This is a genomic window from Chryseobacterium luquanense, assembly GCF_026460945.1.
Lineage (GTDB): Bacteria > Bacteroidota > Bacteroidia > Flavobacteriales > Weeksellaceae > Chryseobacterium > Chryseobacterium luquanense.
Genome location: NZ_JAOVZV010000002.1, coordinates 1 through 57671, shown reverse-complemented (window position 1 = coordinate 57671; position 57671 = coordinate 1). Strand labels below are relative to the sequence as shown.

Here is a 57671-nt window from a genome sequence, read left to right as displayed (position 1 = left end):
GTAACTTTTTGCGTATTGTCGCTTAGAATATATCTTATTAAATATTTGCCGGGCTTCAATCTTTGGATATTTATTTCTGAACTGTTACTGTTTACATTATAAGTAGCAACTTGAGTTCCTAATATAGAATAAAATGTAACATTCTTTATTTTTAACGAAGTATCTTTAGCTTTCACCATCAAAAAGTCTTTCGCAGGATTAGGATATGCAGTAAGCACTCCATCATCTGACTTTTGAGAAGTTGAATTTGGTTCCTTTATTTGCGCTTTTAAATTATCGGAAAACCCGATAGAAGCTGTAATAAAGATAAATAAAAGTAAAAGTTTTTTCATCAACGTAAATTTTGCATAAATATTACTAACAAAAATAATAAATTATATAATTCTCTGCAATAGTTTTTTATATAACTTATATTAAATTTGCAATAAATATTCAAAAAGTATTCCAAAGATGATATATTCTAGAAACAGAAGACTAAGAGTGAATGAATCAATGAGAGGTTTAGTGAGAGAATGCAGTCTTTCAGTCAATGATTTTGTAATGCCGATTTTCGTGATGGAAGGTGAAAATAAGGAAGAAGCCATCGCTTCAATGCCTGGAATTTTCAGACGAAGCATCGATTTAACGGTAAAAGAATGTAAAGAGTTATTTTCATTAGGTGTAAAAGCGGTTAATCTTTATATGAAAGTTTCAGATCATTTGAAAGACAATACCGGAAAAGAAGCCTGGAATAAAGATGGATTAATGCAAAACACGATTAAAGCAATCAAAGATGCTATTCCTGAAATGATAATTATGCCCGATGTTGCTTTAGATCCTTATTCAATTTACGGTCACGACGGAATTATAGAAAACGGAAAAATTATTAACGATGCAACCAACGACGCTTTAGCAAAAATGGCTGTTTCACATGCAGAAGCCGGAGCCGATATTGTGGCACCAAGCGATATGATGGATGGCAGAGTTTCGACTATTCGTGAAGCGTTGGAAGAAAGCGGATTTCATGATGTGGGAATTTTAAGCTATGCCGCAAAATATGCAAGTTCTTTTTACGGACCTTTCAGAAGTGCTTTAGACAGCGCTCCAAAAGACGATATGGAAATTCCAAAAGATAAAAAAACGTATCAGATGGATTTTCACAATTCCCGTGAAGCTTTAAACGAAGTTTTTAAAGACGTGGAAGAAGGTGCAGATATTATTATGATTAAACCCGGACTTCCGTATTTGGATATTGTGGCAAAAGTTCGTGAAGTTATTGATTTACCGATTGCCGTTTACAATGTAAGCGGAGAATATGCAATGTTGAAAGCTGCAGCTCAAAACGGTTGGTTAGACAATGATAAAGCAATTATTGAAAGTTTAACCTGTTTTAAAAGAGCAGGAGCCGATATGATCTTCACTTATGCCGCAAAAGAAGCTGCGATCCTTCTAAACAGATAAAAGTTTGAAATGAGGTTATGAATTATGAGTTATTGCCGAAGAATCTTTAGTTTCCAATTAACTCATAATTCATAATTTTTAACTTATAATTCAAAAAAATCATTCCACATTAAAATCTTTTCCTTTTGTGAATTTTGCCGCAAAAGGCGCCTGATTTCCTGAGTATTTTAAGACAAAATGTTTTTTAGTATCGGTATCAATTTTTGCTTCTACGTTTACATTTGTTGTCTGAAAACTGACATCCAAACCTACTCCTGATTCTTTTTCAAGGAAAATTTCTACACTTTCTGCATAAAATAAAGAAATACTGAGATAATTAAACTTAATATTTTTGCGGTAAGTTTTAGATTTCGACTGTGTAAACGCTGAAAAACTCTTCAAAATTTCAATTCCCGGCGAATCGATATTGGTAATTCTCGATTTTGTTACTCCATTTACACGAACTGAGAAATTTTTTGCATTGTTGATATTTCCATTCACTCCAATATTAAATAAAGAAGGTAGAGATAATCCGTATTCGATCATACTGTCTTTTGTAAATTCAAAATCAGGAATGAGCGCAGTATGTTTTGGAATATTCAATAATTGATTTTTTACAGTATTCAATTGTTCACCTGAAAACAAATACCCTATGAGATTGTTGTTGGTAGTTCGCCAATTTCTTCCGTTCCATTCGTAGATTTCGCATAGTAAAGTATCTGTGGAAGAATGGGGAAGCAGTTCAATATCCTGCCATTTAAAAACCTCTTTTGCATAAGGCCTTCTGTTAATTAAGTTGATTCCCAAATCGAGCGCCATTAAGTCGCTTAGTTGTTGATTGGTTTGCATGGAAATAATTTTTATGATTGGTGTTTTAAAATTAAATAAAAAATACCAAAATCAATCTTAATTTGTCTGCATAATTATAAAAAAGTAATTTAGTCTTTCGAAATCACCATTATTACACATGGTGTTTAAATCAATGAAAATATACCTATGAAAATTTACACCAAAACAGGAGACAAAGGTCAAACCGCTTTATACGGCGGAACTCGGGTTTCAAAAGCCAGTGCAAGAGTAGAAAGCTACGGAAATATCGATGAGCTGAATTCTTTTATAGGAATTTCTAAAAGTCATATCAATGATGAAGAGGTTTTAAAGCAATTAAAAAAAATTCAGTTTGATTTGTTTACGGTGGGTTCTGAAGCGGCAACTCCGGTTGATAAATTAATGTTGGCAAACGGAAAATCTCGTCTTCCTCTGATTATTTCTGAAACGGAAATTGAAGATTTAGAAAAATGGATGGATGCTTTTGAAGAAAAACTAGAACCTCTTCAATACTTCATTCTTCCTGGTGGTGGAAAATCGGCAACTTTTTTACATGCTGCGAGAACGATTTGCAGAAGAGCAGAGCGTTCTTTAGTTTTTTTGAATGAATCTGAAGAAGTGCGCCCTGAATTAATTAAATATTTAAATAGACTTTCAGATTACCTTTTTGTTTTGGCAAGATACATTTCAAAAATCAATAACGAACCGGAAGAATACTGGAATCCGAATGAGAGATAAAATGAAAAAAATCTTTTTCCTTCTTATATTATTTTCAAATTTCGCATTTTCCCAAAACAGTGCAGCGCTTCTTGATGAAGGAAATGAACTGATTTCAATGAATAAATTTTCTGAAGCTGAAAAGATTTTTAGAAAAGGTTTACAGGAAACTCCAAATGATTTGATTCTAAAATCTCAATTAGTTTTAACATTAATCAGTCAGGAGAAAAATGAGGAAGCAGAAACTCTTATCACGGAAATTTTAAATATTCATCCTGATTTTACTGCCGCACTTTGGTATGGTGGAATTAATAATTTCAATAATCATCAACCGGATTACAGAAAGGCAATCGAATATTTTGAAAAAGCTTATCATTTAATTGATGCAAATTCCGGACAGTTTTTCGGAGTAAATTATTACATCGGAAGATCTTATAGAAAGCTTTTGTACAGAGAAGGGCTTACTTATAATGAGGTTGAAAGAATGCTTGAAACGTATAAAAAATATATTGAATTACAACCCAATGCCGAAGATATTATTGACGCAAAAAGTTTTGTGAAAAAAGTGGAAGAAAAAAGACCCGGAAAAAATGTTGGAAAATGGATTATTACTTCAGATCAAAATGTTGGAGATTTGCTAAAGAAGAAAGAATAATGACAGACAAAGTTTTACTATTTATCAACGGTGACGCTCCAAAATCTTTTCCAAACTTAGATAATTATAGGCTAATTGCTTGCACAGACGGTGCTTTTCATTATTTAAAAGAGCTCAATTTTCCCTTGGATAAGCTTGATTTTATTTCCGGTGATTTTGATTCTCATTCAGGTTCAGACGAAAATGTTTACCATGAAAAATTTATTCATACCCCGGATCAGAATCGAACAGATTTTTATAAAGCTTTAGAAATTATTTTTGAAAAAGGTTTAAAAAATGTTGATGTTTTCGGCGGAAGCGGAGGCGAACAGGATCATTTTTTGGGAAATCTTACCGTTGCATTTGGCTATAAAAATCAAATGAATATTCAGTTTTTTGATGAATTTTCAGAATATTATTTTATTCCTAAAAGTTTTTCAATCACAGGAGTAAAAGACAAAATTATTTCACTTTATCCATTTCCTGTAGCTGAAAGTATTACTACAAGAGGTTTGAAATGGAATTTGGAAAATATTGATGCGAATATGACGACCGATATGTTAACGAGAAATTTAGCAATAGAAGATAAAGTTTCGATTGAATATTTGAAAGGCGATTTGTTGTTTTTTGCAGGAAAAAAGAAGTAAAATAGCGATTGTTTTGTGCTATTGTTAATTTAATTAAGTAAGATTCAATTAAAATTCTTAAAACTGCGATTATATCAAACTTTAAGAAAAATTTAAATTAAAAAATCAAACTTTTTTAGCAATTTTGCATTCTTAATTCACTTGTTATAAAATGAAAATAAAATACTCGGAACTTATTGATCAGACATTGTATTTTCCAACGGAAGAATTCAATGTTTCTGAGAACAATTTGTCTTTTCACGATATTCCTTTAATGGATGTTGTTGAGAAGTTTGGAACGCCTCTTAAGGTAAGTTACCTCCCGAAGATTTCTCAAAATATTCAGAAAGCAAAAGGCTGGTTTAAAGAAGCTTTTGAGAAAATCGATTACAAAAAAAACTACAGATACTGTTACTGTACAAAATCCAGCCATTTCAAATTTGTAATTGAAGAAGCGTTGAAGAACGATATTTCGATTGAAACTTCTTCAGCTTACGACATGGATATTGTAAAATCTCTTTACAATGAAGGGAAAGTTGATAAAAATATTGAAGTAATCTGCAACGGTTTTAAAACCGATGATTATCTGGCGAAAATTTCAGATATGATCAATAGTGGTTTTGAAAACATTACACCGATTCTGGATAATTACCGCGAGTTAGATAAGCTTACTGAAAGTATCGATACGACTTTTGATATCGGAATCAGAATTGCATCTGAGGAAGAGCCTAAATTCGAATTTTATACTTCAAGATTAGGAATCGGATATAAAGACATTATTCCTTATTACAGTCAGAAAATTGCAGAACATCCGAATGCAAGACTGAAAATGCTTCACTTTTTCATTAATACCGGAATCAAAGACACAGCGTATTATTGGAATGAATTATATAAATGTCTTCGTGTTTATGCACGTTTAAAGAAAATTGCTCCCGAAGTAAATTCATTGAATATTGGAGGGGGGTTCCCAATCAAAACATCTTTGCAGTTTGATTACGATTATCAATATATGGTTGAGGAAATTGTTTCTCAAATAAAAAAATTCTGTGAAGAAGAAGGAGTTGAAGAACCGAATATATATACAGAATTTGGAAGTTTTACCGTTGGAGAAAGTGGAGCGAATATTTATAAAATTATTTCTCAGAAACGTCAGAACGACAGAGAAAAATGGAATATGATTGATTCATCTTTCATGACAACGCTTCCCGATACTTGGGCGATTTCAAGGCACTTTATCATGCTTCCGCTGAATCGTTGGGATGATACTTATGAAAGAGTTTTCTTGGGTGGTTTGACTTGTGATTCAGATGATTATTACAATTCAGAACAGCATACCAACGCAATTTATCTACCTGTTTTCAGTGATACAAAACCCTTATACATAGGTTTCTTCCATACAGGAGCGTATCAGGAAACAATTGGCGGTTACGGCGGAGTTCATCACTGTTTGATGCCTCAACCGAGACATATTTTGATTCAAAAAGATGAAAATGGTGAGTTTCAGTATGAGATTTTTAGAGAAAGACAGGAACCTGAAGATATTTTGAAAATATTGGGTTATTAAGTCATTCAATAGGAAAGGTATGTAATCCTGACCTTGGCGAAGGAAGTTTATTTTATAAATAAAAATTCAATTGGTTTTAGCCAAAACTTAGAAAAAAAGCAGCTCTCATGTCATTTAAGAGCTGCTTTTTTTCTTTAAAAGAATTTCGAAATCTTATCCACTTCCAATTCAGAATAATCTGAAACCACAATATTTGCCAAATCGTAATCCTGATTATGGGTATGAAAACTTTTATAAGCCGCACAAAAAATATTTGCTCGGTGTGCCGCTAAAATTCCATTGGTAGAATCTTCAATCACCATACAGTTTTCAAGAGGCTGAACCGCCATTTCTGCTGCTTTAATGAAAATTTCAGGATGAGGTTTTGATTCTTTCAAATCGGCACCACTGATTTTTCCGCTAAAATATTTTTCAAGTCCAAATTTTTCAAACACCATATTGATGGTTACCATCGTTGCAGATGAAGCAAGAATTAAAGTAATTCCATTTTCGTAATAATGTTGGATTAATTCTCTGACTCCCGAAATTAAATCGAATTCTGCGTCGTTATAAAAGTAATCTTTAAAGTGCGCTCTCTTGATTGCTGCAATTTCTTCATAGGTTTCAGAAAGAACAAATCTCTCAATTAAAGTGTCGCAAACTCTTTTCGTAGAAGCACCGGTGAAAGAAGTGTAAAGTTCTTCGGAAACGTCAATTCCCAGTTGATTAAATGTTTTGAAATACGCTTTTCTGTGCAAAGGTTCTGTATCTACAATAACGCCATCCATATCGAACAGCACAGCTTTTAAGGACATGTTTTGAATTTTTTACAAAGGTAGGGAAATTTGGATGGAAGCCCTAAGCGGGATGATAGGAGCTTAAAATAGGTAATTTAAATTTATCTACTTCAAAACTCCCAGCTTCCATCCTCCAACTTCCATCTATCTCCTAACTTCTTCTTATCTTTGCCGCAAATATTTCAATTTTTAAATCATTAATTTTTTTTAATTATAAATTATGAAAACATACGCAGGAATTCCTGAAGAAAATGCTTCATTAGAAAATTCAAAAGTAGTTTTGGTAACGGTTCCTTATGATGGAACTTCAACTTGGGGAAAAGGTGCCGACAAAGGACCCGAATTGTTCTTAGATGCTTCGGAAAACATGGAGCTGTACGACATCGAAACGGGAACTGAACCTTATCTTGAAGGAGTTTATCTTGCCGGAGAAGTTTCTGAAAATTCAACTCCTGAAGCGATGACAGAAGCAGTTTATCAAAAAACAAAAGAGCTTTTGGCAACAGATAAGTTGTTTACACTTTTCGGTGGAGAGCATTCTGTTTCTATTGGTTCTATTCGTGCGGTTGGAGAAAAATTTGAAAATCTTACGGTTCTTCAATTAGACGCTCACACAGATCTTCGTCCGGAATTTCATGGTTCTACTTCTAATCATGCTTGTGCGGTTTTTGAAGCAAATCAGAAGCATAATTTGGTACAAGTTGGAATCCGTTCAATGGATGTTGAAGAAGTTGAATATTTACCGGAAGGAAGAGTGTTTTTCGCTCACGAAATCGCCAATAATGACAATTGGGTAAATGATGTTTTAGAAAAAGTTTCAGGAAATGTGTACATCACGATCGATTTAGATGCTTTTGATCCATCAATCGCTCCATCTACAGGAACTCCTGAACCAGGCGGTTTACAGTGGTATCCAACGTTAGAATTATTGAGGAAAGTTTTCGAAAAATGTAATGTTGTTGCGTTTGATATTGTAGAATTGATGGATTCTGCGTATTCTAAGCCAAGTGCATTTTTAGCAGCAAAACTGTATTATAAAATGTTGGCATATTATCACATCAACAAAGACTAAATTCCGCACGAAACGGATTTTTTCTTTCAGTTTTTCTTTGGAAATTTGTGATACAAAACAAAATAAAATGTCCACACAAGACGAAATAGATTATCAGAGAATTGCCAAAGCGATTGAGTTTATTCAAAGCAATTTTAAGCTTCAGCCAAATTTGGATGAGGTTGCTGAAAAAGTAAATTTGAGTCCGGCACATTTTCAGAAGATATTTACCGATTGGGCAGGAACGAGTCCGAAGAAATTTTTGCAGTTTATCAGTCTTGAACACGCAAAAAGTTTATTGAAAGAAGAAAAAGCAAGTTTGTTTGATACAGCTTTAGAGACAGGACTTTCAAGTACGAGCAGATTGCACGATTTGTTTGTGAATATTGAAGGAATGTCGCCTGCAGAATACAAAAACGGCGGAAGAAATCTGAGAATAAATTACAGTTTCTCCCAAAGCCCGTTTGGAAAAATTATTACAGCATCTACCGAAAAAGGAATTTGCTACATGGCTTTTGAGGGAAATAAAGATCATGCATTGAGAGATTTACAGAGTAGATTTCCCAATGCATTTTTTATTGAAAAAGAAGATGATCTTCAACAAAATGCTTTGTCTATTTTTAATAAAGACTGGTCGGAACTTAATACGATTAAACTTCACTTAAAAGGAACAGATTTTCAGTTGAAAGTCTGGGAAAGTTTACTGAAAATTCCATTAGGAAAACTGTCCACTTATGGAAATTTAGCCGATAAAATTGGTAATCCAAAAGCTTCAAGAGCAGTTGGCACTGCAATCGGAAGTAATCCTGTGGCATTTTTAATTCCCTGTCATCGTGTAATACAGTCATCAGGAAAAATCGGCGGTTATATGTGGGGAAGTGATAGGAAACAGTTGATGATTGGCTGGGAAAGTGCAAAAGTATATTGATTGTAATTTTAATGAATAGTTTAAATTAAAGTGAATAATTTGTTCGACGAAATACAAGATTTTCCCATCAATATTCTTCCCAAAGATGGAGTTACAGAATATTACGGTAAGGTTTTTTCCGATGCCGAATGTGAAAAATATTATCAGTATTTATTCAACCAAATTCCCTGGGAAAATGATGAAGCGGTTATTTTCGGAAAACTGATTTATACCAAAAGAAAAGTCGCATGGTTTGGCGAAAAAGAATTTGAATACACTTATTCCAACCGTACAAAATATGCAAAACTCTGGACTCCCGAATTATTAGCTTTAAAACAAAAATGTGAAGAAGTTTCCTGCGAAACCTACAATTCATGTCTTCTGAATTTATACCATGACGGAAGCGAAGGAATGGCCTATCACAGCGATGGAGAAAAGGATTTGAAGAAACACGGAGCAATCGCATCCCTGACTTTCGGAGCAGAAAGAAAATTCTCTTTCAAACATAAAGTTTCTAAAGAAAGAATTGATATTTCACTGGAAAACGGAAGTTTACTCGTGATGAAAGGAACAACCCAGGAAAACTGGCTTCATAGACTTCCGCCAACCACAAAAGTAAAATCGCCACGAGTAAACTTGACTTTCAGAACGATTGAGGAATAAAAAAAGCAGTGCAAATCACACTGCTATTCTTTACAAGCTTAATTTCGTTCTAACTTCTAACTTCTAACTTCTAACTTATTTCAAAACTTCAACTTCAATCGAAGAGTCTTCAAAAACTTTGATGAACGCTTTGGTATAATCTTCCTTAGTCGCAAAATTAGGATTCTCCATAAACTTCTGAGGATTCACAGCAAACAAAGGAAACCATGTAGAAGAAATCTGAATTTGAATTTTATGCCCTTTTTTAAACGTATGCACCACATCCTGCAACCTGAAATTCACTGCAGTTTTCTGATTCGCAACCAAAGCTTCTCCTTTTTCTCTCGAATTTCTGAATCTTGCAGGCATAATCTCACTTCTTACCATTTGATGATAATTTCCGTAAATCACCCCGTCTTTCTTTTCAGCTGGTTTAAAATCTTCAGGATAAACATCAATTAATTTTACGGCAAAATCTGCATCGGTAGAAGTTGAGGCAATATTTAATTTAGATAAAATTTCCCCGGCGAAAGTCATGTCTTCTGTTAAAATATCTGTTGTGAAAGTCAACACATCAGGTCTTCCGACTGCAAATCTTTGGTCTTCGGACATATAATTTCTTGGCGTAAATCCGTTAAAGTCTTTCAGGTTATCAGAACTTAAAACAGGATGATTCGGATCACTGTAATATTCTGATGAACCTTGTCCTGCAGAATTTTTTAAAGTTCCGTTGGCTAAATAGAAATTGACTTTTTGAGCTTCTTTTGGCGGATAGGTTGCAAATTCACGCCACTGTTTTGCTCCGGTGTCATACATCAAAGCTTCGGGTAAACCTGCGTCTTGTTTGGTATTTCCTTTTAAATAATGATTGAAAAATTTCGTTTCAATATTTTTCTGATAATAGGTTGCAATGCTGTCTCCGAAATAAATCTGATTATGAAAATGCTTTCCTTCTTCACGTCCCCAACCTCCATGAGAAAATGGTCCCATCACAATAGTGTTTTTAGCTTTCGGACTGGTTTTTTCAATGGTTTTGTAAATATTTAAAGGTCCTGAAAGATCTTCCGCATCAAACCATCCACCAACGGTCATTACTGCATGATTGATGTTTTTCAGATGTGGTAAAATGCCTCTTTTCTGCCAAAATTCATCATAATTGGGATGATTCATTATTTCTGTCATGAAGAAGTTATCTTTATAATACTTCTTATAACCATCTTTCAACGTTCCCATATCCCGGTAGAATTTTAAACCATCCTCAGAAGTCGATTTAATCATAGAATTGCTGTACCACGATTTGTTTTCAGGCTTTGTTTTCTGAACGCCAAATACAGGAAATGTTTTAAAATAACCTAACATAAATCTTCCGTTATGCAGAAAATCATCATTCCAGAAATCTGAAATCGGAGCTTGTGGAGACGAAGCCACCAAAGCCGGATGCTGCGCCAATGTACCTACAGCCGTATAAAATCCTGGATAAGAAGTTCCGTATTGGCCAATTTTTCCGTTGTTGTGTTTGATGTTTTTAATTAAATATTCTATCGTGTCGTAGGTATCGGTACTTTCGTCGACATCTTTTTTTGTTTTTCGTTCAACTTGAGGGGTCATATTGGTGAAAGTTCCTTCACTCATATATCTTCCGCGAACATCCTGATAAACAAAAATATATTTGTCATTCATCAGATATTTGTTCGGGCCGAGACTTCTGCGGTATTCATTTTCTCCGTACGGCGCAATGCTGTAGCAGGTTCTCTGCATCAGAAAAGGATATTTATTTTTATTAGAAATATCTTTCGGAATATATACTGCTGTAAACAATTTTGTCCCATCACGCATTGGAATGTAAAATTCCTGCTTGGTGAAATTGTCTTTTACAAAATTTTCTTGTGGTTGAGTTTGTGCATTTCCAAAGATGAAAAGCAAAAGCAGTAAAAATGAATATCGGATGTTCATGCTTGAAATTTGTCGCTAATTTAATGATTAATTAGTTTTTAATTTAATGCTTTTTAAAATGAAAAGTCTGGAAATGAAAAAGACAGGAATTACTTCTGGTCTTTTGTTGTTTTTCGACAAATAGGGCGTAATACTTTTATCTTATTGATTTTATTTAAAAATTAAATGCTGAATGAATTCAGAAAGTTCATCTTTAGACTTTTCAGTGAATAATAATATTAAATCTTCATTTCTCAGAATTTTATCTAAGCACTTCCTCAATATATCATCAGCGTTTTTTGAAACTTCATACAGTAATTTAAAGTCATTTTTAATAAATTTTTCTGAAATTCCGTCACCATGAACGATTGATGACCTTATATCATAAGCTGTTTGAACTTTTTTATATATTTCAATTCGAGTTTCTTTATTGTTTCCAAGAAAAAAGCATACAGTTTCTGATAACCTATGTCTTAGCTCGGAATTTGAAAGAGAAAATAAACTTTCTAAAACTGAGCAATAGTGCGCAATTTTCGTACCAATATCTTCACTTTGTCTTGCTGATTGTAAAAAATAAAATGCTCTATTTAATCTAGTTTGTTTACTTGTTAATTTAACATTTTTATTTATATTATTACTATTATATAGGTTTTCAGCAAGTGTCGAAAATGCAGAATTGCTTAGAATTATTTCTTCTAAATTGAGCTCAACAAGTTCCATGTTGTTTCCGGAATAATTTGTAAGAGTTGAGCTCCAAAGATTTGTATGCAAGTGTGTAGTTTTATTTTCATCTGAGTAATAAATTAAATGCCCAAGTTCGCTTCTGATAGCATTATCTTTAACAAGCCAAAAACATTGACACAGAATTTGAATATTACTTAGTGTTTTAGAAAGTACTTCTCTTTCATTAAAATCATTGAGGTTTTTGTTAATTGATTGTTTAATTAACAAGAATGTTTCATTTTGAATTATGAAATTTATCTCGTTTAAGCCAAGTAATATTTTTACATTTTCATTTTGAATTATGTTATTTAATAAAATTGATATCATTACTTAAAGTAACAATGTCGTTGAGTGGAAAAATTGTCTTTCTAGATAATTCTAGATTGTGGATGCTTACTATTATTGTTGCTTCAATCATTGTTAAGTATTAAATTTTGCTATCTCAGAAAAATCTATTAGTAATATTATTTCTTTATCAAATATACAATTCAATAGTAAAAGATTTTTATGGTCTTACAATTCAAAGAAAAAAAAATAGAAAGTACTCTGAATAAAACAAGGTAAATCATCCTTAAACTCATTCTACATAAAGCTCAAACACGCTTGTCTCTCCTTTCCGTCACTTTACATTAAGTCCAAACACCCGTGTTTATATTTAAAATCATTTTACATTTAATTAAAACAGGGGTGTTTGTCCTTTCTGTACGTTTACATTTAGATCAAACAATGGTGTTTGTATTTAAATACAACTTATTTTATATTTGATCAAGTTATTTTTTAAATTATTAATAATAAAAACACATTTGACGTATGAAAATTTCAGTACAGAGATTGAGCACCAAAGATTTGGCGACGCTCACAAAAAGAACCATCAATGTTTCAGCTTCCGGAAAATATCCGGCACTTACAAACCATCCTTTGGTTAACGAATTGTCGACCTACTATACAAATTATGATGCCGTCTACACCAAGAAAACGTTTAGCGGAAAAGTGAAAGATGTGGCGGAAGCGGATCGCGACAGAGATTTTGCTTTCAGCGGTATAAAAGCGTTTGTGAATGGTTACCGACAGGTGGCTTCGGTACCGAATGTGCAGGATGCGGAAGATCTGTATCAGGTGTTTGTGGAGTTTGGTTTAAACCTCGACCGCATGAGCTATTCTTCGCAGAATGCTCAGATGAAAAAACTGATTGAAGCAATGGAAAGTCCTGACAATACTCAGAAACTGGGAAATCTGTCTCTATCTGTTGCTTTTACAGAGATGAAGACCAAACATGAGTATTTTGAAGAAATTTTCGAAGAACAGACAGAAGCTAATGCGGGTCTTCGGCAAATGCAAAGCGCATCATCAGTGCGCCGAAGTTTAGAAAAAACATTGAAATCTTATTTTAATATGCTCACCGCTCTGAAAGATATTCCCGATTGGAAAGATGCATACGCTGAGGTCAATGAGTTGGTAAAAGCAGCGAGAAATTCTGCTGTTGCGAGAAAGAAAAATAATGAAGAACCTGAATAAGTTTAGCTCGCTGTATATTTTAATTTATTTTCGTCGCTTTGAGTAGATTTCTGAAAAAATCATATCGAGAAGTTTATAACTACAAGATAATCTCTATTCTCGATACATTTTTTCTCCACTTTGTTACGAAAAAACACTCGAATTGACGAATGTAGTTTCAAAATACACAATGTATTAACTGTAACTTTATTTCATCAAAAAATAATTTAAAAATAAAAAATATACGGAGAATTTTCTCCGTATATTTTAGTAGTAATGATAATGTTTTATTTTACTTCTGCTTTCTTTCCTGCAAACTTATTAAGCTTCATGGTTAAAGAAAACATCACGTAACGTTTCAGAATCAAATCTTCACGGTCTTCAAAGTAAGTGTTTGTAATGGTACGTCTTACGCTTTGGTTTTGATTTAAGACATCATATACTTTTACTTTTGCGGTCAGCTGTTTGTTAAAGAATGAATATCCCAGACTGGTGTTCCAGAAATAAAAATCTCTCTTGAAACCGGGTGCAATGTTTGACGTTGTGTTGTATTCAAAATCATTTCCGAAAACAAGTTTACTTTTAAAAATATAATTGGTCAATTCCATCTTTAAAATCTGATTGCTGGTTTTAACATTTCCAATACTGTAATTTTTGTATTCTGAGAAATTGTAACCCAAGGAATAGGATGGTTTGATGGTGATTTTATCTTTTAATTCATACGTAAAATTAAATCCAGGGTTAATGCTGTATGTTTCGCTGATAAACTGATCTGCATTGATGAAACCTCTGTTGTAACCATAATTCATATTAAATCTCGGATTTAAAGTCAGTTTATTTTGTTTCCATTTGAACGTCTTTGAAAATCCACCACCCAGGTTTACATATTTGTTTCCGCTAACGTTGGTGTACGTCACAAACTGCTTCCCGGAATCGTCGTAGTAAGAATAGTTAGTCACATCATTATTATAGTAATTGAAACTTAGGTTCATATAATAATTCATGTTTTTCAACATATTATAATTGCTGTAGTAAATGTAAGTAGAGTTTTGCCATTTGTTTTTCAATTCCGGATTTCCACGATAGCTCACCAAAGGATTGATGTTATCTGTAAACGGACTCAGCTGTTCTGCAGTTGGAATTGAAAAGTCGGAGTTGTTATAAATACTCAGTCTTTTGTTGTCTGAAAACTGATATTGAAAATTCATGTTAAAGCTCGGCAATGTAAAACTGTTTTGCAAATTGTATCGCTGACTGTTAAAAAATGAGTTTACATTCATATCTGTAATATCCAAGCTTGCCGCTGCCCAAACATTGATTTTCTTTTTATTAAGTTCATAAGATATTTCAGGGCTAAGTTGGTTGATTTTTTGGCTCATCGTATTCGATAAAACATCGTTGTAATCGGAATACTGTCCGTTAGTCAGATCAAAATCATTGACGTCTCGTAAGTTTCTGGATAATTTATTTTCGTACGTTAAATTTACGGTCACATTCGATGAATCAGATAGAGGTTCAGAATATGCAGTTGTAAATCGATATCTGTTGGTTTGATTTTTTGTTTTAGAAAGCTGGTTTCTTATATCATTTGGATCTGTGGTTTGATAGAAAATAGTTGAAGAGGTATTTGTATTTTCTTTTTTTGATTCTGAAATAGTGGTATTCATATTGGCAGAAACTATACGACCTTTTTTCTTAAATTTTCTTGAGAAATATAGATTTGGCGAGAAATTATTGCTCTCAGATTTATTGCTTGTGTAAGAATCACTTTCGTTAAGGAGTATATTGTCTCTTAAAGTGGATGATTTTGAATTATTAAAACTAAAACCTTCTGTTCTTGAGAAGTTGGGCGAGAAATAAATATTGGTAAGCGTATCAATTTTAATTCTTATAGCGGTGTCAAAACTATATTGTTGCGTTTCGTTTTCACCATTGTTTTCCGAGTTTGTTTTTAAAGTAAAATCAGGAAGTAATGTCGTTCTGGAAACTTTAGATCTTGTCTCCAAATTATTGTTGACGTGCATTAAACTTAAAGTCTCCAAATCTGCATTTTTGTCAAATTTGTCACTATAATTAAAGCCAACCGTTGTACTTCTTTGGATTCCTTTGGTATTGTTTCCGCCTTGTGTGTAATAGGTGTTTCCGCCGTCTGTAATCACAGATCCGCCCTGCATGATCCACGAATTTCTACCGTGTCCCATACTGTCGAAAACCTCATCATTAGAAAATCCTTGCGAATTGATGTTGTTTGACGAAGCCAAAAGACTGATTTTGGTATCTTTTTTAAAATAGCTCAAAAGCAAACTGCCTTCATAACGCTCGTCAGAACCATATCCTGCAGTCAGTCGGGATAAAAGCCCTTTGTTTTTCTTTTCATCAATATTAAAATTGATGGTTGTATTATTCGATTTCGCAGCTTTCCCACTCAATTCCTCTTCCTTAGTTTTCGTAGTAGTAAACTGGATGTTTTTGATAATATCAGCCGGAAGATTCTGCAATGCGATTTTCCCGTCTTTATCGAAGAATGGTTTTCCGTTGATCATAATTTGGTCAACTTCTTTTCCGTTAACCGTTATTTTTCCCTCATTGCTAATTTCAACTCCCGGAATTTGCTTTAAAAGTTCTTCAATTTTACTGTCTGGTCGTACTTTTATTGCTGAAGCATTAAATTCAATGGTGTCTTTTTTAATTTTAACCGGTGAAGCTGTAATCTTTACCTCTTCGATATTTTGAATAGAGTTTTTCTCCAGCTCAATTTCTCCTAAAGAAACCGATTCTTTAATTATATCAAAGCTTTTGGAGTAGGTGATATATTTTTCAGCATCAATTTTCAAAATAGTTGATTCTGATAATTCATCTGTTTTTAGAGAAAATTTTCCTTCACGATTAGTCGCTGTGTAATTGACAATAGAAGAGTCTTTTTGTTTAAGTAAATAAACGGTGACGTTTTCAATTGATTTTTTTTCAAAATTTAAAACTTTTCCATCGATGCTTAATTTTTGTGCATTTAATAATAAATTGCTGATTACAAAGATCAGCAACCAAAACTTTTTCCCCATTTATTGATTTTATGGCGCAAAAGTAATAAAAAAACATCCCTTGTAGGGGATGTTTATAGTTAAAGTCAGTTAAATTCTTAAAATTAAGCCTTCAAATATCTTGAATAAGCGTAACCTTCCTGTCCATCGGCAGTTTTTACTTTCCACCAATCGTCTGAAGTCTGCTCAACTAAAGTTACAGAAGCACCTTTAGCAGCTTTTCCTACAACAGCAGCTTCAGTTGAAGGCTCTTGTCTGATATTTAAATTTGATTCTTCAGTGGCAACCGTAAGATTTGCACCTGCAGAAAGACCTGCAACCTGCACATCGATGTTGATATCTGTAGCAGAATACGTAGAATCAATTGCTCCTAGAGCGTTCCAAACTGCATCTTTAGCAGCTGTGTTTGAAGCATTTCCGGAAACATAAAGAATTCCATCCTGCTCCTGAACTTGTAAATTTGAAACTCCTGCAGACTGGGCAGCAGAAACTACACTTGAATATTTATCTTGTAATGTGCTCATGTCTGATTATTTTACTACTAATTTATTGTTATATTTTCCAACTTTTAAAGCATCTACAGATTCTTTAATTTTTCTAGCTTGAGCTGAAGAAACATTTCCAGTAAGCGTTAATTCTCCATTAACAACTTCTACTTTTACCGTTGGGAAATCTTTTACAGCATCCTGTACCTTTTGCTGAACCATAGGATCTACAGCTGAAGTAGTTTCTACAGGCGGTGGTGGAGGTGGAAGTGTTTCTACAGTTGCCATATCATGCACATCTTTTACTCCCTTAATTTCTTTTAAGGATTTAATTGCAGCATCTTTTTCAGCCTGAGAAGCAAATGTTCCTCCAAGATGAGCAACACCTTCTTTTACTTCAATAGTTGCAGTAGGAGTTGCAGCTACAATAGTTGTTGCCTGAGTCTGAAGATCAGCGTCAGAAACTTTCTTTTTGCACGAAATAGCCCCAAATGATACTGCTAAAGCTAAAGCAGACATTGTGATTGTTTTTCTCATAATTGATTTTATTTAATGTTTTTCGTTAGACTCAAATGTAATAATAAAATCTATACCAATGATTGAAAAATTTAATAAATATGATAGGATTTTATGCTAAGTTTTTAATAATCTGAATCTTAAATTTAAATTCTTTGAATTTTAATTGCTTTTTAATAATAATTTAAGCCTAAACTTTAAAACTATTATATTTGTGGCAATTGATAATACGATGAAATTGTCACGATTTGCAAACTCAAATGAAGTTCGCCGTTTAATTATAAAGAAAAGGCAAATTCTGATGAAGAAGGCACAATTCCAAATAACCTAAAAAAATAATAGAAATCTACATATGAAAGGACAGAATAAACTATTTTTTGCAATCATCATTGCATTAATCCTTGGTGTTGCAATAGGAGGATTTGTACATCTTCAATATCCTGACAGTGCAAAACCATTCTCTCAAAATATAAAACTTCTAGGAACGGTTTTCATCAGGCTTGTTCAAATGATTATTGCACCATTGGTTTTCACAACTTTGGTAGTGGGAATTGCAAAAATGAGCGATATTAAGATGATTGGAAGGGTAGGATCGAAAGCCATGCTTTGGTTCATTTCCGCTTCATTGGTTTCTCTTTTTATTGGTTTAATTTTAGTTAATTGGCTTGAGCCGGGGCACGTTACAAAACTTCCCATTCAGGATGCAGCATCTGCCGATGAGCTTTTAAAATCAAGCAAAGGTTTTTCTTTGGAAGACTTTGTAAAACATATTATTCCTAAAAGTATTTTTGAAGCTTTTGCAACCAATGAAGTTCTTCAGATTGTGGTTTTCTCCATTATGTTTGGGGTGGCTTTGGCGAATTTAGGTGACGAATATGCTCAGCCTGTAATTAAATTGTTCGACGTCATTGCTCATGCAATCCTGAAAATGGTGGGTTATATCATGTGGTTTGCACCGCTTGGAGTTTTAGGAGCCATCGCTGCCGTTGTTGCGACCAATGGTTTTGAAATCTTTAAGGTTTATGCGATTTATCTCCGAGATTTTTTCTTTGCCATTGCTGTTCTTTGGCTTGTATTATTGTTAGTTGGATATATGATTTTAGGAAACCGTTTATTTGATTTGTTAAGAAGAATAAAATCTCCTTTGTTAATCGCTTTCTCTACAACAAGTTCGGAAGCTGTTTTCCCTAAATTGGTTGAAGAGCTGGAAAGATTCGGATGCAATAATAGAGTAGTTTCTTTTATTTTACCTTTAGGATATTCATTTAATCTGGATGGAAGTATGATGTACATGACGTTTGCCTCCATTTTCATCGCTCAGATTTACGGAATCGAAATGTCTGTTGGACAACAAATCACCATGCTTTTGGTTTTAATGTTAACTTCAAAAGGGATTGCGGGAGTTCCGAGAGCCTCTTTGGTAATCATCGTAGCAACCTGCTCCATGTTTGGAATTCCGCCCGAAGGAATTGCATTAATTTTACCGATTGACCATTTCTGTGATATGGCGAGAAGTATGACGAATGTTTTAGGAAATGCTCTGGCGACGTCTGCCGTTTCGAAATGGGAAGGGCAGCTCGATAATCATGGTGGTGATATGTAAAATATTAATTTAACTTAAGTTAGTGAATGGTCAATAGTGAATTTTTATTTTCATTATTGACCATTTGTTTTTAGGAGCTTAATCCCGCTTTCCATTGCAATCTTTTTTTGCAAAAAAGGATTTTCATTACAATCGGGGCTAGGGTGGTAGTCAGTCAAACTTAATTATCAAATTTTATTATATTTCGGAGTAAATTCCTTTCAGTTTAAGAATTAGTGTTTTTGAATAGGAGGAAATTTTGATTTGAAAATGAAGGGAAATTTTTGAGAATAAAAAAAAAAACTTTGCGAACTTTGCGTTAAAAATAGATTAAAAACCTATCATTAAATGAACTTACAACATCATAAAAATACAATTGCTGATAAAGGATTTTCCGTGATTGACAATGTTTTTTCTACAGAAGAAATTGAAAAAATAAGTGAAGTGATCCGAAATATTGACACCTCAAAAGAAACGTTCAGGAAGTCGGAAGATCTTTTTGCCATCCGTCAGTTTTTAAAGGAAATTCCTGAGGTGAAAGATTTGATTTTTAATGAAAATTTAAAGACAATCATTAAAGAAATTTTTGGCGAAAATTATTTTGTAGTCAAAAGTATTTACTTCGATAAACCTGAAAAATCAAACTGGTACGTTGCCTATCATCAGGATTTGACTATCTCAGTTGATAAGAAGGTCGAACTGGAAAACTTCGGGCCCTGGACAACGAAACAAAATCAGTTTGCCGTTCAGCCGCCTTTAAATATTCTTGAAAATATTTTTACCATAAGAATTCATTTAGACGATACTGATGAACATAATGGAGCTTTAAAAGTAGTTCCAAAATCCCACGCAAAAGGAATCTACAGACCCGAAACCATTGACTGGAATGTGGAAACTGAAAATATATGCAGTGTTGAGAAAGGCGGAGTGATGATTATGAAACCTCTGCTTCTTCACGGTTCTAACCGAACGACGAATGGAAAGAAAAGGAGGGTAATACACATTGAATTTTCTGATCGGGAATTGCCAGAGGAATTGAATTGGTCGGAGAGAATGCATTAAGATCATTAGAAATTCAGCGTTTTTTTTAGAATCCAATTCTCAAGATTTAATCATAAAAACCAAAAAAACCTCTTCCAAATCGAAAGAGGTTTCATTATTTTAAAATTGTAAATCTCGAATTTTATTTCACAGAAATCTCATCCACAAAAACATACGCATCACCATCTGCTCCCTGATGCCATGCAGGAAGTTTCCCGAAATGATACGCTTTTACTTTCAGATAGCGGGCTTCGGTCGGAAGAATGTCTGTTGCAAAATCTTTCACCTGAACGGTTTCATCCTTAGCATCAATGTTATTTTCCAGAGTTTTCAGAAGAATAAAAGTTTTTCCATCCATTGAAGCGTAATATTCTACTTTTTTCGGCATTAAAATCCATGCACGGCTGTCCTGTAAGTAAGTTGAGGAAATATGATTCATTTGCTGAGGAGATTTAAAATCAATAATGGCTTCCACGGTTTGTCCCTGATAGCCTTGCCATTCGCCTTTCCTCCAGTTTACGTCACCGTTGATTCCGTCGATGATTGCCAGTTTTCCACCTGCTGTGTACTGAGGATTGGCAGTTGCATTGATCGTCACATCCCAATGATTCGGGCGTTTGTTGAAATGAGCTGTAGTGATTGCACTTTTTTCACCACTTCTTTCCGCGTAAGTTGAAACTTGTGTCGTTTTGTTGATGGTAAAAGGTTCTTTGTACACTTTAAAAGTCTTTCGCACGTTGGCATCATTTTCATCCATCGTCATGTAGTAGACTTTATCTTTCGCATTCAAAGGTGTGATTTTAACCTGAGTGGTGAAATCAAAAAGTCTGTCTGCAGCAATAACAGGAGAAGCAGTTTGTTCGGTGTATTTTAAATCTTTGGCAACTTTTACGTTTTCAAAACCTAATTTTTTAAGTTCACTTTTAGGAGTGTTTTTTGTGATGATTCTTGTCGTTCCGTCTTCCAGATTAAGTTTAATTTCATCAAAATATGGCGTTACCGTTTCCCATTCAGGTTTTCCGGGAGTTACCGAATAAATCCCCATTGTGCTCAGAATATACCATGCACTCATCTGTCCGCAGTCTTCATTTCCAATCAGACCATCCGGAGCATTTTTGTAGAAATTATCAAGGATGTACTTGATTTTTGCTTCTGTTTTTTGTGGTTTGTCGACGAAATTATAAAGGTAAGCGATGTGATGACTCGGCTCATTTCCCTGAGCGTATTGTCCCATTAAACCAGTGATATCCACTTGTTCTCTTCCCGTCGTTTTATCAGGAGCAGCGAAAATTGCATCAATAAACTGTTCAAATTTCTCTTTTCCGCCATGCGCCTGAATTAATCCCGGAATATCCTGCGGAACGAAGTACGAATAATGCCATGAATTTCCTTCCGTGTAATTGTTATTCACTTCTCTCGGGTCAAACGGCTCATACCAGTTTCCGTTTTTTCTGGCCTGCATAAAACCGTTGTTTGGATTGTAAAGGTTTTTCCAGTTTTGAGAACGCTTCATAAAGTATTCGTAATCGTCTTTTTTGTTTAAAATTTTTGCCATTTGAGCGATACACCAATCGTCATAGGCATATTCCAAAGTTTTAGAAACACTTTCATGCTCATCATCAATACTGATGTAATTATTTTGCTTGTAAGCACTTAAACCAAAAATATCCTGCATTGCCGAATTTTTGGATGCTTCAAAGGCTTTTTCATAATCAAATCCTGTAATCCCTTTTGCCATCGCATCTGCGATTACAGAAACGCCGTGATAACCAATCATACATTCCGTTTCATTCGAAGCGAGCTCCCAAACCGGAATCCTTCCGCCATGTTCACGTTGCTTAATAAAAGTATTGACGAAATCTGCCGTTCTTTTTCTGTCGATCAAAGTCATTAGAGGATGTGCACCTCTGAACGTATCCCAAAGCGAAAAAACAGAGTGGTAGCCGAAGTCTTTTGCCATGTAGAATTTGTTGTCTCTGCCACGGTATTTTCCGTCAGCATCCATATTGATGTTTGGCTGCGTGAAAACATGATACATTGCGGTATAGAAAACTGTGAGTTTATCTTTATCGTCAGACTTCACTTCAATTTTTGAAAGTTCTCTATTCCAGTCTGCGACCGCCTGAGTTTGAATTTCATTAAAATCATTTGATTTTCCTTCTGCCAGCATATTTTTTCCTGCACCTTCGTAACCTGTTGGAGAAATTGAAACTTTTACACTGATCTTTTCACCACCCTTGACCGCAGTTGTAAAAGCTAAAGTCAATTTGGTTCCTGAGAATGTATTGTTTTCATTTTTACCATTAAATTCCTTTTTTGAAATTTTCATCGGTTTTGAAAACTCAATTCTTGAATAAATATATTGGTTGGTTGCCCAGGCTTCACTTCTTCTGAAAACTTCAATCGTTTTGCTGTCAATAATTCTCACTTCACCTTCCAGCAATTTATCTCTGTGATTTAAATCTAAAACAATGTTGGCGTTTCCTGCTTTATTGAATTTATATTCATGATATCCGACTCTTTTTGTCGTGGTTAAACGGACATCAATGTTGTGTCTGTCTAATTTGACAGAATAAAATCCGGCTGTTGCTTTTTCATTTTTATGAGAAAATTTGGATGAATATTCTTTCGGAGTCAGTCCCGGAGTTCCCATTGTCGGCATCAGCATAATATCACCATAATCTGAAACTCCTGTTCCGTTCAGATGCGTATGCGAGAAACCGTAAATTACCGAATCTGAATAGTGATAGCCGCTGCAGCCATCCCAACTTCCGTCAATTCTTGTGTCGGGAGAAAGCTGAACCATCCCAAAAGGTACGATCGCGCCTGGAAAAGTATGGCCATGACCGCCCGTTCCGATAAAAGGATTGACGTATTGCGAATAATTTTGTGAAAACGAATTATGAGCAATTAATCCTAAAAGAACGAATAATATTTTCTTCATTGATATTAAATTTAAATCGCCCTAAAATACACAAATTTTGGCTTCACAAAAGAATTTATCTATCACCATGTTTATTGATTCTAAATAGCTAAAAATTCCGTAAATTTGTGGTCAATTTATATTTTTATGTTGACTAAAGAAAAAATTCAGGATTTCCTTAAAGAAATAGAAGTAGACGACTTGGTTTCTAACTTCCAATTGATGGGGAATGATGTTTATATAGATATGACTGCGCATTCACCGGCAATGCACGAAAAGAAAAAGCTTGAAGCTGCAATGAAACAGGCTTTCGCAAGTGAATTTGGAGAAGAAATCAATTTAAAACTTAAAATAGTTTCTCCCGAGCCAAGCGAAGTTCAGCTAAGTCAGATCAAAGGAAAACAAATCCCTGGAATTCAAAATATTATTGCCATCGCATCCGGAAAAGGAGGTGTTGGTAAGTCTACAGTTGCTGCGAACCTTGCGGTAACTTTAGCAAAAATGGGTTTTAAAGTTGGGATTTTAGATGCCGATATTTACGGACCTTCTGTTCCTACAATGTTCGATACAGAAGGACAGAAGCCGATTTCTGTTGACGTGAATGGAAAAAGCTTAATGAAACCAATCGAAAATTACGGTGTGAAAATGCTTTCCATCGGATATTTTTCAGGAGCCAATCAGGCAGTAGTCTGGAGAGGGCCAATGGCTTCAAAAGCGTTGAACCAAATGATCAGAGATGCAGCTTGGGGAGAACTTGATTTCTTACTAATCGATCTTCCTCCTGGAACTGGAGATATTCATTTATCAATTATTCAGGAAGTTCCGGTAACGGGAGCGGTGATCGTAAGTACGCCTCAACACGTTGCTTTAGCGGATGTTAGAAAAGGAATTGCAATGTTCAATATGGAAAGTATCAACATTCCGGTTCTTGGACTGATAGAAAATATGGCTTATTTTACGCCGGAAGAACTACCTGACAATAAATATTATATCTTTGGAAATCAGGGAGCGCAATATCTGGCAGATGATTTAAATATTCCTGTCTTGGGAGAAATTCCGTTGATTCAGAGCATCAGAGAGGCGGGAGATGTAGGAAGACCTGCAGCGCTTCAGGAAAATTCAAAAATTGCAGAAATTTATACAGAAACTGCAAGAAAAATGGTAGAGAGCTTAGTAGAAAGAAACAAATTTTTACCGCCTACAGAAGCCGTGAAAATCACGACAATGGCAGGTTGCTCACCGAAAAAATAAATAATGATTTCAAATTAATTTTTGAAAAACCAAATTCGAATATGGAGACAAATATAGCACACGAACAAACTGTAACCAAGGTATTGGAAGCTCTGGAAAGCATTCGTCCGTTTTTGAACAAAGACGGTGGCGATATCGAGCTTTTAGATGTAAAAGATAATACCGTTTTTGTAAAACTTCTGGGAAACTGTTCAGGTTGCTCTCTTAATTTCTCAACATTGAAATTAGGGGTAGAAAATACCATCAAGCAACACGCTCCCGAAATTGAAAAGGTAGTGAATGTAGAGTAAAAAATACGACGATATATTTTTTAAAGACAGACTTTTTGGGTCTGTCTTTTTTTTGAAAATATCACCCAACCTTGTCAAGGTTATAATCGCTCAGTATATTAACCTTGACAAGGTTTACGACTAGTTTTATTCCACAAAAAAGCCCCGGAAAATCCCGAGGCTTAGCAAAATCAAATATGAAAATTTTACTTTACAATTACTCTCTCCACTTCACCTTCTGAAGTTTTAATTAAATAACCTCCGGTATTTAGTTTTGAAGTGTCGATCGTTAAGGCAGATTTTTCTTTTCCAAGAAGTTTTCCGCTCATATCGTACAATTCGTAACCTTGAGCTCTGTTGAAATATAGGGTATTTCCTTTGTTCACAGGATTCGGGAAGATATTGAAGTTTGATTTCTCGGGCTTAACTTCGCTAGTTGGCAGGCTTGTATTTGAAATATTATATTTAGCAATAATGTAGTATGATGTATTGCCTGTGTATTTGTCTCCTGCCGCGTAGATAGAATTGTTTTTTACAATTAGAGAGGTGTAAGACCCATCAATGCCTGTTTCTTTGTATGAATTTTGATTATTGATTTGCACCAAATTCCCCGAATTATTATAATGAGAAATAAATGGATGCCCAGAGGTTGATTCTCCTACAAAATAAAATTCGTTTCCATGATTAACAAAATTACTGTAGAAATCAAGAGTATTATTATCATTGGTCAGATTAATCGTACTCGATAGACTTCCCGCCGTGTTGATATTATAAAATAGGTTGTTGTCTAGATCCAAAGAATTAATATTTCTATTGAAGTCAATTTTTGAAAAATAATAACTTGATGCCGGATAAGTAAAGTTTCCATTAGAGCCAAAACTGTTTACAATTGTTCCTGTTGATGTCGTTTTACTTATTTTATCATTATGAAAATTTAGTATTTCTGAACCAGAGCTTAATATATAACCGTTATTGTTTTGTACAATAATTCCATTATTTCCGTAGCTGTTATCCGTAGTGCCGTTTGATAAAAGCTTAATAAATCTTGTACCTGTAGATAATAAGATTGAACTATCTGATAAAACTACGGTGTTGTTGTTTCGGAAACCGTTGACTCCATTGAAAGTAGTGGTAAATTCTCCTGCAGTACCAAATGCAGTATCTAGCGACCCGTTATTTAGATTATACCTTCTGATACTTATTTGTGCTGATGGATCTTCCGACGTTTTTTGAAATGAAACTAAAATTTTATCCGATCCTTGAGGTCTTATTGTAAAATCGCTCACATAATTTGGTAACGTTAAAGTACCACCAATCCCAAAAGAAGTATCATAGCTTCCATCTAAATTAAGTTTGTAAATTTTATTTGGAGTTAATGAAACAGATGAAGGAACGTCTTTTCCGTAAACAAAAAGTTTATTGTCGGTGCTTTCTATAATCTGCAAATCATCAGCTTCACCAGTTAATGGTATTGAAACTATTCCATTGTTTCCAAAAGATGTATCTAAATTAATTGTTTGTGCGTTAAGATTAAGATAAAATGCAGAGATCATTGCTACGGTCACAGTAGTAAATTTCTTTTTCATAATTGTGTTTTAATTATTAATGTTTACAAATATAATATTTTTTTTAAGTTGATAAGTCTTATTTATTAAACAAAAAAGCCCCGGAAAAAATTTCCGAGGCTTCATTAAAATCAAATATGAAGATTTTACTTCACAATTACTCTTTTCACTTCACCTTCTGAAGCTTTAATTAGATAAACTCCGGTATTTAGTTTTGAGGTGTCGATGGTTAGGGCAGATTTCTCTTTTCCAAGAAGTTTTCCGCTCATATCGTATAATTCATAACCCTGAGCTCTGTTGAAATATAGAGTATTTCCTTTGTTCACAGGATTCGGGAAGATATTGAAAGTTGCTTTTTCAGGCTTAACTTCGCCAGTAGCTAAAGTTGGAGAAGTCATTACTTCATACATCGATAAAGTTCCACTGATTTCGTTGGCAACGATGATATAACCTTTTCCGTTATTCATATTTGCTGGTGGAATGTAAGTAATTCCTTCCGGACCGTTGTCTCCACCAAATGCAGAAGTAGATCTTGAATGTTTATAATCTACAAAAGTTGCATTATTTGGGTCTGTAACGTTGTAAACCATCACACCTCCGGTTCTTTCCAGAGTAATGAATGCAAATGTCTGAGTTCCGATGGTGCCTAAAGTAACGCCTTCCGGTTCAGGACCTTTTGCGCGGCTTCTGCTTTTTGCACCGTTTGCTTCATTATCTGCATTGAAAATCAAAGGATGGTAAGCTGCGGTGTGTCTTTCAAACTGATCTCCACTATCGAAAACCAACTGTTTGGTGTCTGCATTGAAAATTGAGAATGAACGAGCTCCCAAAGCATGAATTTCTTCAAAATCTGCGTCACCATCTGTATTTCCGTTTACGTTGGTTACTCTGAATCTTCCCAAATTATGCGAAGCTTTCAAAATAGATGCATTCGGGAAAATTGCTGAATCTAAAGTGTATCCGTTGGCTCCAACTGTCGTTCTTTCACTGAATCCGCCTAAATCTTTTTCATCTCCTTCATTCGCTGTAACCAGGTAATTGGTATTTCCAACTTTGAAAGATGCCATCGCATCCGGATTGTAGTATGTTTTTACAGGCCAGTTTGCAATTAGAACTTCTCCATTGTTGTCTGAAGCATCGAAACCATTTCCTGGAAGACTCATGTCTTTTTTATCTAATCCCCAAATATTTCCTAAAGTATTTGTTGCTAAATTAACCTCAATAATGGCATTGTTTTCCTGACAAGAAACCCAAGCTTTCTGGCTATCCGGACTGATTGTAATGTATTCCGGTTCAAGATCCTGAGCTAAAGTGCTCGTAGATTTTACTTTTCTTCCGCCCGTAAGAGCTAAAGTTGCTTCTTGTCCGTTAAATGGTGTCAAAGAAAGCGTGGTAACATTTGATTGTGTTAAATTTGAAATCCCTCCGGAAATATCAATAATACTGATAGAACCTTCCGGATCTACTGTGTAAGCATCGTTTGGTTCTCCTTCATTTGCTGTCATTATTTTGTTTCCGTCCGGAGTGAAAGTAATCATATCGGGTAAAACTCCTACAGTAACCTGCTTCAAGAATACTCCATTCGTAGTAAAGAAAACAACAGAACCATTTCCTTGAGGATTAGTTGCGTTTGGTGAAGCTACAGCTACAATTCCGTTTTTAACGGCAATACTTGTAATTCCGCCATAAGGAAGCATATCCACCGTTTGAATAACTGATGGAGATAGCGGATTGGAAAAATTAATAATATCAAAAACGTCCGTTAAAGAACTAATCGTAAATAATCTCTGAGTTGCAGGATCATGAACAACAATTTCTGTAGAACTTGTACTGTTTCCTGAAGGGTCAAAACTTCCAATATAGCTTAACATATTTGGATTTGATGGAACAGGTGCAGCTTTATCATTATCAATAATATAAACTGTAGAAGAAGTATCTCCTGTAATCGTTGTTCCAACAGGATTTTCAAGACTTAAAACAAAATATTCAGCCTGTTGTTCCTCCAAAGTATCATCAATAATTGGAATATTTACCGTTACACTTGTCGTAGAAGGTGTAATGTTGATTGTTTGGTTTGTAAATGTATAATCACTTGCATTTGCTGTACCGTAAGCAGCTTTTGCTACTAAATTTACCGTCGCATTCGAAGGATTTGTAACATTTATTTTAAAGGCTAAAGTTCCTGCATTTTCGTTTACTTTAACTAAAGTTTTATCTAAAGAAACGCTCGTTCCTGCTGTTGTGAAAGTGCTTGATGTTGTGGTTGTAACTGCATTATCACTTGTATCTTCCACCATATTTGGTTTTAAGGCTAAATAATAAGCCTGATTTGGAAGCAGTGCTGTTGTAGGAATTACTGTGATTGCATTATTTGCAAATGTTGTCGTAAACGGAACAACTGTTCCTGTTGAGTTATTTAATCTTAATTCTACAAGATTTTGTGCATTTGCAGCAGTAATCGCAGAGTTGTCAATTAATCTTACATTTTCATTAAAAGTAATGGTAGGATTTACTGTTGTTGAAGCGTTATTTACATTGTTTGCAGGCAAATAAGCAACCGTTGGTGGAGTAGTATCAACTCCGCTCATAGCCGTAGCATCAACCGTGAAATTGTCGAACCTGTTGTTACCAACTGTTCCTCCCGCTCCTGCAGTAAATTCAACTTTCAGCCTAAAATTTGGGTTGTTGTTTACGCTAAAGTTGTTTGAGAAATCAAGGGTTACCAAGGTTGGATCTCCGTCAACCGGTAAAACGGCACCTTCGGGATCGTTGTTTGCGGTATAAGTGAAAGGTAAAAAAGTTACTCCGTCAATCGAGTAAAACCATTTTTGCTTTCCTGCTCCGGAGCCTGATCTTCTGGTTGTAAATTTTACGACAACATTGTTGTAGCCTGTTGTAGGCAAAGCAAATTGAATATTTCCAGGGATAGGATTGTTATAACGTAAATGGGTGCCTGCAGCATCTCCATTTCTTCCGTTTATTGTGCCAAAACCGTTACCAGTAGCACTTGATAAATTAATAAAAGTATTAGGATCAGCAGTACCGTTTTGAAAAGCTGTAATTGTTCCGGTTTGTAATGTTGCAGCCGATGAAGGCGTGGTAATTGATGCAACAGATGTGTTGGTATTAAAGTTCCAGTAATGGATCAATGTGTTTTGTCCTGAAACTGCGCCATGAAATAAAGCGGCAATAGGCAAAAGACCTCTCAAAAGGTATTTGTTCTTCATTTTTATTAATTTTAGATTGTTGCAAAAATGAAGATTGTAAGTTGTGAGGCTTTTAATTTAATTTTAAGAAATGATTAATATTTTGTTTAAATAAAGGGGGTTCTTTAAGGAATTGTTAATTGTTTCGTTGTTGAGAATTACGTAATTTGGTTATTTAGAGCTTAGATTCTCTTTTAGGTTTTAAAAAAAACTTATCTTCATTCTGCTTGACATAACTTAGTGTAACTTCAATTATACAGTCATCCATATTATAGAATTCATTACTAAGTTCGTTCCAGCGGTTATCAATTTTATTTTCATCTGGCATCATTTCCATAATATTTCTACATATTTCAATATCTTCCGGAATAGGTTGTTCAGGAAAAATTTCAATTGCTTCTTTAATTATTGCAACAACTTCAAGCGCACCAATCACTTCTAATGCTTTCAAACTTTCATAAGCGAACTTTCCAGCATTGTTATAGAAAAAAGAATTAATACCACCACCATTAATACTATCTTGTAACATTTGTGATAAAATAAGCGGTCTTTCGAAATCATTTAACAAAGATAGTTGAAACCCGTCTGATGACTTATCCCATAATTTTTCTACAATGTAATTGTATATATCTTTTTTGCTATTGGTTAGTAGTAATGTTGATATATTGCTCATAGGTCAAAGTTTGAATTTGATATAATAAACTACTAAAAACATCCAAATGTATATTGCGCAAATATTAACTAGATATTTTTGCATAATATTTTTAAATATGTTTTGACTTTATATTGTATCGTAGGTTGTATAGATGTTCTGTATCATAGAATTTACTTCTTTCCCGAAACTTTATCATAAATATTATGAATCAAACCATCCGCAACAGAAATTTTCGGAACAAAAATTTTGTTGATTTCAGACCAAGTCATGACATTGTTATAAATTTTCAAAGCGTGAGCCAAAACATCGGCGCGATCTTGTCTCAGATTGTGTTTCGTCATTCTTTCGTCAACGGTAAGAACGCTTAATTCTTTGTACACTTTTTTCAGATAAGAAGCAACCATCGGCTTTCCGTCTTTTGTTTTACTCATCGAAAACACTTTATTGATATTTCCTCCGGATCCGATGGCTACAATTGGTTTTTTGCTGACGATATGAGATTTAATTTCCTCTTTCATCTCTTTCCAATTGTCTTCTGTAACAAGGTTATTCAATAAACGGATTGTTCCAATGTTGAAAGATCTCTCGTAAACCATTTTTCCGTTTTCGTAGAAAGTAAGTTCGGTAGAACCGCCACCAACATCTACATAAAGATAGGCGAAATCTTTATCAAGTCCTTCTGCAACGTGGTTTTCGTAAATTAATGTAGCTTCCTCGTCTCCTGAAATAATTTCAATATTAATATCTGAAGTCTCTTTTACAATTTGAATAATTTCCTGTCCGTTTTCAGCATCACGCATTGCACTGGTTGCACAAGCGCGATAGTGTTCAACTTTATAAATACTCATCAAATCACTGAAAATTCTCATAGTATCGATGACCATTTTTTCTCTTTCTTCGCCGATTTTTCCGAGAGTGAAAACATCCATTCCCAATCTCAGTGGAACTCGTAAAAGATTAAGTTTAATAAATTCGGGTTCTCCGTTTTGGATTTTTACTTCGTTTATTAAAAGTCGGGCTGCATTACTTCCTATATCTATCGCTGCAATAATCATGTTTTATGATGTATTTTATTGAAATTCAATGATTTATTAAATCTATAAAAAAACTTTAAAGTCGAAATTTACAAAAATTATTTGCTTTTTGAATTGATAAATTTCAGCTTTCTGAAAATCAGTTATTTCTTAATTACTTCTTTGAAGTTTTAGCTTTAAGATATTTATACGTTTCAATCTGAGAACGGCAATCTTTTTCATCGTTTTTGATGTATTCGTTGCTCAATTTTTTATCTAAAATTCTAGCTTTCATATTATCGCTCAGTTGAATATTCAGAATATCTTTTAGCTCCTTTTTAAGATTTTTATCGGTGATTTTTGCAGCAGCTTCAATTCTGTAATCTAGGTTTCTGTTCATCCAGTCTGCTGAAGAAATATACATGTCTTCAGCACCTTTATTATAGAAATACATTACTCTTGCGTGTTCCAGATATTCATCAACAATACTGATTGCTTTGATTTTTTGTTTAAAATCTTTCTGATTAACCGCACAGTAAATTCCACGTACGATTACTCTGATTATTACGCCTGCTTCTGCGGCTTCATATAATTTTGTAATTAAAGCTCGATCGCTTACGGAATTGGCTTTAACAATCATTTCAGCCTTTCTTCCTGCTTTCGCTTCTTCAATCTCTTTGTCGATATGCTGCATGATTTTTTCACGCATAAACTGCGGACAAACCATTAAAGACTTGCATGTTTTTAAAACCGTTAAATAATCCTCTTTCGGTTTCTTTAAAACATTAAAAACTTTATTAATATCTGCCATAATTCCACGGTCGGAAGTCATAATTAAATGATCACCGTAGATTTTTGCTGTTTTTTCATTGAAATTTCCGGTGCTCACGAATCCATATTGCAGAGTCTTGTTATGCGCACGTTTTTTAATCACGCACAATTTTGCGTGAACTTTTTTGTCCGGAATTCCTATTAAAACAGTGATTCCTTCAGGTTCAAACATTTCTTTCCACATTAAATTTGATTCTTCATCAAATCTTGCCTGAAGTTCGAGCATAACCGTCACTTCTTTACCATTTCTCGCCGCATAAATCAAAGCATTACTGATTTTTGAATTGCTTGCCAAACGATAAGCCGTAATCTGAATCGATTTTACATCCGGATCCATCGCTGCTTCACGAAGAAGATCAATTACGGGAGTGTAAGTGTGATATGGGAAAGAAAGCAAAACGTCGTCCTTTAAAATAACGTCGGTAACTCTTTCTCCATGTTCAAAAGCCTGATGCGTGAATGAAGTTCTTTCTACAGGCTTTTTATAATATTCAAAAACGTCCGGAAAATCCATGAAATGTTTGAAATTGTGAATTTTTCCACCCGGAATAATGCTGTCTCTTTTGCTTAAATTTAATTTTCGAATTAAAAGTTCTAGCAAAGCTTTGTCCATATCTTTATCGAAGACAAATCTTGTAGGCTTTCCTTTTCTACGGTTTTTAAGTCCTTTTTCAATTTTTTCTGCGAAATTGGTTTTGATATCGTTATCGATATTCATTTCGGCATCTTTTGTTACTTTAAAAGCATTTGCGGCGAACTCATCATACCCAAAATAGGAGAAAATATGTGGAAGATTAAATGTAATAACATCCTCCAATAACATCACATTCTTTTCTTCAGGATTTTCAGTAGGCAATAAGACGAATCGCCCTACAAAACGAGACGGAATCTCAATAATCGCATAATTGCTGTGATAATTCCAGTCTTTTTTTCTCATGGCGACACCCAGATAAAGACTTTTGTCTCTCATATAAGGCATTGGCGTGTTTTCGTGAAGAAGAATCGGGATGACATTAGCTTCTACCACTTCATCAAAATACTGTCTTACAAATTCTTTCTGTTTTGCACTTAAATTTTTTGAAGTTTTAATCGAAACATGATGATCTGCCATTTCAACCTGAATTCTTTTCCAGGTTCTGTCAAAATCGGCTTGTTGAGTAATTACAATTTCGTTGATTCTCTGAAGAATTTTTGAAGGCGGCTGATAAAAAGATTCAGCAATAACTTTTTCTTTAAAATCCATGGCACGCTTTAAACCTGCAACACGCACTCTGAAAAATTCATCTAAATTATTTGAAAAAATCCCAAGAAAACGAATTCTGAGATGAAGCGGCACATTTTCGTCCATCGCTTCTTGCAAAACTCTTTCGTTGAATGATAACCATGTAATATCTCTGGGATTAAAATGTAATGACATATTTGTGAGTAAAATTTCTCAAAAATAGTAATATAAGTGGTTATTGTAAGTTAATTGATGATTAAATTTAACAAAATTGAATAGATAAGTTTTGAGAAAAAGAAGATTTCAGAAGTTTGATATAATAAAAAAAATTATACTAGAAAGTTTCGTAAATTTAGCAACTTTTATAAATAATTCAAAAATAAATAATTTAACATGAAGAAGATTTTTATCTCTTTCGCTATTGCAATTTTTGCAGGGCAAAGTTTCGGACAAAATGTTGATGTGCTATTTGGTAAGAAATTGTCTGAATACAAGAAAAATCCTAAGACTAGTCTTATTAGATGTGCTGCTGATGAGTATAATCAAGAGCTAGGAAGAAAATATAATCTTGAAAGTAAGGAACAATTTGAGAATTGGCTGGCTCCAAAAGTGGCTCAAATGGAGAAATCTATTTCACAAAATTCTTCTAAAAAAGTGGTTGTAACTATTCCTGTAGTTGTTCACGTAATTCATAGTGGGCAAGCTGTTGGGTCTGGAAGAAATATATCGGATGCAAGAGTTCAGTCACAGATCACTGTTCTGAATCAGGATTTCAGAAGAATGCTAAATACGCCTGGCTATAATTCTAATCCTGTTGGTGCAGATATTGAAATTGAATTTTGTCTAGCAAAAACAAACCCTTCTGGTGGAGCTACAACAGGTATTGACAGAGTGAATTTAGGAAGCACAGTATGGAATGAATCTAATGTAGAAAGTATTCTTAAGCCTCAGACTTCTTGGAATCCAAGTAATTATTTTAATATTTGGGTTTGTGAATTTGGAGGTGATTTAGATGGTGTTTTAGGATATGCCCAATTTCCACAATCTTCAGGTTTACAAGGTTTACAAGGACCTTACACTGCTGAAACTGATGGGGTAATTATACATTGGGCAGCATTTGGATCAAGTAATTATGTCGGAGGATCTTATTTTCCTGATATTGATAAGGGAAGAACAGCTACTCATGAAATTGGTCATTTTTTTGGTTTAAGACATATTTGGGGGGATAATACTTCTTGTGTTGTTAATGCGTTAGACAGTAACAAAGATTATTGCTTGGATACTCCGGCTCAAAATACTGAGCATTATGACTGTGATGCAATATACGATACTTGTCCATCTAATGCAGGTAATGATATGACAGAAAATTATATGGATTACTCAAATGATGCTTGTATGAATATTTTCACACAAAATCAGAAGACAAGAATTTTAACTGTTTTACAAAATTCTCCTAGAAGAGCGTCATTAACTACTTCTACGGTTTGTAGTGATCCTCTTGCAGTAAGTGAAACAGGCTTATCAAAAGATGAAATCAATATTTACCCAAATCCGGTAAAAGATTATTTAAATATTTATTCTAAAAAAGGTCTGAAAGTATTGAGATATTCTATCTACAATGCAGTTGGTCAGGAAGTTTTGAAAAAAGAAGTAAAATCAGACTCAGATCTTAAAATAAGTAAAGAAAACTTAGGTACAGGTTTCTTCATGATTACTATTTATACTGAAAATAGTAGTAAGACATTTAAATTCGTTGTAGAATAATAGCTCTTTTTTTATAATAACTAAAACCGTCTTTATTAGGCGGTTTTTATTTTTGTGTCAATTTGTCATAAAAAAATGAATGGTACAAATATTGAGAATGTGAGAGTGTTATTAAATTTAAAAATTAGAAAAAATATAAATATTATGAGTAAAATAATCGGAATCGATTTAGGTACAACAAACTCTTGTGTTGCCGTAATGGAAGGGAAAGACGCTGTTGTAATTCCTAACGCAGAAGGTAAAAGAACGACGCCATCTATTGTGGCATTTACAGAAGATGGAGAAAGAAAAGTAGGTGATCCTGCTAAAAGACAAGCGGTAACAAACCCAACAAAAACGGTTTATTCTATTAAAAGATTTATCGGAACTCATTTCAAAGATGATTCTGCTGAAATCTCAAGAGTACCTTATAAAGTAGTTGCTGGACCAAACGATACTGTAAAAGTAAAAATCGACGACAGAGAGTATACGCCACAGGAAATTTCTGCAATGACGCTTCAGAAAATGAAGAAAACGGCTGAAGATTATCTTGGTCAAGAAGTTACAAGAGCGGTAATCACTGTTCCGGCTTACTTCAACGATGCACAAAGACAAGCTACAAAAGAAGCTGGCGAAATCGCAGGTCTTAAAGTAGAAAGAATCATCAATGAGCCTACAGCAGCAGCTTTGGCTTATGGTATGGATAAGTCTCATAAAGACCAAAAAATCGCAGTTTACGATTTAGGTGGTGGTACTTTTGACGTTTCTATCCTTGATTTAGGAGACGGCGTTTTCGAAGTATTGTCTACAAATGGTGATACGCACCTTGGTGGTGATGACTTTGATGATGTAATTATCAACTGGATGGCAGATGAATTTAAATCTGAAGAAGGCGTTGACTTAAAATCTGATGCAATCGCATTACAAAGATTGAAAGAAGCTGCTGAAAAAGCAAAAATCGAGTTGTCTTCTTCTCCTCAGACTGAAATCAACCTTCCTTATATCACAGCTACAGCTACAGGTCCTAAACACTTAGTGAAGACTTTGACTAAAGCTAAATTCGAGCAATTATCTGCTGACTTGGTAAGAAGATCAATGGAGCCTTGTAAAAAAGCACTTTCTGACGCAGGTCTTTCTATCAGCGATATCGACGAAGTAATCTTGGTAGGTGGTTCTACAAGAATCCCAATTATCCAAGAGGAAGTTGAGAAATTCTTCGGTAAAAAACCTTCAAAAGGAGTTAACCCAGATGAGGTTGTAGCAATTGGTGCAGCAATCCAAGGTGGTGTTTTAACTGGAGATGTGACAGACGTACTTTTATTAGACGTTACACCACTTTCTTTAGGTATCGAAACTATGGGTTCTGTGTTCACTAAATTGATTGAAGCAAACACTACAATTCCAACAAAAAAATCTGAAGTATTCTCTACAGCTTCTGACAATCAGCCGGCTGTAAGCATTAGAGTAGGACAGGGTGAAAGACCAATGTTCAACGACAACAAAGAGATTGGTAAATTTGATTTAACAGATATTCCACCAGCACAAAGAGGAGTTCCTCAAATCGAAGTTACTTTCGATATTGATGCGAATGGAATCTTGAGCGTTTCTGCTAAAGATAAAGGAACTGGTAAAGAGCAATCTATCAAAATTCAGGCATCTTCTGGACTTTCTGACGAGGAAATCGAAAGAATGAAAAAAGAAGCTCAGGAAAACTCTGCTGCAGATAACAAAAGAAAAGAAGAGGTTGAAATCTTCAACAAAGCTGACGGATTGATTTTCCAGACTGAAAAGCAATTGAAAGAATTCGGTGATAAATTGTCTGCTGACAAAAAAGCAGCAATCGAAACTGCTCACGCAGAATTGAAAACCGCTTTTGAAGCTAAAAACGGTGACGATGTAAAAGCTAAAACCGAAGCTCTTGACGCAGCTTGGATGGCAGCTTCAGAAGAAATGTACGCACAAGGTCAAGGTGCTGATGCAGGAGCTCAACAAACTCAAGGAAATGCAAACGGAGCAGAAGATGTTCAGGATGCAGATTTCGAAGAAGTTAAATAATTATTGAGTAACATCAATTAAAAATAATAAACCGCTGTAAATGTAATGTTTACAGCGGTTTTGTTTTAATTATTAAAAAAATATATAAATTTAATTTAACACATGTGCATTTGTGAGCTAAAAAAAGAATGTTACCTAAATTTTTTTATTTAATAGATTAACTAATTCTTATGATTGCAGTCATATAAATAGTTGGATGTTAGTTTTTAAATTTGACAGTCACCAATCAAATATTTATGTGAATAAACAATTTGACAATTGTCAGAAAGATTCTTATTTCTGCCATAAAGATTTTTTATCATACACCGTGTTATTTAATAAGCTATTTTCATATGAAAGAGTTTTTGAAAAGAAAAACAGGTAAGTTGATTTGTGAATAACGCTATCTTTAATTATCAAACCAAATAATTTATTTATGAAAAAATCAATTGTAATGCTTTTAGCAATCGCTACGGTAATGTCGTGCAACAAAAAGGAATCTACAACAGTCAATGAATCTGGTGATTCTATGGAAATGACAACTCCAACTGATTCAACTCCTGTTACCAGTGATTCGGCTTCTACTTCTACAACCAGTTCAGCAGCAGTTTCTCTGAACGATCAGGACAAAAAGTTTGTTGATGCTGCAGCAAAGGGTGGTATGATGGAAGTAATGGCAGGAGAATTAGCTGTTCAAAATGCAACCAACGCAACTGTGAAAACATTGGCTGAAATGATGGTAAAAGATCATACCAAAGCAAATGATGAATTGAAACAATGGGCTTCTGCAAATTCTTATACTTTGCCATCTGCGGTAGATGCTGATCAACAAAAGAAGTATGATGAGCTAAAAGCCAAAAAAGGGACAGAATTCGACAAAGTGTATGCAGATATGATGGTAAATGATCATAAGAAAACAATTGCTGATTTTAAAAAGGAATCTGCTGAAGGATCAGAAACTTCTCTGAAAGCTTTTGCATCGAAAACTATTCCTGCTTTGGAACATCATTTAATGGAGTCTGAAAAAGCAAAAAAAGCTGTAAAGTAATTTTTATCACTCAGTCTTAAAAAATGATCCCACCGAAGTGTGGGATTTTTTATATATCAAATTGCAATATTTTAGATATAAATTGGTTTATTTCATGGAAAACTATATTCAAACTAAGAAACATAGATTATACTGATGGTAATTTCTGCTATTTTTTTTCACTTTAAAAATCTTTTTTAACTAATTTGAGTTTTAAATACCACAGATTGCAAAATTGGTTTTGGTTGGTACAGAATTAGATTACTTCAGGTATAAACCTAAATCAATTAATATGAAACTATCTACAGAATCTGAGAACATTGCTTCTCACTACACAAGAGAGATTGAGCGTCAAAAAGCAATTAAAGCTTTAGAAAAAGCAAAAGCTATTAAAAGGAAAGTTGTATTTCTGCCACAGGGCGCTACAGGGAATATAAATATCCGCGAAATTTTTTAGTTAACATACAAACAAACATCTGAATTTAGTTAGAGTTAATTTTACAGATAAATATCTATGTTTTCTATGTTAAATTTATATGAATAAAAAAGAGTTTGATTACCAAACTCTTTTTTTTAGAACTTTAATAAAGTAGCACAAAAAAAATTACTTATTCTTATGCCCTAAAATTCTAACCTTATTTAACCACTTCGCTCGCATTTTTTCATCGGAAGTTTTTATAACACCAATGTAAGTAACTTTTACAGGATTGATTCCGCAAAATTGGAGTGTGGATTTTTTAAGTTGATTAACACTTGGTCTTCCAAATAAAAGTCTGTAAATCCAGCCCGGTTGGTCGAGAGTTGTTATTATTCTTGCAGATTTTCCTTTCAATAATTTATCCCAAAAAATAGAATTTTCTCGATATTGAAAAGCAAATCCAGGTAAAAAAAGTCTGTCTATAAATCCTTTGGTAATCGAGGGTAAACCGCCCCACCAAACAGGATGTACCCAAACCAAATGATCTGCCCATTTTATAGTTTCCCAAGCTTGAAGTAAGTCTGGCTCTAATTCGGTTCTTTTCTGATAACCAAATTTTAAATTTGGATCGAAATTTAAATCAGCAATCACAATTTCTCTCACTTCAGCTCCTGATTCTTCAGCTGCTTCCTTATAAGCTTGGGCAATTCCAAAATTGAAAGAATCTTTATTCGGATGCCCATTTATAACTACTATTTTTTTCATACTTATTAATTAATACGGCAAAAATAGTTCGAGCAGTTTTCCTGATGTAGGACAAATGTCTAAAAAGTAATTTCTTTCCTGATTCTGCTTAAATGTCTTTGTGTAATGTTGAGATAAGAAGCAAGATATTGTAGTGGGATTTGCTGTATAAATGCGGGTTGATTTTCAACTAAAGCAGTATATCTTTGAATAGCAGTTTCTTTTTGAAGTTGAAAAATTCGTTTTTCCAGTTCAATATAGTTTTGTTCAGCAATTATTTTCAAAAATATCGTCCAATTATAATTGTTGGTTGTAAGTTTATCAATCGTATCTTTTCCGATGACTAATAATTCTGCAGATGAAATGGCTTGTAAGGTTTCCAAACTAGGATTTCCTGTGATAAATGAGGAATAAGAAGCAAGCATATCATTTGGAAATCTGAAACAATACGTCATATCATTTCCTTCTGAAGTTGTATAGTACGACCGGAAAATTCCTGATTTAATAAAAGCAACTTCATTGCATTTTTCACCTTCATTTGCAAAGAAATCATTTTTAACAAGTTTTCTGACTTCAAATAACTGAACGAAATCTTTAATCTCTTCTTCTTTAAATATATTGAAACTGCGAAAATATTCCTCAATCACTTTTTTATTTTTAACTACAAAACTACGGTTAAAGTTCTTTTTCATAATCAGAATAAATAAATCTTTTCAAAATATGAAACGTTTTTTACTTTAAAACTGTTCCGTAAATCTGATTCAACAAATCTTGTCTCATTTTTGAGTTCCTCTGATTCAAAAGGATGATAAATCCCCAATTCTTATCTCTATTGTAGCAAATAATAGAAGATTGTCCCATAGAATCACCAGATTTCAGGAAAATAGTATCGTTATCTTCGGTATTGATGTTAAAACCTAATCCCATTTCACGTTTTTCATCTTTGTAATAGATTTTTTCGGTTAATAAAGCTGCATTTGAGATTGGATTTCCATTTGTTAAAAGTGCTTTAAGATATTTCGTCATATCAGAAGCATTAGATTTTACCAATCCGGCAGGTGCAGTTACATTCCACAAGAAAAACTCTTGAGCGCCTCCTTCAGGATTATAACCTGTTGTAATATTTTTTACATTAAAATCTTGAGTCAGTGTATTATGCATTTTTGCAGGTTTAAATATTTTTTCCCGGATAATTTCATCATAACTTTTACCATATATTTTCTCTAGAATCTGTCCCAATAAAGTAAAATTAATATTAGAATATCTGAATTTTCCATAATCGATGAGGTCTATAGATTCATTAATCATTTTTGCTAATGATTCTCTTGTAATGCTGTTTATCGGTTGTTGAGAATTTATTTTAATCAACTCCTGAAAATCGAAATCGGGTAAGCCCGACTGATGTGAAGCCAAATCTGAGATTTTGATTTTGTTCTGAAGATTCTTCTGCAGAATGTATTGTTTAGGAAGATAATTGTCGATGTAATCATCCAGTTTTAATTTCTTTTCCAAAGAAGCCTGAGCAATCATATTTCCGGTTAAGATTTTGGTAATGGAAGCAATTTCGAAGATTGAATTTTTATCAATATTGACTTTGCTTTCTTTACTCAGCTTTCCGTAAGAAGTATAAAATTCTTTGTTGTTGCTGATAAAACCAACACTGATTCCAACGTCCGGGTTTTTATTATAACTGGCTTTAATAATAGAATCAATCTTCTTAGAAAAGTCTTGGCAAAAAGCAAAATTACTGATGAATAATAATGCTGTTAAGAGTGTGAATGTAGTTTTCATTGTACCTTGTTTTAAGATTAGGGTACAAATGTGCGGAAGAACAAAATCTTACACGACCGAATAAATGCAGTGAGACGAATTTCTATTAAAAAATGAGTTCGAATGATGAATTGAAAAAGTAAGAGTAATTACAAAATACTGTTATGTAGTGTTTTACGATACGAAGTTGGCGTATTTCCTGTATGTTTTTTGAAAGCGGTATTGAAAGAAGATTTAGAATTAAATCCGACTTCGTACAGGATTTCGAGAACTGTAACTTTGGTTTTTGCCGGATTTTTTAATATTTCCATTGCATATTCAATTCGATATGTATTCACAAAATCATAAAAATGCTTACCTAATTGATGATTAATTAAAACCGATAATTCCCGAACAGGAATATTGATATTTTCAGAAATATTCTGAATCGTAATTGACGGATCCAAAAATGGTTTTTCATCGCTCATATATTTCTTTAGTTTCTGTAAATCTTCATTGTGTTCTTGTTCATTTATAAATGATAATTCAGTCGTTTTTTGTTCTGAAATAATATCGGAAACGAGTTTTAGTTTAGAATCGATATTTCTGAATAAATGAGGATTATTGAGTGCTTTATACAAATACCAACAGACAATAAACATTTGCAAAACCAATCCGAAAATTTTTATCCATTCGGAAATCTCGGGATAATCTGAAAATTTAAAAATGTTTTTTAAAAGAGCCACCGAATATAAAATCGTGAGAACAACTGTAAATTGGAACAGCCAATGATATGAATGAATATTTGTACCGGCGAAATTTTCCAGATAAAGTTTTTTTGTTCTTCTCAGTATCAGGAAAATAGCAATAAGATAGGCTGTTAACTGAATATGTATCAAAATATGAATGAATTGAAATTCTATCATACTTTGTCGATTTTTGATAAAATCAAATTTAGAAATCAAATCAACGGAATAAAAATCTGGAATCAGGATAATATTTACGATTAAAAAGGGCAAAAAATGAAGCAAATGTTTTGATTTTAGCCTAAAATCTGAATAACAAACCGACATTACATAAAGATAGAAGACAGGAATCTGTAAAAATGCAAATGTACTTCTGAACATTCCCAGATTTGAGGGTCTGTCAATAATTAAACTAACTATAGGTTCGCTTACATCTATTGCAATAAGAATCAGATAGAATGCAAAAAGTGAATTGCTGGGTTTATTTCTGTTCTTAACAGTGAGAAGAAAAAAGGCAAGAAAAAAAGCAATGAACAGAGAAATGACCGTTACAATAATTAACAAATTGCTTTTATCCATCAAGTTTTAACTTTAGTTTAATATTTCGTAAAGATAAAAGATTTAGCCAGAATTTTATTTCTTTAATAAGGGAAAATAAACAAAAGTAGTAAGCGATTTCGATACATTTAAACATCAATTATTTATCGATTGATATTCTTTCTTTAAATTTTTATCTAAAATAAAAGGAACAAATGGTAAAACAGATCCGATAAGGTATATTGCAATTCTCTTGAGGCTCCATCGGTATTTTATAGAAGCAATAATGAGAATCACCATATAAACTAAGAATAAAACTCCATGAATCCAGCCAAAATATTTTACAGGCTCTGAAATATCAAGAATGTATTTTATGGGCATCGCAATAAAGAGTAAAATTAAATAAGAAATGCCCTCGATAATTGCTATTTTACGGTAAATGTTGATCATGTTGTCAATTTGTTTGTTATAGATTGCTTGGTGAAAAGTTAGAATTATTTTAAATATTAATCCGAAATTCTGCAGGCACACTCATTATTTGCGCTGATATATTTGATAGTTGCTTTGCTTAATATTTCTAAAACCTCAAGATTTAAATCTGATAATTTTCTGAAATAAATACAGGCTTTTGCCATTTTAATTTTTCCTAATTTTTCGAGCAGTTGTTGATTTTCCTCTCCTGGAGCTGCCACATAGAGCGAAAACTGTGCTTTTCTAGGCGAAAAACCAATAATCATGGCATCTCCTTCATGTCCGCTTACATATTTGTAGTGATAGCTTCCAAAGCCTATCATTGTAGGTCCCCACATTTTAGGCTCAAAACCTGACCATTTTTTCATAAGCTCAATAAGTTGAAAACTGTCTTGTCTTTTCTGCTCATTATCAACAAATGAATTGATGAAATCTGTAACACTAACCTGGGTTTCTGTGGTTTTATTTTTTGTTGCCATGTTTTATTGATTTATAAATTGATGTTTTTGTAAATTTTAAATCAAATCTGTAAATTCCCTTTCTTGAATGAGATGATTTATTTTGCCTAAAACATCTGCATGATAATAATTTTTAAGAGGATGTGTCATTTTAAAGTTTAACTCAGTAAAAGAACATTTGATTTTCAAATCTAATACTATTTTATCTATTTTTTTTTCTGAATTATATATTCTCTTGATGAAAAATGAGGTGAAAACTTAGAGATCAGAGCAGATGTTTTTGTGGAATTTCCAATGATTCATTTGTAATCATTTGATATTTAGAGAGTAGCAGGATGGGACAGGATGCTCCAATTTGGGTTTGTTGGTAGATTAGTTCACACAAAATTAATATTCATGAAAAAATCCTTACTTTTTAAGCAGACTCTTAAATCCTTACTGCTTTGTGGAATTACCTTGTCCACATTTGATCTCAATGCTCAGACTTTGGCATTTCCGGAAGCTACCGGTTTTGGCAGATTTACAACAGGAGCAAGAGGTGCCGCCAATCCTCAAATTTATCTGGTTACGAATTTAAATGACAGTGGAGCAGGATCTTTCCGTGATGCGGTAAGTCAGCCGGGAAGATTTGTTATCTTCAAAGTGGGTGGAATTGTCAATTTACAATCTGTTGTAGCTGTTGCAAGTAATACGACAATTGCGGGACAAACTGCTCCCGGAGAAGGAATTTTATTTTTAGGGCCACGAGTTTCATTTTCGGGATCTAATAATACGATTGCAAGATTTATGCGTCTTCGTTATGGCGGTACAGCTCAAAATCAGGATGCATCAGGAATTTCCAACGGTGCAAATATTATTCTGGATCACATGACCTTTACTTGGGGAACAGACGAAGTTTTCTCTATAAATTGGGATAACAACGGAAACAGTCCTGATAATATTACGATCCAAAATTCTATTATCGGACAAGGATTACATCGTCACAACCATTCTGCAGGTGGATTAATGCAACCTTCCGCAGGAGGAAAAATCAGTTTGATCGGAAATTTATATATCTGTAATAAGACCCGAAATAATAAAGTAAAGGGAATCAACGAATTTGTAAACAATGTTGTTTATAATTGGGGAAATTACGGCAATACTTACGGTCATACACAATCTGGTGAAGCTTACATTATGGGTGGAGATTCTGCTGGAGCCTCTTATGTAAATATTATTAATAATTATTTTATCGGAGGACCAAATACGAGTGGTACGGTTTCTACACCTTTCAGTGTTGGAAATGCCAATTTCAATTTATATGGCTCAGGAAATTATTTTGATAATAATAAAAACGGAGTTTTAGATGGTACTTTGGTTCCACAGGATTTGACAGGTTATCCGGTTGGAGATGCAACAGCAATTCAGTCAACTTCGTATGATTATCCGATGAAAAACCCGGCCTTGACGGCTCAAGGTGCATTCGATAATATTATTGCAGGTGTTGGAGCATCTTATCCTGTACGTGATCAGGTAGATCAGCTGATGGTTTCAGATTTACAATCGAAAGGAACAACCGCTACTTATGTTTATGTACAAAGTGATTTAACAACTCAGTTTGGTTTTACAAACGGGGGAGCAGGACATATTTATGGCGCTCCGGCTCCTTTAGATACAGATAATGACGGAATGCCCGATGCATGGGAAATTGCACATGGTTTAAATCCTAATGTAGCCGATGCTTTGGCGGTAAGTACTACCAATGCACCTTACCTGAATATTGAAGTTTACATTAACGGTTTACCAAATACTCCGGCTCCGGCTTTTGTTATTCCGCCTTCTGGGGTGAATTTTACTAATTCATTAACTTCAGGTTCTCCAGCTTCAAGCTCTCTAACAGTTAATTGGAGCGATAATGCAACGAATGAAACCAATTATGTTTTGGAACGTTCACCAAACGGAACTTCATTCACGGTAATTGCTACACTTCCTGCAAATACGACGAGTTATAACGAAACAGGGCTTACTCCAAATACTCAGTATTATTATAGAGTAAAAGCAATGAATGCTACAGATTCTTCAGTTTATACACCGAATGCTTCTGTTACTACACCTCCTGTTCCTTCAGCTCCAACCAAAGCAACTTCTCCGAATCCTGCAAACGGATTTAATGATGTGCAATTAACCAATGGAAATCTGCTTTTAAAATGGACAGGAAGTACAAACACAACCAATTATACTGTCTATTTTGGAACAGATCCGCAAAATTTAAATAATGTTGCTACAGTTCCTTATTCTGTTGCACCATCTTATCAGTTAACGAGTTTAAATACGGCAACCAATTATTACTGGAGAATAGATTCTTCCAATACTTTGGGTGCAGTGACGGGAGATGTTTGGAGTTTTCGTGCGCTGACTCCAAGTCTTGTCGGAAACTGGCCATTTTCGGAAGCTCCTCTTTCGGGTGAGCAAATTGCAGATCTTACTTCTTATGCCAACAACGGAACACTAAATGTTGCCTATGACAATGCAAATGTGAGAGTTCCTGGAAAAGAAAATTATGCATTAGATTTGGCAACTTCTCCCAATACTCCTTATATAGCAAGTATTCCTCATCAGGATCAGATATTATTTAATAATAATTCTTTCACTGTGTCTTATTGGATGAAAGCTCCACAAAGCATGATTCCATCATCTTCGGCGACAAGTTTATATGTATTGTGTAAAGGTTCTTTTACTAAAAATCTTACTACAGGTGCTACAGGAAAACGTTTTAATATTGAAATAAAAGGCGGCCAACTGCGATATGCGATTGATGATGATGTTACGAAAAAAGAAATCACGTCTCCAATTGCCAATTATTTTACCAATAATTGGGTACATGTGGTGATTCAAAGAGACATTACGGCTCATAAAATGCGAATTTATACCAACGGAGTTTTAAGTTCTGAAGGTGATGAAACTGCAGTTACCGGAATTGGCGAAGCAAGTGATTTGATTATAGGTAATATCGGTGAATTGGAATTCCAGACAACTACTGCTCCTGCTCCTTACAAAGGTGCGTTTGATGAACTGAAAATGTATAATTATGCGTTATCTGTAACCGAAATATCTGCTTTGTACAATCAGGCAGTTTTAAGTAATGCAGAATTCAGCATCAGTAAAAATGTAGGTTCTGTATATCCCAATCCTGTAAAAGATCAGATAAACATTAAGCTTCCCGAATATAAAAAATCTAGTTTAACGGCTACAATCATGGATATGTCTGGAAAAGTTATCGTAAAAGAAAATGTGAAAACAAACGGAAACGGAATTTTTAATTTAAATATTGCCGACAAAAAAGTTTCAGGAAATTATATTCTGAACGTTTCTGGAGAAAACCTAAACAGTAACTTTAAAATTATTGTTCAGTAAAATAATAACACAAGTTAATACATTCATATTTTATCTATTTAAAACCTTTCATCTTTTTGGGAGGTTTTAATTTTTTCTATATTGTAATAATGTTACTGTAATTATTTCAAATTTCAACCTGTGCAGGATTGGAGAATTAATTAGAGATTTTATAGATAAAGACATTAACCTTAGAGTCAGTAAGAAGACCTACATTCAAAAGGCCATTTGTATTAACTGCAAATGTCACAGTGTCACCGGTTTCTAAAGATAAAATAGATTGAATACCTGTAGACGTAATTGGAATCGAAGCCAAGGTTATACCTAATAATGAAACTCTTACTCCATCAAGTTTTTTTTCTTCCCATAGAGCATCATTTTTCAAAATGCCTAATTTTTTCCCTCCTAATGCTTCAATATTTATTCCCGATTCCAGTTGTAATTCATAGTTGATCGAATAAATTCCAGGCTGTATTGCTGTATAAACTCCGTCTGTAAAAAGAGATGCATTTCCCATTTTTGTATCGGAAGTTCCTGTTAAATTCAATTTTTGCCACCCTCCTCCAAGACTTAAATTAAGTAATGACCAAGCCCCGTTTTTTGTGGCATAATAAACCGTTTTCTTTCCTGAAAAAAGATCACTGCTTATTTCTTTAACGGTATTGTCGCCAATTGACGATTTGTCTCTAATCATTAAACTGTAGTCTGAACTCAAAGTTGACACTGCAGTAACATCTCTAATAATCACATTTCCGTTGACATCTAATGTTGACATTGGTCGAGTGGTATTAATTCCTACTTGTGCTTGTGAATTGTGCGTAAATAAAACGATAAATATTAAAAGAATTAAAGTTTTCATGATCTGTTAGATTAGTTTTAGTTATATCACAAAATTTGGAAAAATATTTTTCACTGCAATCAGTATAACTACTGAAATAATAATCGGATGTTGAATTTGTTTGTTAAATAATTTTTTATATTGATAAAAAATTTGAAATATAAATTTTAGAATAATAAATTGAAGTCTTATAGACATCAAAGCTTTTAATAAATAATCCCTAACTTGCAGTTAAACCAAGATAAAATCAATCAAAATAAATTTGAAATGAAGAAGATTTTTTTAGCCTTAATTGGAATTTCCATATTTTCTTGTCAACAAAGTCCCACTAAAAATTACGAAGATTCTACAAAGCAAGAACTCTTGTTTCCAAAAGGCAACAAAGTTCCCAATGATAAATTTGACGGAAATGTGTATCAGGCAATTTTGAGTGATGATGGAACTCGTGTAAGTAACGTCACTTTTGAGCCAAAAGGTCGTACAAATTGGCACAATCATCCAGGAGGACAAACACTTTTGGTTACTGATGGAGTAGGATATCATCAGGAAGAAGGGAAACCTCTTCAAATCATCAAAAAAGGAGATGTCATTAAAATTGGTAAAAATGTGAAACATTGGCACGGCGGAAGCGCTGATCAATCTATGACACATATTGCAGTGAGTATTGACCATGAGAAAAATCCGTCACAATGGTTTGAAGCAGTTTCTGAAAAAGAATATCAAGCAGTTAGGTAAAAATAAAAAAAATCACCAAAAAATAGAAAATCCCGAAGCGCAATTGCCTCGGGATTTTTCGTGATATATGATGTGATTTAGTGTCTCTTGAATAATACTTCGTCCATTTTTGTCTGCTTAACGTAAATTTTTTGAAAACTTACAGGCATATATTGGTATAAAATATTCCATTGGTGAGTATCGGTTTGCTTTTTAAAACTTCTGAAAGATCTCACGAAAAGATTCTCAATCATTTGTTTTACGGTATTTGTTCCGTTTCGGTAAAGCCAGCCCATCATTTTGATGTTGTGATTTACTATATTAATCTTCGATTCCTGCAAAAGATTTTTCAGGTGATCTACTGTGGTTTGTATCACGCCTGCAAAATTATTTTGTACAGAAAGCTTTTCAATTTCATTCTGTAATGTAGGATAGAATACTTTTAAATGCTCAATTGCCCCATTTTCATTAATTACCTTCTTCTCAATATTTTTCATTTTAAATATTTTTTTAGAACACTCATACATTAGCTAAAACTGTACCAAGTTTTCCTTTTGTATGTTAAAAAATTGTTTCTTTTAAAAATTAATTTAAAATCTTTAATTCTCTCCAAACTGTTTATTTATAGATGTTTTGAAATAATATTATTTCTTTTATTTGGGATTAAATGTGTAATTCGTTGATTTTTAACATGATTAATTAATGAGTGTTTTTATTGTTTTGTAATGAAACATTTAAATTATGTAATGAAAATTTTTAATCGATTGTCTGTAATTCATTATAGTTGACAGTACTTTGTATTTCTTTATTAAGTTTACGCCTTTGTATAACTTAAAAAGAGGTGATATTTAGAATTCTTTGTTTGACTTTGCGTTAAATTTAAATAGTATGAGATATAGCGGAAGTTCATATTTTAAATCTGTTTAATTTCTTGTCTATAATTATTATCTCGTTGATTTTGCAGACTACGCCGATGTTTTTTTCTAATTTAAATCTGTTAAATCAAAAAAATCTGCTTGAACAAAAAAATATTACTTTTTAACTTTCAGAATAAATATATTTGCAGTCCATAAAAATCAAAGATGTTTACAAAAATTGTAGTCCACAGAGTCGGAAATAAAATCAACGGAGAATCACTTATACTTTCGCAGGAAGAGCTTCAATTGGATGAAGGAACTGTAGAAATGCTTGAAAATTATTTTTTAGGTTCATTTAAAACTGAGGAAACATATCAGTTTTACAGCGATACTTATTTGGTAAACAATCCGGTTTTTAGTTCGGTTTCCGAGATTTTTGAAGACAAAGCGAAGTTTCTTTGGGAAGCTGAAAATATTGCCAAACATCTTTTCGAAGCGGCAGAAAATCCACGAGTTCAGGGTGGAGAACTGTTTATTGTTTTCTTTGAAGACGAAAGAGAAAGCGACGAGAGAGTTGATAAAATCGGGATTTTTAAAACCGAAAAAAGAGATTCTTTCTTAAAAATATTCCCTAAAAACGAATCGTTCGAAATTGAAAAAGATCAGGGAATCAGTTTGTCAAAAATCGATAAAGCTGCTCTTATTTACAATAATCATAAAGAAAATGGCTATGTACTTTCCGTGGTTGACAACAACAAAAACGGTGATATGTACTATTGGTTTGAAGATTTCTTAAAAGTGAAACAACGTGATGATGAATATTTTCACACACAGGAAGCTTTGATGGTTTACAAAGATTACATTGTGAAGCAACTTCCACAGGAATTTGAGGTTTCTAAAGCAGATCAGGCAGATTTTTTAAATAAATCGATTAATTTCTTTAAAGAAAAAGAAGAATTTAAGCTGGATGAATTTGCCGCTGAAGTTTTGGTTGATGAGCATGTAATTGAGAGTTTTAATAATTTTAAAACTGATTACGAACAAGATATGCAGATCAATATTTCTGAGGAATTTCCAATCAGTGAAGCGGCGGTGAAAAAAACGCAGCGTCATTTCAAAAGTATTATTAAATTAGATAAAAATTTTCATATTTACATTCATGGAGACCGAAAAATGCTTGAGCAAGGTCAGGATGAAAAAGGAAAATTTTATATGCTTTACTTCGATAAAGAGGTGTAAGATAAAAGGTTTAATAACTTTCAAAAGATTTTATGGGGAAAAACTACAAGCTTATTGCCATCAGTTCGATGGTGATATCAATCATTGGTATACTTTGCTGTTTTTATACATTTTACGGTGTCTGGAAAGGTGCTGAAGAATTTAAATCTATTCCGGATGTTTTACAGTTTTTATATCTTTTTACAACGCTGAATCTCAATTTCACCAATAAATTTGAGCATTTAGAAATCTGGAATTTCGTTTTTTATGTATTGCTTTTTATCGGCGGTTTGCAGTTTATCAAATCAAAAGGTAAAGAAACACGTCTTGTAGGGTTCGTGTTTTCTGTGATTTTTTTACAGTCAATTATTTTGCTTTTTCAAAGTTTATGTTATAAGATATTTATTACAAAATGGGGCGGACTCACTTCTTTACAGATATTTTATTCCACATTTGGATTAGCTACTTTAGGTTTGGCTTTATACATCAGTGTACGGGTTTTAAGAATAATTAAAAGTCAAAAAGAGATTGATATTTTACAGACAGAAGAGAAAATTACCATTACAGATACTCCAAAATGGCAGAGATTTTTTCACTGGATTGTAGATTTGACGGTAATGTCATTATTGGCAACTCCTTTTGTAATTACTTTAGGATATTCGATGATGAACTCCGAATTTTTAGCTAGAAATGAAACTTTAGCGATGTTTTTAGAAAGCAGATGGGCGCTTTATTTTCTAGTTATCATTTTCATTTTTATTTATTATCCTGTTTCGGAAATTCTGTTTGGTTCTTCTCCTGCAAAATTTTTAACGGAATCAAGAGTTGTAAGTTCAAAAGTAGAATCTCCCGATTCTTCAACTATTTTCCTAAGAACTTTATGCAGAAATATTCCATTTGATGCAGTTTCTTTTTTCTGGAAAAGAGGATGGCACGATTCATTGTCTGAAACTTACGTCGTAAAAGAGAAACGAACAGGCTTTAAAACCAGCAAATTATTATGGATTTTACCAGTTTTAGCAATTTATCTTGCAGTAATGTATTTCGGGAAGACTTATTATAAAGCTTATAAAGCTTCTGTTGAGTATAAAGAAACAATGTCTAATCAATTTACGAACCTAAAGTCTGAAATTAAAAATCCAAATACCAGTCAGTTTTATGTTGTAGATGCGCGTAATTATTATGGAGATATTCTGAATTTCGGTTTTAAAATTGAAAAAATTGAAGGCGATAACATCACTATTAGAAGAATCACCGGAAGATATTTTTCGGGTGCAGATTTTTCTTATGCTAAAAATCTTTACGAGCAGCAAAAAGATACGGCGCAGACTTTTGTTATTAAAAAACAGGAGTTGGCAAATATTTCTCCCGAAACAATCGAAGATTTTTACAATACTCCAAAAACAATGGATTTTTTCAAGTCTGGAATTCAGTATAAAATCGAAGAAATCTACAATTTTAACAGTCCGTTTCTCGAAGGTGAAATCAGAAAAGAAGACAATGATTACACCAATAAAAAAGTTTTTGTATTTCTAAGTAATAATGGCGGAAGTGCGACGATTACCAATATTAAAAACCAAAATAATGATGTAAAATGGAAAGTAAATTTTCCTTTAAAAATTAATAAAATAAATTCTCCCATTCTTATTCAGCTCGAAAATTATGATTTCACAGAAGAAAATATTTCACAAATTGAAGTTTTGGATTCTCTGAATAAAAAACATTCTTACATGATAAAAACCAATGGTTTAACCAACGAAATTACAGAAATTAAATAAAATTTACAGTTGCTTTTTATTCATTCTATAATGGGTGAAATAAAATTAATATTTTTTTAAAAAAGATAATTTTTAAATGTTTGTTTATATGTTTTTATATAAAATGTTTTAATAAATCATAATTTTTGTTAATTATTTATACAGATTCTTAATTAGGTACCACATGTGTGTATTTGAACTTCAAATTGAGTAACTTTGATATTTTATTAGATATTATGAATTTTGTAGAATGTCATGATGAGCCCATTCATATTCCGGGCTATGTACAAAGTTTTGGATACTTGATTGGCATTGACAAAGCTTCTCTTACCATCACTTTTTTTAGTGAAAATATTACAGATATTTTTCCATTAGAAAATTCCAACGAGCTTTTTGGAAAAAAACTTTCACAGTTTCCTGATGTTTTCCAGAACGTTATCGATTCGGAAATTTTTCAGGATGCAGGTTTTCTTGAAAGAAGAGAGAACGAAACTTATTTTGACAAAATTTTTATAGGTGAAAATCAGTATCATTTTTCTGTTTTTCGTGCAAATAATTATATTTTCCTTGAGTTTGAAGCAGTTTCTAAAAATTTTCAGAAACGCATCACAAACAAATACGATAACTTTTATATTGTTGATAATGATCAGGAAATTTGGGATCAACTTCTAAATACCCTTTTCAACATCATCAATTATGACCGCGTAATGGTCTATAAATTCATGAACGACGGTTCCGGCAAAGTAATCGCTGAGAAAACCAACAATCATCTTGAAAGTTATTTGGGACTTCATTATCCGGAACACGACATTCCGAGACAGGCGCGTGAATTGTACAAAAAAAAGAGAAAAAGAATATTTTCGAATGTTCATTCAGAGCCAGTTCGTATTTTGAGCCGTACAGAAACCGATATTGATCTTACTTTCGCTGCTTCGAGAGCGATGTCACCAATTCACGGTCAGTACATCAAAAACTCGGGAGCTTCTTCAAGTTTCAGTATTTCGATTATTATTGATGATAAATTGTGGGGATTGGTAACTTGCCAAAATTCTGAAGCCAAACATATCGATCTTGAAGATCGCGTTCAGGCAGGAATTTTTACAGTTTTAGCTTCCAATGCTTATTCTTCTTTTAAGGCTAAAAAAGAATTAGGATATCGATTAGATTTAAATGAAAAGTTAAGCTATTTGAAATCTGAATTTCTAAAACATGGAACTTTATTTGATTCTTTGGATGCGAATAAATGTGATTTAAGATCAATCCCAAAAGCAGACGGATTGGCTATTATTTCAGATAACGAAATCGTTACAGACGGAATTACTCCTGAAAAAGAAATCATAAACAATATCATTGATTGGGCATATCAAAATATTTCAGAGAACGTTTTCATAAGCAATAGTTTTCTGAAAGATTACGGTAAAGAATTAAATTTAAGTTCTGAGAGTGCCGGAATTATTATTTATTTTATTGAAAGAAGTAAAAAAGAAATCTTAATCTGGTTCAGAAAAGAATTTGACGAACACATCAATTGGGCAGGAAATCCTGAGAAAAAAATCGATGTCTTTTCCAAAGATGGTATTGAGACTCAATTTGTTTCTCCACGTCAGTCTTTTGAGGTTTTTACAGAAAATATTAGAGGAAATTCTAAAAGATGGGGTTCTAAAAACGTAATTGCAGTAAATCTTATCCGTGATTTAGTTTTAGAAACTTCACACAAACAATATATTACGATTAAAAAACTGAATGATCAGCTGAAAAAAGTAAATGAAGAACTAGATAGTTTTTCTTACACGATTTCACACGATTTGGGAACTCCGCTTACGGTGATGAAACTGAATGCTCAAATGTTGCTTAAAAGCTTTGGAGAAACTTCAGACAAGAACAGAAATAAAATCAATTCTATCATCGACGAAATCGACAGTATGGCAGAAATGATGCAGAATGTTCTTCAGTTGAGCCGTGCAAAACACAGCGAGATTCAGCTTGAAAATATTGAGACCAATCCTACTATTCAGAAAATTACAGAGAATGCAAAAATGACATACGACACACAGAAAAGTATTGTTGTAATCAAAGAATGTCCCGAAGTTTTGGCAGACAAAACGATGTTGCATCAAGTATTTTTAAATATCATCAATAATGCTGTGAAATATTCATCAGATCAGGAACAACCGATTATAGAAATTGAGGGAACTGAACAAGGTGACAAAATTATTTACCGCATCAAAGACAATGGAATCGGAATTCCTGAAGAAAATAAACACAAGATGTTTAAGATTTTCAACAGAATGGATAATGCCAAAAAATTCAAAGGAAACGGAGTAGGATTATCCATTGTTCACAGAATTATGAACAGATTGGGCGGAAATGTAGATTACGAAAGCAGTAATGAGGGAACTTGTTTTATTTTAACGTTTCAAAAGCCTAAATTTGTGAAACTTTAAACGTTAAAAAAACAATGGTATCTGAGTATTTAAAACAAAACACTGCCGAGTTTCACGATGCAGCAGAAAAATTATTTAGTTCTGATAAAATTTTCAGCAAAACTTTCACTTTAGAAGATTACAAAAAAATCATCAATACCAATTATCTGATGCTTCTTCATAGTGAAAACAAAATATTCAAAAGTCTTTCTGATAAATTCAGCGAGAAACTTCAGTTAAATCAAAGAGTAAAACTTCCATTAATTGAAAAGGATTTGGCAAGTTTAGCTTTAGAAAACCAAACGGCTTCTCATGATTTTGAATTGGCAAATGAGCATGAAGCTTTGGGAGCAATGTATGTAATTGAAGGCTCTACTTTAGGTGGAAATGTTATCGCAAAACAACTTTCTAAAACGGAAGGTTTTGATGATGTTACTTTCAACTTTTTTGGATGTTATCAGGAAAATACAGGACCGATGTGGAAAAACTTCAAAGAGGTTTTGGATACTGAAGTTACCGAAGAAAACTACAATGAAGTGTTATCAGGAGCTAAAAAATTATATACGTTTTTACTAAACGTTAATTAATTTTCTTAAATAATAATTAAAATTCCCGAAAAATTGCTCAATTTTTCGGGAATTTGTACATTTGGGAAGCAAAAAAGTAAACTAACAAATAAATAATAAAATAGTAACATTATGAAAGTAACCGTAGTAGGTGCAGGTGCTGTAGGAGCAAGTTGTGCAGAATACATCGCAATGAAAGACTTCTGTTCAGAAGTAGTTTTAGTAGATATCAAAGAAGGTTTCGCAGAAGGAAAGGCAATGGACTTGATGCAGACTGCATCTTTGAACGGATTTGATACAAAAATTACAGGAACAACAGGAGATTACAGCAAAACAGCAGGTTCTCATGTAGCAGTAATTACTTCTGGTATCCCAAGAAAACCGGGAATGACAAGAGAAGAATTAATCGGTATTAATGCGGGAATTGTAAAAGAAGTTACTGAAAATTTAGTAAAAAATTCTCCTGAAGTAATCATCATCGTGGTTTCTAATCCAATGGATACAATGGCTTATTTGGTACACAAAACTTCAGGTCTTCCTAAGCACAAAATCATCGGTATGGGTGGTGCTTTAGATTCTGCAAGATTCAAATACAGATTGGCTGAAGCTCTAGAAGCTCCAATTTCTGATGTTGACGGTATGGTAATCGCAGCTCACAGTGATACAGGAATGCTTCCATTATTGAGCAAAGCAACAAGAAACGGGGTTCCTGTAACTGAGTTCCTTGACGATGCTAAACAAAAATATATAATCGAAGAAACTAAAGTGGGTGGTGCTACATTAACAAAATTATTAGGAACTTCAGCTTGGTATGCTCCAGGTGCAGCAGTTTCTGTAATGGTTCAGGCGATTGCTTGTGATCAAAAGAAAATGATTCCTTGTTCATTAATGCTTGACGGAGAATATGGCGAAAGCGATATCTGTTTAGGTGTTCCTGCAATTATCGGGAAAAACGGTGTTGAAAGCATCGTAAACATTTCTTTAACTGAAGAAGAAAAAGCAAAATTTGCTGAAGCTGCACAAGCAGTAAGAGAAGTAAATGGTGATTTGAAATTCTAATTGATTAGATTTTATATAAATGAATCCGTGCTCGAAAGAGTGCGGATTTTTTGTTTCCTTAAAATGAAAAAAAGTGATTCATTTGAATCACTTTTAATTTTGAATAATATAAATAAATTTTACCAGTCTCTCTTTTTAAGAATCAAGTAAGACCCGAAAATAAATAATCCACACCAAACTAAACATGCAACAAGGCTTTCTGTAGGATAGGTAAATTCATATTTTAACCCCATCATTTTAGCCATATTTAGCCTCATCATTGGATTAGGGATTAAACTTGACATACTTTCTAATGGTAAAAGTTTGCTGAAGAAAAATCCATTCTGAAAAATTTCGTTTCTTTCTGCAGACTGTGTTCCTGCTACTTTACTATAAGTTTCAATTCCTCCGATAACAGATTCACCAATCCAGACTACAAAAAATGCCAGAAAAACAAATACTGATTTTCTCAGTAAAATGGATAAAAACATTAAAAAACAGAAAAAAGAGAAAAGTTTAAGGAAATAATTTCCAATGAAAAATATTTCTTTATAAACTAACGATGATTCTGTAGAAGTTGAATATTGATATCCTAAAAGTATTGTGATTACAAAAACTAAAACAGTAGAAATAAATGTAAAAATACCGATAGTCAATAATTTCGAACCAATAAATTCTTCTCTGCTTAAACCATCAATTGTGTTCTGTTTAAACATTCTGTTACTAAATTCCTGACAGATAGAAAATACAATGATTAAACCAAGGAAAATCTTTAGTAAAGCGACAGTCCAGGTTGTAAAATTCCAAATTTCAGGGAAATTATACATTCCTTGTTCTTTCAAATTAATTGTACTTCCGAAAAGCTTCAAATCAATCAAACCAATACAAAGAAAGATGACTAATATTGCAAAATATAAAATCGTGAAAACCTTAAACGGTGTATAATTCAGGTTTTTATAATATTCTAATTTTAATAATTTCATCATGATTAGTTATTGTTTTTTACAAGTTCAAGGAATTGATTTTCAAGTGATTTCTTTTTCTTCGCCAAATGAGAAAGGAAAATACCTTTTTCAGCAAGTTTCTGGTTTAAAGCTGATGCAGAAATTGAGGCGTCGTCACGAATTTGTGCCTTAATTAAATCTCCTTCAATAGCTACAGATGTAAACCATTGCAATTCTTCCAAAGCACTCAAAAGCGTAACATTATTATCTGCTTTCAATTCAAAAAAGCCTTGATTACTTGTCATTTCATCTACTCTTCCGGAATAAATAGCATTACCTTCTTTCAAAACAATTACATGGCTGCATATTTTTTCAATCTCATCTAAAAGGTGACTTGCAATGATAATGGTAATTCCCTGTTTTGCAATCGTTCCGATAATTTCTCTGATCTGAATAATTCCTTCCGGATCTAAACCGTTTGTCGGTTCATCCAAAATCAAAACTTCAGGATTATTAAGCAAAGCTGAAGCAATTGCCAAACGTTGTTTCATACCTAAAGAAAAGGTTTTGAAGGTATCTTTTTTTCTTTCTAAAAGTTTCACCGTATTCAAAACTTCATCAATTCTCGCAAAAGGAGTTCCTTTAATTTCAGCAACAATTTTCAAATTGGTTTCTGCACTCAGGTAAGGATAAAAATTGGGCTGCTCGATGATGGCTCCGATTTTTTTAAGCGTCTCGGGATCAGTACCTTTTTTACCAAACCAAAACCAATCTCCGCTTGTAGGATTGATGGTCGAAAGAAGCATTCCGAAAGTAGTAGATTTTCCGCTTCCGTTTGGGCCGAGAAGTCCGTAAACATTACCTCTTTCTACGTCGAAGGAAATATTGTTAACTACGACTCTCTTGAATTTTTTCGTCAGATTTTTTACTGATAAAATTTTTTCCATGTAGATTTGTTATATATTCTAATTGGTTTCTCTTTTTTGTGAAATGTTACAAATGAAGTGAATTTTTTTAAAATGAATTATGAATTATGAATTATGAATTATGAATTATGAATTAGTTTTGTCTAACTTCTAACTTCTAACTTCTAACTTCTAACTTCTA

Annotated in this window: 48 protein-coding genes (1 of these 48 running past the window's edge); 24 read left to right on the top strand and 24 right to left on the bottom strand. The window is 33.4% G+C overall.

The window, feature by feature from the left end; all coding sequences use genetic code 11:
* Positions 1-332, bottom strand: the 5' portion of a protein-coding gene (locus OEA66_RS03740; protein ID WP_267280118.1) for a T9SS type A sorting domain-containing protein. The gene continues 19 nt to the left of window position 1, outside the view; only the first 332 of its 351 coding nucleotides appear in the window; it begins with the start codon at positions 330-332; the stop codon falls past the left edge of the window.
* Between the two features lie 118 nt (positions 333-450).
* Here OEA66_RS03740 and hemB point away from each other — a divergent pair, with 118 nt between their 5' ends.
* On the top strand, positions 451-1440 hold the full coding sequence (gene hemB / locus OEA66_RS03735) for a porphobilinogen synthase (RefSeq protein ID WP_267280117.1): 990 nt from the start codon (positions 451-453) through the stop codon (positions 1438-1440).
* A gap of 99 nt (positions 1441-1539) precedes the next feature.
* On the opposite strand, the gene OEA66_RS03730 is transcribed toward hemB, so the two are convergent.
* Positions 1540-2268, bottom strand: coding sequence for a hypothetical protein (locus OEA66_RS03730; RefSeq protein WP_267280116.1), 729 nt, complete (start codon positions 2266-2268; stop codon positions 1540-1542).
* 147 nt (positions 2269-2415) lie between these two features.
* Between OEA66_RS03730 and OEA66_RS03725 the strand changes: the two genes are divergently transcribed.
* The 4 genes from OEA66_RS03725 to OEA66_RS03710 all read left to right on the top strand — a co-directional run bounded on the left by OEA66_RS03725 (position 2416) and on the right by OEA66_RS03710 (position 5788).
* On the top strand, positions 2416-2985 hold the full coding sequence (locus OEA66_RS03725) for a cob(I)yrinic acid a,c-diamide adenosyltransferase (RefSeq protein ID WP_267280115.1): 570 nt from the start codon (positions 2416-2418) through the stop codon (positions 2983-2985).
* Between the two features lies 1 nt (position 2986).
* Positions 2987-3619, top strand: coding sequence for a tetratricopeptide repeat protein (locus tag OEA66_RS03720; protein WP_267280114.1), 633 nt, complete (start codon positions 2987-2989; stop codon positions 3617-3619).
* Positions 3619-4245: a thiamine diphosphokinase gene (locus OEA66_RS03715; protein ID WP_267280113.1), complete on the top strand. Its 627-nt coding sequence runs from the start codon at positions 3619-3621 to the stop codon at positions 4243-4245. The genes OEA66_RS03720 and OEA66_RS03715 overlap by 1 nt, the downstream gene beginning before the upstream one ends.
* Positions 4246-4396: 151 nt before the next feature.
* Positions 4397-5788: a type III PLP-dependent enzyme domain-containing protein gene (locus OEA66_RS03710; protein WP_267264902.1), complete on the top strand. Its 1392-nt coding sequence runs from the start codon at positions 4397-4399 to the stop codon at positions 5786-5788.
* Positions 5789-5922: 134 nt separating this feature from the next.
* Here OEA66_RS03710 and OEA66_RS03705 read toward each other — a convergent pair whose 3' ends face one another.
* Positions 5923-6582, bottom strand: coding sequence for an HAD family hydrolase (locus OEA66_RS03705; protein ID WP_267280112.1), 660 nt, complete (start codon positions 6580-6582; stop codon positions 5923-5925).
* Between the two features lie 202 nt (positions 6583-6784).
* On the opposite strand from OEA66_RS03705, the gene speB reads away from it, so the two are divergent.
* The 3 genes from speB to OEA66_RS03690 all read left to right on the top strand — a co-directional run bounded on the left by speB (position 6785) and on the right by OEA66_RS03690 (position 9185).
* Positions 6785-7636 carry an agmatinase gene (gene speB / locus OEA66_RS03700; RefSeq protein ID WP_267280111.1) on the top strand — a complete coding sequence of 284 codons (852 nt, stop codon included), beginning with the start codon at positions 6785-6787 and terminating at the stop codon, positions 7634-7636.
* 67 nt (positions 7637-7703) lie between these two features.
* Positions 7704-8543, top strand: a complete 840-nt coding sequence (locus OEA66_RS03695; RefSeq protein ID WP_267280110.1) for a bifunctional helix-turn-helix domain-containing protein/methylated-DNA--[protein]-cysteine S-methyltransferase — start codon at positions 7704-7706, stop codon at positions 8541-8543.
* Between the two features lie 30 nt (positions 8544-8573).
* Positions 8574-9185 (top strand): alpha-ketoglutarate-dependent dioxygenase AlkB family protein, encoded by a 612-nt coding sequence (locus OEA66_RS03690; protein WP_267280109.1) that lies wholly within the window; start codon positions 8574-8576, stop codon positions 9183-9185.
* Positions 9186-9260: 75 nt separating this feature from the next.
* Here the strand turns inward: OEA66_RS03690 and OEA66_RS03685 are convergent, their stop codons facing one another.
* Both OEA66_RS03685 and OEA66_RS03680 read right to left on the bottom strand, forming a co-directional pair.
* The gene (locus tag OEA66_RS03685; protein WP_267280108.1) at positions 9261-11117 is read right to left on the bottom strand and encodes a CocE/NonD family hydrolase; all 1857 of its coding nucleotides are present in this window, start codon (positions 11115-11117) and stop codon (positions 9261-9263) included.
* A gap of 150 nt (positions 11118-11267) precedes the next feature.
* Positions 11268-12146, bottom strand: a complete 879-nt coding sequence (locus OEA66_RS03680; protein WP_267280107.1) for a HEPN domain-containing protein — start codon at positions 12144-12146, stop codon at positions 11268-11270.
* A 483-nt stretch (positions 12147-12629) separates the two neighbouring features.
* Between OEA66_RS03680 and OEA66_RS03675 the strand changes: the two genes are divergently transcribed.
* Entirely contained in the window at positions 12630-13334 is a 705-nt protein-coding gene (locus OEA66_RS03675; protein WP_267280106.1) for a DUF6261 family protein, read from the top strand.
* Positions 13335-13600: 266 nt separating this feature from the next.
* Here the strand turns inward: OEA66_RS03675 and OEA66_RS03670 are convergent, their stop codons facing one another.
* The 3 genes from OEA66_RS03670 to OEA66_RS03660 all read right to left on the bottom strand — a co-directional run bounded on the left by OEA66_RS03670 (position 13601) and on the right by OEA66_RS03660 (position 17373).
* Entirely contained in the window at positions 13601-16372 is a 2772-nt protein-coding gene (locus tag OEA66_RS03670; protein WP_267280105.1) for an outer membrane beta-barrel protein, read from the bottom strand.
* A gap of 83 nt (positions 16373-16455) precedes the next feature.
* On the bottom strand, positions 16456-16875 hold the full coding sequence (locus OEA66_RS03665) for an SH3 domain-containing protein (protein WP_267280104.1): 420 nt from the start codon (positions 16873-16875) through the stop codon (positions 16456-16458).
* Between the two features lie 6 nt (positions 16876-16881).
* Complete coding sequence (locus tag OEA66_RS03660; RefSeq protein WP_267280103.1) at positions 16882-17373, bottom strand: BON domain-containing protein; 492 nt, start codon at positions 17371-17373, stop codon at positions 16882-16884.
* A 331-nt stretch (positions 17374-17704) separates the two neighbouring features.
* On the opposite strand from OEA66_RS03660, the gene OEA66_RS03655 reads away from it, so the two are divergent.
* A complete protein-coding gene (locus OEA66_RS03655) occupies positions 17705-18955 on the top strand; it encodes a dicarboxylate/amino acid:cation symporter (RefSeq protein WP_267280102.1) in 1251 nt (416 codons plus the stop codon).
* A gap of 327 nt (positions 18956-19282) precedes the next feature.
* Positions 19283-19996, top strand: coding sequence for a phytanoyl-CoA dioxygenase family protein (locus tag OEA66_RS03650; protein ID WP_267280101.1), 714 nt, complete (start codon positions 19283-19285; stop codon positions 19994-19996).
* 121 nt (positions 19997-20117) lie between these two features.
* Here OEA66_RS03650 and OEA66_RS03645 read toward each other — a convergent pair whose 3' ends face one another.
* Entirely contained in the window at positions 20118-22919 is a 2802-nt protein-coding gene (locus OEA66_RS03645; protein ID WP_267280100.1) for a GH92 family glycosyl hydrolase, read from the bottom strand.
* Positions 22920-23045: 126 nt separating this feature from the next.
* Here OEA66_RS03645 and OEA66_RS03640 point away from each other — a divergent pair, with 126 nt between their 5' ends.
* Positions 23046-24149: an Mrp/NBP35 family ATP-binding protein gene (locus tag OEA66_RS03640; protein WP_267280099.1), complete on the top strand. Its 1104-nt coding sequence runs from the start codon at positions 23046-23048 to the stop codon at positions 24147-24149.
* A 41-nt stretch (positions 24150-24190) separates the two neighbouring features.
* Positions 24191-24439, top strand: coding sequence for a NifU family protein (locus OEA66_RS03635; protein WP_242802223.1), 249 nt, complete (start codon positions 24191-24193; stop codon positions 24437-24439).
* 185 nt (positions 24440-24624) lie between these two features.
* On the opposite strand, the gene OEA66_RS03630 is transcribed toward OEA66_RS03635, so the two are convergent.
* From OEA66_RS03630 to ppk1, 5 genes are all read right to left on the bottom strand, one after another.
* Positions 24625-26004: a T9SS type A sorting domain-containing protein gene (locus OEA66_RS03630; RefSeq protein ID WP_267280098.1), complete on the bottom strand. Its 1380-nt coding sequence runs from the start codon at positions 26002-26004 to the stop codon at positions 24625-24627.
* A 125-nt stretch (positions 26005-26129) separates the two neighbouring features.
* Complete coding sequence (locus tag OEA66_RS03625; RefSeq protein ID WP_267280097.1) at positions 26130-29210, bottom strand: choice-of-anchor I family protein; 3081 nt, start codon at positions 29208-29210, stop codon at positions 26130-26132.
* Between the two features lie 154 nt (positions 29211-29364).
* Positions 29365-29862, bottom strand: a complete 498-nt coding sequence (locus tag OEA66_RS03620) for a DMP19 family protein (RefSeq protein ID WP_267280096.1) — start codon at positions 29860-29862, stop codon at positions 29365-29367.
* Between the two features lie 152 nt (positions 29863-30014).
* Positions 30015-30899, bottom strand: a complete 885-nt coding sequence (locus OEA66_RS03615) for a Ppx/GppA phosphatase family protein (protein WP_267280095.1) — start codon at positions 30897-30899, stop codon at positions 30015-30017.
* A 133-nt stretch (positions 30900-31032) separates the two neighbouring features.
* Positions 31033-33105: a polyphosphate kinase 1 gene (gene ppk1, locus OEA66_RS03610; RefSeq protein WP_267280094.1), complete on the bottom strand. Its 2073-nt coding sequence runs from the start codon at positions 33103-33105 to the stop codon at positions 31033-31035.
* Between the two features lie 198 nt (positions 33106-33303).
* On the opposite strand from ppk1, the gene OEA66_RS03605 reads away from it, so the two are divergent.
* The 4 genes from OEA66_RS03605 (at position 33304) to OEA66_RS03590 (ending at position 38171) form a co-directional block, all read left to right on the top strand.
* Positions 33304-34674, top strand: a complete 1371-nt coding sequence (locus tag OEA66_RS03605; protein ID WP_267280093.1) for a T9SS type A sorting domain-containing protein — start codon at positions 33304-33306, stop codon at positions 34672-34674.
* A 144-nt stretch (positions 34675-34818) separates the two neighbouring features.
* Positions 34819-36708 carry a molecular chaperone DnaK gene (dnaK, locus tag OEA66_RS03600; RefSeq protein ID WP_267280092.1) on the top strand — a complete coding sequence of 630 codons (1890 nt, stop codon included), beginning with the start codon at positions 34819-34821 and terminating at the stop codon, positions 36706-36708.
* 415 nt (positions 36709-37123) lie between these two features.
* Entirely contained in the window at positions 37124-37735 is a 612-nt protein-coding gene (locus OEA66_RS03595) for a DUF4142 domain-containing protein (RefSeq protein WP_267280091.1), read from the top strand.
* 271 nt (positions 37736-38006) lie between these two features.
* Positions 38007-38171, top strand: coding sequence for a hypothetical protein (locus OEA66_RS03590; protein WP_267264929.1), 165 nt, complete (start codon positions 38007-38009; stop codon positions 38169-38171).
* A gap of 147 nt (positions 38172-38318) precedes the next feature.
* On the opposite strand, the gene OEA66_RS03585 is transcribed toward OEA66_RS03590, so the two are convergent.
* From OEA66_RS03585 to OEA66_RS03560, 6 genes are all read right to left on the bottom strand, one after another.
* Entirely contained in the window at positions 38319-38897 is a 579-nt protein-coding gene (locus tag OEA66_RS03585; RefSeq protein ID WP_267280090.1) for an NAD(P)H-dependent oxidoreductase, read from the bottom strand.
* A gap of 59 nt (positions 38898-38956) precedes the next feature.
* Positions 38957-39568: a Crp/Fnr family transcriptional regulator gene (locus OEA66_RS03580; RefSeq protein WP_375379290.1), complete on the bottom strand. Its 612-nt coding sequence runs from the start codon at positions 39566-39568 to the stop codon at positions 38957-38959.
* A 40-nt stretch (positions 39569-39608) separates the two neighbouring features.
* Positions 39609-40667 carry a serine hydrolase domain-containing protein gene (locus OEA66_RS03575; protein WP_267280089.1) on the bottom strand — a complete coding sequence of 353 codons (1059 nt, stop codon included), beginning with the start codon at positions 40665-40667 and terminating at the stop codon, positions 39609-39611.
* Between the two features lie 128 nt (positions 40668-40795).
* On the bottom strand, positions 40796-41950 hold the full coding sequence (locus OEA66_RS03570; protein ID WP_267280088.1) for a helix-turn-helix domain-containing protein: 1155 nt from the start codon (positions 41948-41950) through the stop codon (positions 40796-40798).
* A 114-nt stretch (positions 41951-42064) separates the two neighbouring features.
* Entirely contained in the window at positions 42065-42358 is a 294-nt protein-coding gene (locus tag OEA66_RS03565) for a DUF3817 domain-containing protein (RefSeq protein ID WP_267280087.1), read from the bottom strand.
* Between the two features lie 56 nt (positions 42359-42414).
* Positions 42415-42858 (bottom strand): DUF1801 domain-containing protein, encoded by a 444-nt coding sequence (locus OEA66_RS03560; protein WP_267280086.1) that lies wholly within the window; start codon positions 42856-42858, stop codon positions 42415-42417.
* Between the two features lie 375 nt (positions 42859-43233).
* On the opposite strand from OEA66_RS03560, the gene OEA66_RS03555 reads away from it, so the two are divergent.
* A complete protein-coding gene (locus OEA66_RS03555; RefSeq protein WP_267280085.1) occupies positions 43234-46230 on the top strand; it encodes a LamG-like jellyroll fold domain-containing protein in 2997 nt (998 codons plus the stop codon).
* A 136-nt stretch (positions 46231-46366) separates the two neighbouring features.
* Here OEA66_RS03555 and OEA66_RS03550 read toward each other — a convergent pair whose 3' ends face one another.
* Positions 46367-47068, bottom strand: coding sequence for a hypothetical protein (locus OEA66_RS03550; protein ID WP_267280084.1), 702 nt, complete (start codon positions 47066-47068; stop codon positions 46367-46369).
* 246 nt (positions 47069-47314) lie between these two features.
* Between OEA66_RS03550 and OEA66_RS03545 the strand changes: the two genes are divergently transcribed.
* Positions 47315-47782 carry a cupin domain-containing protein gene (locus tag OEA66_RS03545; protein WP_267280083.1) on the top strand — a complete coding sequence of 156 codons (468 nt, stop codon included), beginning with the start codon at positions 47315-47317 and terminating at the stop codon, positions 47780-47782.
* Between the two features lie 77 nt (positions 47783-47859).
* Here OEA66_RS03545 and OEA66_RS03540 read toward each other — a convergent pair whose 3' ends face one another.
* Positions 47860-48258, bottom strand: coding sequence for a DUF7674 family protein (locus tag OEA66_RS03540; RefSeq protein ID WP_267264939.1), 399 nt, complete (start codon positions 48256-48258; stop codon positions 47860-47862).
* Between the two features lie 585 nt (positions 48259-48843).
* Here OEA66_RS03540 and OEA66_RS03535 point away from each other — a divergent pair.
* The 5 genes from OEA66_RS03535 to OEA66_RS03515 all read left to right on the top strand — a co-directional run bounded on the left by OEA66_RS03535 (position 48844) and on the right by OEA66_RS03515 (position 55641).
* Positions 48844-49857: a nucleoid-associated protein gene (locus OEA66_RS03535; protein ID WP_267264940.1), complete on the top strand. Its 1014-nt coding sequence runs from the start codon at positions 48844-48846 to the stop codon at positions 49855-49857.
* Between the two features lie 32 nt (positions 49858-49889).
* Positions 49890-51614, top strand: a complete 1725-nt coding sequence (locus tag OEA66_RS03530) for an RDD family protein (RefSeq protein WP_267280082.1) — start codon at positions 49890-49892, stop codon at positions 51612-51614.
* Positions 51615-51829: 215 nt separating this feature from the next.
* Positions 51830-54037, top strand: coding sequence for an ATP-binding protein (locus tag OEA66_RS03525; RefSeq protein ID WP_267280081.1), 2208 nt, complete (start codon positions 51830-51832; stop codon positions 54035-54037).
* 14 nt (positions 54038-54051) lie between these two features.
* A complete protein-coding gene (locus OEA66_RS03520; protein ID WP_267280080.1) occupies positions 54052-54603 on the top strand; it encodes a biliverdin-producing heme oxygenase in 552 nt (183 codons plus the stop codon).
* A gap of 111 nt (positions 54604-54714) precedes the next feature.
* Positions 54715-55641 (top strand): malate dehydrogenase, encoded by a 927-nt coding sequence (locus tag OEA66_RS03515; RefSeq protein ID WP_267280079.1) that lies wholly within the window; start codon positions 54715-54717, stop codon positions 55639-55641.
* A 119-nt stretch (positions 55642-55760) separates the two neighbouring features.
* On the opposite strand, the gene OEA66_RS03510 is transcribed toward OEA66_RS03515, so the two are convergent.
* Both OEA66_RS03510 and OEA66_RS03505 read right to left on the bottom strand, forming a co-directional pair.
* On the bottom strand, positions 55761-56606 hold the full coding sequence (locus OEA66_RS03510) for an ABC transporter permease (protein WP_267280078.1): 846 nt from the start codon (positions 56604-56606) through the stop codon (positions 55761-55763).
* 2 nt (positions 56607-56608) lie between these two features.
* Positions 56609-57511: an ABC transporter ATP-binding protein gene (locus OEA66_RS03505; protein ID WP_267280077.1), complete on the bottom strand. Its 903-nt coding sequence runs from the start codon at positions 57509-57511 to the stop codon at positions 56609-56611.
* Positions 57512-57671 lie beyond the last annotated feature (160 nt).

Bases quoted from the DNA above. Each gene is read 5' to 3' on its own strand.
- hemB (WP_267280117.1), top strand. From the start codon at position 451: ATGATATATTCTAGAAACAGAAGACTAAGAGTGAATGAATCAATGAGA.
- OEA66_RS03730 (WP_267280116.1), bottom strand. From the start codon at position 2,268: ATGCAAACCAATCAACAACTAAGCGACTTAATGGCGCTCGATTTGGGA.
- OEA66_RS03725 (WP_267280115.1), top strand. From the start codon at position 2,416: ATGAAAATTTACACCAAAACAGGAGACAAAGGTCAAACCGCTTTATAC.
- OEA66_RS03720 (WP_267280114.1), top strand. From the start codon at position 2,987: ATGAAAAAAATCTTTTTCCTTCTTATATTATTTTCAAATTTCGCATTT.
- OEA66_RS03715 (WP_267280113.1), top strand. From the start codon at position 3,619: ATGACAGACAAAGTTTTACTATTTATCAACGGTGACGCTCCAAAATCT.
- OEA66_RS03710 (WP_267264902.1), top strand. From the start codon at position 4,397: ATGAAAATAAAATACTCGGAACTTATTGATCAGACATTGTATTTTCCA.
- OEA66_RS03705 (WP_267280112.1), bottom strand. From the start codon at position 6,582: ATGTCCTTAAAAGCTGTGCTGTTCGATATGGATGGCGTTATTGTAGAT.
- speB (WP_267280111.1), top strand. From the start codon at position 6,785: ATGAAAACATACGCAGGAATTCCTGAAGAAAATGCTTCATTAGAAAAT.
- OEA66_RS03695 (WP_267280110.1), top strand. From the start codon at position 7,704: ATGTCCACACAAGACGAAATAGATTATCAGAGAATTGCCAAAGCGATT.
- OEA66_RS03685 (WP_267280108.1), bottom strand. From the start codon at position 11,117: ATGAACATCCGATATTCATTTTTACTGCTTTTGCTTTTCATCTTTGGA.
- OEA66_RS03680 (WP_267280107.1), bottom strand. From the start codon at position 12,146: ATGATATCAATTTTATTAAATAACATAATTCAAAATGAAAATGTAAAA.
- OEA66_RS03675 (WP_267280106.1), top strand. From the start codon at position 12,630: ATGAAAATTTCAGTACAGAGATTGAGCACCAAAGATTTGGCGACGCTC.
- OEA66_RS03670 (WP_267280105.1), bottom strand. From the start codon at position 16,372: ATGGGGAAAAAGTTTTGGTTGCTGATCTTTGTAATCAGCAATTTATTA.
- OEA66_RS03665 (WP_267280104.1), bottom strand. From the start codon at position 16,875: ATGAGCACATTACAAGATAAATATTCAAGTGTAGTTTCTGCTGCCCAG.
- OEA66_RS03660 (WP_267280103.1), bottom strand. From the start codon at position 17,373: ATGAGAAAAACAATCACAATGTCTGCTTTAGCTTTAGCAGTATCATTT.
- OEA66_RS03655 (WP_267280102.1), top strand. From the start codon at position 17,705: ATGAAAGGACAGAATAAACTATTTTTTGCAATCATCATTGCATTAATC.
- OEA66_RS03650 (WP_267280101.1), top strand. From the start codon at position 19,283: ATGAACTTACAACATCATAAAAATACAATTGCTGATAAAGGATTTTCC.
- OEA66_RS03645 (WP_267280100.1), bottom strand. From the start codon at position 22,919: ATGAAGAAAATATTATTCGTTCTTTTAGGATTAATTGCTCATAATTCG.
- OEA66_RS03640 (WP_267280099.1), top strand. From the start codon at position 23,046: ATGTTGACTAAAGAAAAAATTCAGGATTTCCTTAAAGAAATAGAAGTA.
- OEA66_RS03635 (WP_242802223.1), top strand. From the start codon at position 24,191: ATGGAGACAAATATAGCACACGAACAAACTGTAACCAAGGTATTGGAA.
- OEA66_RS03630 (WP_267280098.1), bottom strand. From the start codon at position 26,004: ATGAAAAAGAAATTTACTACTGTGACCGTAGCAATGATCTCTGCATTT.
- OEA66_RS03625 (WP_267280097.1), bottom strand. From the start codon at position 29,210: ATGAAGAACAAATACCTTTTGAGAGGTCTTTTGCCTATTGCCGCTTTA.
- OEA66_RS03620 (WP_267280096.1), bottom strand. From the start codon at position 29,862: ATGAGCAATATATCAACATTACTACTAACCAATAGCAAAAAAGATATA.
- OEA66_RS03615 (WP_267280095.1), bottom strand. From the start codon at position 30,899: ATGATTATTGCAGCGATAGATATAGGAAGTAATGCAGCCCGACTTTTA.
- ppk1 (WP_267280094.1), bottom strand. From the start codon at position 33,105: ATGTCATTACATTTTAATCCCAGAGATATTACATGGTTATCATTCAAC.
- OEA66_RS03605 (WP_267280093.1), top strand. From the start codon at position 33,304: ATGAAGAAGATTTTTATCTCTTTCGCTATTGCAATTTTTGCAGGGCAA.
- dnaK (WP_267280092.1), top strand. From the start codon at position 34,819: ATGAGTAAAATAATCGGAATCGATTTAGGTACAACAAACTCTTGTGTT.
- OEA66_RS03595 (WP_267280091.1), top strand. From the start codon at position 37,124: ATGAAAAAATCAATTGTAATGCTTTTAGCAATCGCTACGGTAATGTCG.
- OEA66_RS03590 (WP_267264929.1), top strand. From the start codon at position 38,007: ATGAAACTATCTACAGAATCTGAGAACATTGCTTCTCACTACACAAGA.
- OEA66_RS03585 (WP_267280090.1), bottom strand. From the start codon at position 38,897: ATGAAAAAAATAGTAGTTATAAATGGGCATCCGAATAAAGATTCTTTC.
- OEA66_RS03580 (WP_375379290.1), bottom strand. From the start codon at position 39,568: ATGAAAAAGAACTTTAACCGTAGTTTTGTAGTTAAAAATAAAAAAGTG.
- OEA66_RS03575 (WP_267280089.1), bottom strand. From the start codon at position 40,667: ATGAAAACTACATTCACACTCTTAACAGCATTATTATTCATCAGTAAT.
- OEA66_RS03570 (WP_267280088.1), bottom strand. From the start codon at position 41,950: ATGGATAAAAGCAATTTGTTAATTATTGTAACGGTCATTTCTCTGTTC.
- OEA66_RS03565 (WP_267280087.1), bottom strand. From the start codon at position 42,358: ATGATCAACATTTACCGTAAAATAGCAATTATCGAGGGCATTTCTTAT.
- OEA66_RS03560 (WP_267280086.1), bottom strand. From the start codon at position 42,858: ATGGCAACAAAAAATAAAACCACAGAAACCCAGGTTAGTGTTACAGAT.
- OEA66_RS03555 (WP_267280085.1), top strand. From the start codon at position 43,234: ATGAAAAAATCCTTACTTTTTAAGCAGACTCTTAAATCCTTACTGCTT.
- OEA66_RS03550 (WP_267280084.1), bottom strand. From the start codon at position 47,068: ATGAAAACTTTAATTCTTTTAATATTTATCGTTTTATTTACGCACAAT.
- OEA66_RS03545 (WP_267280083.1), top strand. From the start codon at position 47,315: ATGAAGAAGATTTTTTTAGCCTTAATTGGAATTTCCATATTTTCTTGT.
- OEA66_RS03540 (WP_267264939.1), bottom strand. From the start codon at position 48,258: ATGAAAAATATTGAGAAGAAGGTAATTAATGAAAATGGGGCAATTGAG.
- OEA66_RS03535 (WP_267264940.1), top strand. From the start codon at position 48,844: ATGTTTACAAAAATTGTAGTCCACAGAGTCGGAAATAAAATCAACGGA.
- OEA66_RS03530 (WP_267280082.1), top strand. From the start codon at position 49,890: ATGGGGAAAAACTACAAGCTTATTGCCATCAGTTCGATGGTGATATCA.
- OEA66_RS03525 (WP_267280081.1), top strand. From the start codon at position 51,830: ATGAATTTTGTAGAATGTCATGATGAGCCCATTCATATTCCGGGCTAT.
- OEA66_RS03520 (WP_267280080.1), top strand. From the start codon at position 54,052: ATGGTATCTGAGTATTTAAAACAAAACACTGCCGAGTTTCACGATGCA.
- OEA66_RS03515 (WP_267280079.1), top strand. From the start codon at position 54,715: ATGAAAGTAACCGTAGTAGGTGCAGGTGCTGTAGGAGCAAGTTGTGCA.
- OEA66_RS03510 (WP_267280078.1), bottom strand. From the start codon at position 56,606: ATGATGAAATTATTAAAATTAGAATATTATAAAAACCTGAATTATACA.
- OEA66_RS03505 (WP_267280077.1), bottom strand. From the start codon at position 57,511: ATGGAAAAAATTTTATCAGTAAAAAATCTGACGAAAAAATTCAAGAGA.